The organism is Magnetococcales bacterium (assembly GCA_015231175.1).
Taxonomy (GTDB): domain Bacteria; phylum Pseudomonadota; class Magnetococcia; order Magnetococcales; family DC0425bin3; genus HA3dbin3.
Genome location: JADGBZ010000013.1, coordinates 1 through 57,671 on the forward strand (window position 1 = coordinate 1; position 57,671 = coordinate 57,671).

The following is a 57,671-nucleotide window of genomic DNA, read 5'->3' on the forward strand; positions in this document are numbered from 1 at the left end:
AGTTGTTGCCCAATTGGCGACGCAACGGGGCGATCTGGAAAAGGCGACCCTGTACTCTCAACCGGCACGGTCACTGCGCATGTAGCGTTCCCATTCGGCGGCGAAGGGGTGGGCGTTGCGCGTGGCGCCATGCACCACCCGCCAACCCGGAAATCGCTCCGCCAAACCCTGGGCGGCGATGGCAGCTTCCTGCAGGGATGCAAACACGCCAAAAACCGCCGTTCCACTGCCGGACATGCGCGCCGCCGAGGCCCCTGCTCCCCGCAAAGCAGAGAGCGCCTGACCCACCACAGGGGCCAAATCCACGGCCACGGACTCCAGATCGTTTTCCAAATCCCCAAAAACGTCCTCTCCTCGACATGCACTGGGGATGCTAATCGGGGATGCCCGGTTTGTCAATTGCCCGGCAAAGAGTCCGAACACCTTTTGCGTCGAAAGACCCACTCCCGGATGCACCACGACCAGATGCACCAAAGGAAGATTCGGCAAGGGGGTCAACAACTCCCCCACCCCTTCGGCCAGTGCCGCCTGCCCCCCCAGAAAAATGGGCACATCGGCACCCAAGGCCAAACCGATGGGCAGCAGGTCAGTCAAGGCAAGATCCAGATGCCACAGACGATTCAACGCCAACAGAGTGGTGGCCGCATCCGAGGAACCCCCTCCCAGGCCGGCGCCATCCGGAATCGTTTTTTCCAACGAAATATTGACACCCCGCCGAATGCCACAGGCACGACACAGGCTTGCAGCGGCACGATAAACCAGATTCTCCTCGGGACGCCGGGTGACCGGTGGGTGGCATGCGAGCTGGATGGTGTCGCCCCCAGGCAGGAAGGTCAAGCGATCCTGCCAGGGGAAAAAAGTCATCACCGTCTTCAACAGGTGATATCCATCCGGTCGCCGCCCCACCACGCGCAGCATCAGATTGACTTTGGCGGGAGCGGAAAAACAGGGAACCATGGGCATGTCCACCATCAATCCAGGGGTCGCCGTAGAGAAAACCCCGGCGGAATGGCGTCGCTCTCTGCCACCTGCTCCGCAGGGTCGCTGGCCTCCCATTGCCGCGCACGCACGACAAACAGGGCGTCGTCGCCGAGATGGATGGAAATCTTCTCGGGCAGCAACACCCCCTGCGTGACCGGGGCACCCCAAAGATACTGGACCATGAAAGCGGTCCCATCCGGGGCGAGGCCATGACGTTCAAGTATGCGTCCGCTGTCAGGCACCAACAGCAAACGTTCACCGGTGGGAGTATCGGCCCACACCCCGCCATCCTCTCCCGGGGGAAGAACCGTGGCCGCTTCGGCCCTTGCCTGCAACAACGCCAGCAACAGACCTGGCTCCAAAGAAAGGCCTGTCAAATACTGCATGCCCTCCGCCGAAGCGGGCACCTCCACCACATCACGTTTGCCCGGATCGGACAATCGGATCCACTCCCGGGTCAGGTGCAACTCGCCAGCCACGTCACGAAACGGGCCAAAAAGAACCAGACGCGCCCAAGTGACGCCACGCCCCCACAACTCCATGCGGTTGCGGCGTAGAATCTTGGGCGTGTCCATCTCCAGGGTACCCTCCACCCGCCACCCTTCCGTCAGGAAACCGGTGCGGCGCAAGGCCTGGTCACTTTGGTAGCGCACGGCCACATCCCCCGACGCCACCCCACCCGGGAGAGGAGAAGGCAACGAAGCGCACCCCCCTACCGCCAGAAGAAGAGCAAAAAAGGAAAGGAGGTAACTGCTCACCACCCGGCAACCGATCGGGATCCAGGGGACTGGCTCCCTGGCAGGTCCAGGACAGCGACCTGGTGAGGTTCGGGGCGAAGCCCTGACAAAGGCTTTCATATCCAGGCTTTTCTTGCGCATGCGGGAGAGCGCATGGACCACTCCCAGCCAGTCAAGGAGCCTTGTTGGCGTGCTTCTGGATTTTATCCCGCAGGAGCTGGTTGTCCGCATCCAACTCCAGGGCCTTCTGCCAGACCGCCATCGCCTCCTGCCCCTGGCCGATGGCCATCAGGACATCCCCGAGGTGCTCGTTGATGGTAGGATCCTTGGGTTCCAGACGGACCGCCTCGCGCATGGTGGCCAAGGCCTCCGACAGGCGGTTGAGGCGAAAAAGCACCCACCCCAGACTGTCCGTGATAAACCCGTCACCCGGGGCCAATTTGACCGCTTTTTGCAGATATGCGTAGGATTGATCCAGTTTTTCGTTGCGATCCGCCCAGGAGTATCCGAGATAGTTCAGGGCCTGGGGATCATCCGGGTTGGCAACCAGGTAATCCAGCAAATCTTTTTCGGCTTCATTCCAGCGTTTCAGCTTGTCATAAGCCATGGCGCGATTGAACACCAACCGGGATTGTTTCGGATCCAGAACCAACCCGCGATTGGCCATCTCCACCACGCCCACATAATCCTTTTCCTGCAACATCAGGACACTGGCAGCCAGGAACACCTCTCCCTTATCCCCAAACTCCTCCACCAACCGGCGCACTCTTTCCAAGGCGACCGGCCCCTTGCCGTGGGTGGATTCATGATAGGCCAGGCGAATCTGCGCCTCCATATGGAAGGGTTCGCCTTTGGGGATCTGGGCAAAGGTCTTGGCGGCCTCTTCCCGTTGTTGCATCGCCTCCAAAGCTTGTCCGAGATAAAACAGAATCCCGGTATTGTCCGGTTGGATGGCCTGCGCCATACGCAACTCCTTCAAGGCCTCCTGGAAGGAACCCTGACTGAGCAGAATCAGGGCGCTCGTCAACCGGGCCTGGATGCTCTCGGGGGCCAGACGGGTGACAGTCTGAAACTGCTCCAGGGCCTCCTGGCGCTTATCCTGGGTCAACATCAGTCGCCCCAGGCGCGTATGCACCACACGGCTGCCGGGATTCCCGTCCAAATAAGCCCGATACACCTTTTCGGCCTCGGCCTGTCTCTCCATCTTCTGGAGCTGCCCGCCCAGGGCCAGAACCGGCTCGATCTGGTCAGGATCCAAACGCCTGGCCTCCTGAAACGCAGAGAGGGCCTTTTGATCATCGTCTTGTTCGATATAGACGCGCCCCATCGCCAAATGTGCCCGCCACGCAAAACCGGGTTTTTTGAACAAAGGTTCGAGCACCCGATGCGCCCGTTGTGGATCTTTCATCAAGCCATGGAGAGGGGCCAACAGCAAACGGACATGATCCGCATTTTCCCCGTGCTGGATCAAATATTCGTAGTGCTCGGCAGCCTCCGGCAATTTTTGCATGGTGCGTAACAGAGATGCGAGCAGCAGGCGGGTTCCTTCCCGCTTGGGGTCCAGGACAACCACAGCCTTGGCGTACAGGGTCGCCTTTTCCAGATCGCCCCGTTGCGTCGCCAATTGGGCAACAACTTCGCGAACATCCACACTCTTGGGGTCCAGATCGGCCACCCGGGTAAAGGCATCCTCGGCTTCCTGGAAGCGATGCTCACGCAGGTGGACAAACCCCAGCAGGTATTGGAGCGTGATATCCTTGTCTGAAGAGGCATTTTCCAACTGGCCGACGACACGGTCCAGGTCACCGGCATCATCACCCCATGCAACCTTCGCGGGCAGCACCGGCTCCCCCCCAACTGCGGGAGGCACAGCACAACCGGAAACTGCCATCGTCAAGCCGGAAACGGCAAGCCAGCCAAGCACAGAAACAACCCGCCAACCATCCATGCGCAAGACCATTCTCCAAAACTTCCACGCCATCGTGCGACACCCCACCCTCAAGGCAACGAGGTAGCTGACCTACTGGCAGCAGCGGATCAAGTGCCTTCAGGAACTCCTCCTCCGCCCGTCATGGGCGTGATCACGCATTTTCAGCAAGAGTTGTTCCATGTCAAGTTTATACATCCTGGCCACATCCTCCAGGGTATCCACCTGGGAAGCCAGGCAGTTGCCGCAATCAATCCCCATCTCCGCCAAAACAGCGCCAACTTCCGGATGTTCCTGGATCAAGTCCGCCATTTTTTTTGTCGCATCGATCGCCATAATGCCGCAACTCCGCTCCCCAGGTTCCGACCCACCCGCCACCTCGGTCGACCATTTTCCACCTTCCCTTGTGGCCGGGTCAACCATTCGCTATATTCCTGGATTCAATAGACACCGGATCCAGGTTCCAACTTCTCCACACCGAAGAGAATTTCCGTGGCCAGAAAACTGACGATTGGCGACAAGCCGCCCCTTACCGGACACAAGGTATCCCATTCCAACCGCAAGACCAAACGGAAATGGATGTCCAACGTCCAAAAAAAATCAATGTTCAGCGTCGCATTGGGACGTTTCATCAACACCACCCTCTCCACCCGGGTCATTCGCACCATCGACCTGGCGGGCGGATTGGACAACTACCTGCTTGCCACAGACGCCGCAGCGCTTTCCGCACCCATGCGCCGCCTGCAGGAGGTCATTCGCACGCAAGTTGCCAGGAAGGCTGCCTAGCCACCTTGTGCCACCCTGGCCAAGTGCAGGTCACCTGCGCCTGGCCAGGGTGGGATTGCCTGCCTGGGATCCATCCCGAGCCCCTGACCCGAGCAGACCCTGACCTGGGCAGCGCAGCGCCCCTGTTACTCCCTGCCTGCGAGGGTGGCCCGGGTCCAGGGTCGGGCCGGGTTGATCACGAGGAGCTGCTCTCCCTGCCTGCGGGAGCGATCCAACCACCAGCCAGGGTTGCCCTTTGGCTGGTCTTGCATCGCAAACAGACTCACGACCCAACCCTGGCCTGTAGGCCGAAGGTGTTCCAATCCAACAGAGCCGGCATCAACCGGAAGCCGGGATCAAAGGCATGGCTGCCGGTTTGCAGCAATCTTTCGTCGTAGGCGGTGTTGTGATCAGGCGTGACATCGCTGCCGTACAAGGCAAAAGGAACCAGGTCGGAGTTGTGGGTTTTGGTAGCCACCGGTGTCGGATGGTCCGGGAGAGAGATGGCCCGGAACGGCTCGCCGCGTCGTTGCAGTCCGTCCAGGACAGCCCCAACCACCAGGGCATCAAAATCTTCGATAGCCTGAATCTTGTAATCCAGGCGGCCCGCATGACCGGCCTCGTCGATCCCCTCGACATGCACAAACATCAGGTCATGACGGGTCAGACCATCCAGGCAGGCCTGAGCCTTGCCATGATAATCGGTGTCGATCCACCCAGTCGCCCCGGGGACGTGGATCACCTCCATGCCAATATGTACGGCGATGCCGCGCATCAAATCCACGGCAGAGATCATGCCGCCGGTAATGCCACGGCGATCACGGAACAGATCCAGGGCAGGCTTGCGACCATGTCCCCACAACCAGATGCTGTTGGCCGGCTTGCGCCCCGCCGCCCGCCGCCGCTGGTTGACCGGGTGATCCGTCAATACGTTCCATGACTCCTGCATCAGGCGGGCAATTGGCTCCGCATCCGCGCCCGAGGGGAGATGTCCCGCAATGGGACGATCAGAGATGTCATGCGGCGGCGTACATTGCAATTGATCCCCCCCCCCGTGCCAAACCAGGAGATGCCGGTAACTCACACCGGGATAAAAGCGCAGCCGATCACTCCCCAGGTTATTCTGGAGATAGTGGATCAACTCCCTGGCCTCGTCGGTCGCGATGTGGTCGGCGGCAAAGTCCGCCATGATCTGGAAATCTTCGGACAGGGAGACCAGATTGCAGCGGAACGCGACATCTTCGGATTGCAACGTCACCCCCATGGCGGCAGCCTCCAGGGGGCTCCGTCCAGAATAGCTGCGGGTCACGTCATATCCCAACACCCCCAGATTGGCGATGTCACTGCCCGGATAATACCCATCCGGGGTATTCCGCGACCAACCTCCGACTCCCTCCCGCACCATGCGGTCCAAGTTGGGGGTTTTGGCCACCATCAGGGGTGTCCGACCATCCAGTTCCGGCATGGGCCGATCGCTCATGCCATCTCCCAGAAAGATGACAAACTTCATCCTTGTTTCCTTGCACCACCAGGGGAGCCACGGGGTTCGACAAGGCGGGAAGCGGACGCACCCCCGCCTTGTCGCTTCATCCAAACCTACATGTCAACCGAAGGGAAGAGGAAGGGATCCAAATCAATGACGCAACAGATCCTTCACCACCTCCCGCTCCTGGCGCAACTCGTTGAGGACGAGGTCAAATTTTGTTTTGCCCAGGGCGGACATCGGGAGTCCCTCCACCACCTTGACGGCACCATCTCCCTTGGCCTGAAGGGGGTAGCCAAAGATCAGCCCCTTGTCGACGCCGTATTCGCCTTTGGAACAGATGGCCGAAGTGAACCAGTCGCCCGCCGGAGTGGCCGCCATGGAACGCATGACCCCATCCAGTGCGGCGTTGGCAGCCGAGGCAGCGCTGGAAGCCCCACGCGCCTTGATGACCGCCGCCCCCCGGTTTTGCACATCCTTGGTGAATGTCTCCTTCAACCATTGGTCATCCGTAATCACCTCAGGAACCGGTTTTCCCTTGATGCGGGCGTTCTCATAGTCCGGATACTGATTGTTGGAGTGATTGCCCCAGATGGTGACATTGGTCACCTGAGTCAACGCCACGTTAGCTTTTTTGGCCAGCATGGTGCGGGCCCGATTCTGGTCGAGAGACATCATGGCCTGGAATCGCTCTGGAGCGACATCGCTGTTATTCATGGCGATGAGGCAGTTGGTGTTGCAGGGGTTGCCCACCGTCAGGATGCGCACATCGCTGGCGGCCTTGTTCAAAGCCTTGCCCTGCCCCACAAAGATGGGGCCGTTGACCTTGATCAGGTCGGCACGTTCCATACCGGGCCCCCGTGGGCGCGAGCCGATCATGAGAACCCAGTTTGCGCCGTCAAAAGCCACTTCCGGGTTGTCGGTCGCCACAATCCCCTTGAGAAGAGGGAACGCACAGTCGTCAAGCTCCATCACCACACCCGACAATGTGCCCATGGCGGCAGGAATTTCGAGTAGTCGCAACTCCACAGGCCGGTCTTTGCCGAAAATTTCCCCCGACGCCAAACGAAAAAGCGTGCTGTAAGCGATTTGCCCTGCTGCTCCCGTTACCGCAACACGGATTGGATCGGCCATGCGTCTCACTCCTCTGGATTGGAATTAACCTTTACGCCGACGGTCAACAGTTTCATCATCCACCCTCGGCGTTTCGTGACGCTCTCTCCACACCACCTGTGTCCCGCACCTGCATGCCCGGCCCAACTGCCCCGCATCTGCGTGCCCGGTCCAGCGCGGATGGAAGAGAGGAATCCTCTACCCAAACCTCCCTATGCTACTCAAAAAAATACTCTCCCTCAAGGAATCCTTCGAGACGGACGGGCGCCAGCCCCTGGGTATTCGCCTGACGCCGGCACAAGCCAAGGAGATCCGTTGGGAGTTGCATCAACTCTACGGTTTCGATCCCGGTCCCGGCCTGATGCCGCTTTACGGCATGGAGATCCTCGCTACGGATGCCGACTCCATGACCTTGGAGGAGTGATGGTCATGCCCTCCGCCGTCGGCCATGAGGCAAACATGGGGAACCAGATCGGCAACGGCATGGAAACTGTGAACGGCGCCACGTTGTGATCCGGGCAAGTTGACGATCAGGGTTTTGCCACGTATGGCCGCAACGCCCCGCGTCAGCACCGCAGAACGGACATGTTCGATGCCGGCCTGTCGTATCAACTCGGGCAGGCCGGGCATCTCCCGATCGCTGACATCCCGGGTGGCTTCCGGGGTAACATCCCGCGGTCCGGGGCCGGTGCCACCGGTGGTCAGGACCACATCGAGATGCTCGGCATCGGCCCACTGGCGCAGCAGTTGGCTGATCTGTGCGCGGTCGTCGGGCAGGATGGTGCGCAGCGCCATGACACCACCCGTGGCGCGGACCAGCTTTTCCAGGGCATCGCCACTCCCGTCACGGGTTGCATTCCGGCTGTCGGAAAGAGTCAGGATGCCCACCCGCAAACCGGCCCAGGAGGGGACGCCTCCCTGGGGATGACCTTGTTGGCCATGGGCATGGGCATGCGTACAGGCATGAGCATGGGCATGATCGTGGCCACGCTCATGGGCGTGGTCATGTCCATGTTTGCACTTCTCTCCCATCTGGACATCCGATCCATGGACCTCCGATGCCTGGAGATCCGGTGTCATGGCATCTTGCCAGGCTTGGGCAGCCGCCTCACAACCCGGGCAGGTATCCACCCAACGGACACCCTGGCTGGTGATCTCCTTTTTCCAGAATGTGGCGTGCCGCTTCAAGTGGTCGATCAAAAACCGGCAGGCATCGAAGGCTGCGGCCCGATGGGCGGCAGCGGCCACGACGAGGACAATATTTTCTCCCAGGTTCAGACGCCCCACCCGATGCACGATCGAGACCGCCTCGACCTGGAAACGGGTGCGGGCCATGGCAACGGTTTTTTCCAACTCCTTTTCGGTCATGCCCGGATAGTGTTCCAACTCCAAGGCAACCACCCGTGTATCCCCTTCGGTCAAATCCCGCACGGTGCCGGTCATGGTCACCACAGCGCCCACATGGGGATTGCCGGATGTCAGGGCGTGGATCTCCGCTGCAATGGAAAAATCCTCCTGCTGGATGCGAATCATGCAGTCGCTCCCCTTACCCGCCGCTGACTGGCGGAAAAATAGCCACTTCATCGCCATCATGGACCGGGTCATCGGGAAGGGCATAGACCTGATTGACAGCCACGCGCAGGTGCGCCCCTGCCAAGGCCGCCGCAAAGGGGGCACCCCGTTGGCGTAAAAAGACCAGCATGTCGGTAACGGTATGCACCGCTTCCGGCAGCGTGATCTCCATCTGTGCCTGGCCGATCGTTTCACGAACCCGGGCGAAAAACAAAAAATGCGCCATCGCATCAACTCCCGCCAAACCCCCGTTCCAGCCAGCGACGTGCGGTGACCAGATCCTCCGGGGTATTGATGTTGAAAAAGGGGTCCGGGGCCCCCTCCCGGCAGATAAATTCCACAACACGATGGGGGTGATCGGCCAGCCAGACGCCCAAAGCCAAACGGCCTGCATCCAAGGCCAAGCTGATTTCAGGAAGGAGCTGCCGGGGCCACAGGCAAACCGTCGGATGCAAACGCCCTGCCGAAACCACGGTGACCGGTTGCGCCGGATCATCGGCTGCCAGGCACAATCTTTGCGTCAGGTCTTGCGGCAGAAAGGGGAGATCCACAGGAACGACGCATACCCAGGGCGCAGCCATGCAGGTCAGGGCCGTCTCGATCCCGGCCAGCGGCCCCATGGAACCGGTCCGCAAATCGGGCATGACCCGCATGTTGCAGGCGGCGAAACGCCCCGCATCACCGTTGGCGTTGATCGCCAGGGCGGCCAACTGTCCACGCAGGAGTTCGATCATACGCGCCAGGAGCGTGGCGCCCCCCAGATCGAGAAAGGCCTTCTCCCGACCCGCCATGCGCCGCGACAGCCCCCCCGCCAGGATGACGCCGCTGAGACTCTCGGGAGACGGTACACAATCAGGGGTCATTCATCTCCCCGCAAAGGGTTGTCAAGCTTTGTCGTTACACAAGATCGATGGTCATGGGTTCCTCACCCTCACGGAACCAATCGTGGATCAGGATGTCTAAGAAATCAAGGCAGAACTGAATTTGGACCCGTTGCGATCACCTGTGCGTGCCGGTTCTGACCGCCATTTTTCCAGCACGCGCCAACTTGACGACAAGAGGCACAAACACTCACATCCAGCAAAAGGGGGCAGGGAACGCCAGAGAGAACGATTTTCGTCCCGGATGGGGGTGGGTTGTGTCAGGAGTGTTCAACATGTTGCAAAGTCAGAGCAAGTCAAAACCCCATTCCGCTCCTGCCAGGGCACCCCTGCCCACGAATGGGATACGGCCCACACCACATCCGCATGGCAACCCCGGGGTGCATCCCCCATCCATCCGTTCCAATCCCCCTGCGGACCGCGTCTCCCTTATCGAGGCAGATCACTCTCGCGGTCCGCACTCCCACGACCGGAATCATCCACATCCCCAGCCCGGCCCGACCGCTCCCCATCACAAGGCCCAGCAGGTCACGCCACATCAGATCACGCCACATGAAGAGAGAATCCTTCACGAGGAGTTGGAACTTCTGGCACAAAAACACGCCGAACGAAAAAAACGGCAGCGCTTTCTTCTTCTGCTCTACGCTGCCATCCTCGTGCCGCTCAGCTTCTATGTCTATGCCCATTTCAAACTTTCGGACGAACCGCCGGAGGTGGCTGATACACCCCCGAAGGAGATCGTCCTGGAAAAAGCACCGGGATCCGCCCGGACCGCGATTCGGGTTGCCGGCGGTTTACCCAACCAGCCAAACGCGAACGAGCCGCTCCCCATGCGCATCCTGGAGTCCAAAGCGCACCCGCAAGATGCCCCTGACCCTGCTGCGACGCAAATCCAGCGCGTGGAGAGCGGTCCCCTCCTGGTCACCAATATCCATGCAGGACGTGACTCGCAAGGCAAGATTCGCCTGCGTGGAGATCTGTTCAATCGTGGCCGCATCCCCATCAGTCAAGTCACGCTGCGCGCCCTGTTTCCAGACCAGGATGGTTCTCCCCTGGTGGTCCAGCAGGTCAACCCCCTGATGACGCAAAGTTGGGTTCTCGGCGAAGTCAGCGCCCCCCTGGAGGCCGGAACTTCCCGATCCTTCGAAGCAGATGTCCCGAACGTTCCATCTGGTTGGGCAGGTCAAGTCGTCCTGGACATCACCCATTTTGACCTTGCCGAAGGCACAGGATCGATCACAGAACCCTCCCATAGCGACCCATGAAACTGGTCTTGGCCTCCACATCCCCCTTTCGACGGCAGTTGCTGGAACGGTTGGGGATCCCTTTCAACATATGCGCTCCCGAGGTGGACGAATCCCCCATGCCGGGGGAGTCCCCTCGGGAACTGGTCCGGCGTCTGGCCGAGGCCAAGGCCAGGGCTGTTGGCCCTGCTCATCCCGAGAGTCTCATCATCGGCTCAGACCAGGTCGCCATCCTCGGGGAACAGATTCTCGGCAAACCGGGCGCCCATGCCCAGGCTGTGGCCCAGTTGAGCCTTGCATCCGGGAAACGCATCTCTTTCGCGACCGGCCTCTGCCTGTTCAACAGCGACTCGGGCCGGGTCCAGTGGGATGTCATCCCCTTCCACGTCCATTTTCGCCCGCTGGACAGAGAACGTATCGAAAACTACCTTCTTCGCGAACGCCCCTACAACTGTGCCGGAAGCTTCAAGGCAGAGGGGTTGGGAATCGCCCTGTTCGAGCGCATGGAGGGTGACGATCCCACCGCCCTGATTGGCCTGCCCCTGATTCGCCTGACAACCATGCTTGCGGAAGAAGGTGTGAATGTGGTCTGATATTGGCGTTTCGGGCCAGAAGGTTCTGCACAAAACTCTCTGGCATATCTGACGGCCTGTGCCGGCGTGTCGTTTCCGGTCCGTGCCGCGATTCGTGATCTATCGCACATGGTGACCTGGATGAGTTCTTCCACCGCAACCGCCCACGCCTCTGCCAACGGGTTTCCGGGCAGATTTGTCGACACGACCTGGCTGGCCGAACGCCTGCAAGAGCCGGACTTGCGGATCGTCCAGGTGGGAGGCGATAATTTCTACGCCAACCTTCATATCCCCGGGGCGGTGCTGGTGCGTTATCGGGAGATCATCACCCAGCGCGACGGCATCCCTGCCATGCGGGCGGATGCTGCCGATTTGGCGACCCTCTGCAACCGGCTGGGGGTGAATAAAACAACCCGGGTTCTGGCCTACGACGCCACGGGGGGGCTTGATGCGGCGCGCTTCATCTGGACCCTGGCCACCCTGGGACACGACCTGGGCGCCGTCCTGGATGGTGGCATGGGGGCCTGGTACCAGGAGAGCAAACCCGTGGCTCAAGCCGCTCCCGAAATCGCTCCCGCCGTATTTTCTCCATGTGATTCACCCCTGTGGAGTGCAACCCGGGATGATGTCCTGGAGATCTCCCAAGGCAAGGAAACGGCCACTCTCCTGGACACCCGCAGCGAGGGGGAGTATCTCGGACGCAACCTGACCGGTCCACGCGGACACATTCCCCGGGCACGGCATTTGGACTGGACCGAAACCCTGCGCAATCGGCAAATGCCGGTGTTGAAGGAGCGGGAACTTCTGCTGGAGTTGTTGGCCCTCCGGGGTTTGCGGGACTTTTCCCAACCGATCGTCGTCTACTGCCAAACTGCCCATCGGGCCTCGCAAACCTGGCTGCTGCTGCGTCATCTGGGCTTCACCTCGGTTCGGCTCTACGACGGTTCCATGGCCGAATGGGGTCTGCTCGGTCTGCCTTTGGTGACCGGACCTGATTCCCAGTGAGAGGATTCCTATCATGTTCGATGCCTTAAGCGACCGCCTGGATGCGGTTTTCAAAAAACTGCGTGGACGTGGCACCCTGACGGAAGCCAACATTGACGAGGCCATGCGGGATGTGCGTTTGGCTCTGCTGGAGGCAGATGTCCATCTCAAGGTGGTGCGGGAGTTCATTGCCCGGGTCAAGGAGAAGGCCATCGGCATGGAGGTTTTGGCCACTCTCTCCCCGGGGCAGCAGGTGATCAAGGTGGTGCATGACGAATTGATCCACCTGATGGGAGATGCCAACGCAATTCTCAACCTGGCCACCCAACCCCCTGCCGTGGTGATGATGGTTGGCCTGCAAGGATCGGGCAAGACCACCAGCACCGGTAAACTCGCCCGCTGGCTGGCGGAAAAACAGCGCAAACGCAGCCTGTTGGTCTCCCTCGACATCTATCGACCCGCCGCCATGGACCAGTTGGCCACGATCGGCCAGCAGGCCGGGATCACCGTCCTACCCGGGCGCCCCCAGGATAATCCACGCCAGATTGCCCAGGATGCCCTGCGGGAGGCCCGCAACGGCGGCTACGATATCCTCTTTCTCGACACCGCCGGTCGGCTGCATATCGACGAGGAGTTGATGACCGAACTGGCCGATGTCAAGGCCCTGGTCAACCCCATCGAAATATTGCTCGTGGCAGACGCCATGACCGGTCAGGATGCCATCACCGTCGCGGAACGTTTCCATGACCGTCTGGCCATCACGGGGGTGGTGTTGAGCAAGACCGATGGCGATGCCCGGGGGGGCGCTGCCCTCTCCATCCGCCATGTCACGGGCACCCCCATCAAGTTTTTGGGAACCAGTGAAAAACTGGAGGGTTTGGAGCCGTTTCACCCCGACCGTCTCGCCTCCCGTATCCTGGGCATGGGGGATGTGCTCACCCTGGTCGAAACCGCCATCGAAAAGATGGATATGGCCAAGGCCAGCCAGTTCCAGGAAAAGATGCTCACCACTCAGTTCACGCTGGAAGATTTTTTGGAACAGATCCAGCAGATGAAAAAGATGGGATCCATGGGGGATTTGATCGGCATGATTCCCGGAGTCAAGCAGATGCTCAAGGGCCATGATGTTTCCGGAGCGGATGGTCAACTCAAGCGCGTCGAAGCCATCATCCGTTCCATGACCCGGGAGGAGCGTCGCAAGCACCAGGTGATCAACGCCTCACGTCGCCGCCGCATCGCCAAAGGTTCAGGAACCTCCGTGCAAGAGGTCAACAAGGTTCTGAAACAATTTGTCGAGATGCAGAGCATGATGAAAAAACTGGGAAAATTGGGCAAGAAGGGGTTCATGCGCGGTGGTTTTCCCGGCATGCCCAAAATACCGGGGATGCCGTTTTGAGATCAGGCAGCCTCTAAACACCCCGAACGCCATGCCGATGCCAAGCCGACCGTCACCCCCTCAACGATTCAGGCCCAGGCCGTAACGCTGCAACAGTTCCAGGGTTTCGGTGTGGATTTTTTTGTTCGTTCCCGCCACCAGCCAACCCGTGTGCGTCAGGGGGGCAATGGGGTTGCCCCGCAGGTCCGAAACACGGCCCCCCGCCCTTTCCACCAACAAGATGCCGGCGGTCAAATCCCAGGGCATGATGGGCGCGTGGGTCGGCGCCAGAATGTAGGCCGCATAACTCCCCTGGGCCACACGGGCCAGGCTGTAGGTGGGCGATCCACCGGTACAGACCACTCTGCGCACCCGGCGATCCCCCCACAAATCCAGGATGGCGTCGATCTCCTCGCGCATGCAGCGGGGTATCTGGTAATTGATCACCCCGGTGGCAAGGCTCGCGGGCCGCACCAGGGGGAGCGGACGACCATTCGCCATTACTCCTTGTCGTGAGGCCTCGAACAGCTCTCCCGTGCAAGGATTGTGGGCCAATCCCAATACAGTACGCCCCTCTTCCAAAAGGGTCAGGACCGAACAAACGGTGGTCTCGCCGTTGCAATATGCCCAGGCCCCGCTGGTGGCAGCAAAGGCCCAGAGGCACGAAGTGGTGGATGCCGCAGGGGAGAAACCAGTCGCCTCTCCGTGAAACCGGTGTTCGGGAAAGGCAGTCAGAAGCAACTCCGCGACCCGTGCTTCGGCGGACCGGTTGCCTGCTGTTTTGGGAGTGCCATCAGGGTGGCACGCCATGCCGACATCCATCCCCTCCCGCACGGCGCGAATCATCTCACCTGCCTCCAGCACCGCTTGGCGACCCACAGCCAGATAGGCCTGCAAAACCCCGTTCATGATCGGCCTCACACCCTGTCACAATCCGGGAGCGCCCACCCTCCCCTTTATTTCCCGCGATTCTACAGGAGATCCCCCGGTCTAGCCATGCCATCCATGCAGGGTCCAGGGTACCGGAAGGATGATGCATGGCAGATTTTCAATAAAAGGAGTGCCGGGCGCCCTACCCCCAGGAGACGACGGACCACCCTTTTGACCGGGCAATCTTTTGCAACGTCCGCGTGGGGTCCACGGCAAACGGGCGCCCGGCTACCGACAGGATGCTCAGGTCTGCCTGATGGTCGGAGTAGACATGGGCCTGACAGGTGGCCAATTTTTTACCAAGATATTGCTCCAGGACAACAAGCTTCTCCGCGCCATAACAGTTGGGCGAGGTCAGCACTCCCCGAAACATGGCCGGGTTATCCGAATCGTCCCGGGCAGGCCAATCCGTGCGGGTACACACCACTTCATCGATTCCCAACCGGTGCGCCAGGGGCACGACATACAGATCCAGGCTGGCTGTGGCAAGAATCACGCGGCAGCCGGCGTGGCGGTGCCGGGCCAACTCCTGAACGGCGCCCGGCTTGAGCCAGTCGCGGACCAACTCCTCGACAGTGGCCTCGATCCAATGTTGCATGGCGGAACGTGGCACACCCCCCGCCACATGCCGGAGAAACTGCCCCTTCAACCAGCCATTGTCCCGATGTCCGCTTTTGAAAAGAAGCACAGCCCCGAGCAACCATGGCAACCGTCCCCAACGGGCCGGACGCCGCCACAGAACATGGCGCAAAAAAATGCGGTAGGTGTCACACGCCGTGATGGTCTTGTCCAGATCGAACACGGCCATCGGCGGCTGCGGATCGTGCGGCATGCCCGGTTTTTGTCCAATCGGCTCCATATCAGGCAATCAAACACCAACTTTGGGTTCAATCGCCTCGGCAGACCCGGAATGTGCCGGTGCAACCGACCAAAGACGGGTACTCCCCCAAAAATACCCAAAAAAAACCATCAGAATGCCGGCAAACATGACATATTCCGGAATATTCAACCGCTCTCCCAAAATGCCCACCACACCGCAGAGCAGGGAAAGCCCTGTCAGAAAGAGCATGGTGCGGTTGACCGACCACCCCAGATGCAAAAGGAGGTGATGAAAGTGTTTGCGATCCGGAGCAAAAGGGGGGCGTTTTTGCAGAATCCGCCGCAACAAGACGCTGAACATATCGATGAGTGGCACTGCGATCAGCCATATGGCCGTGACTGGCCGCAAAACGTGGTGGTCTCCCTGGGTCAGATAGACCATAAACCAGGCCAGGGAGAAACCGAGAAACGTGCTCCCGGCATTGCCCATAAACAGGGAGGCAGGACGGCCAAACCAACGCACGTTGAAACCCAAAAAAGGCAGAAGCACCACGATGAAGGCAGCGGCCAGCACCGCCACATTCCAGAGACCCGCTTCCAGCGAGAGCAGGACGATCAGGGTGAAGGTGACCAACCCAAGTCCCCCTCCCAGGCCATCCAAACCATCGGCCATATTCACGGCATTGATCACCCCAACGACGCAAATCACTGTAAAGATGACCATCCAGTTACCCAGATAGATCGGGCCCAGGGCAAAAAGGTCGCCCAGGTAGTAGATCCCCACGCCACCCCACCAGGCCATGATGACAGCCACCGTGATGTGAACAACGAACCGCAGGGCCACACTCAGATTCAGATAATCGTCCAGAACCCCCACGAGCACCAGAATGGCAATCGCCAGACGCAGGTGGTGCAGCTCCGGAATGTCCAGATCAAGAAGAAAAAAAGCGACCAGAAGTCCAAGGAACATCCCAGCCCCCCCGATCAGGGGCTTGTCGCCGATGTGTACCTTGCGCGTATCCGGATGGTCGACGAGACCGATACGATGAGCCAAAGAGCGGCCCATCCATAGCACCACGCAGGTCACTGCCCCACCCGACAACAGGCCGACCAAAGAACTCCACGCCATCATCCGCACCAGACCTGCCTCCCCTGGCATGATTTCCTGCTACTTCCCAACATACCCCCCTCTGATTCCAAAACGACCACACCCTCACCGCTCGGAAAGCAAAAACCATCCAGAAAACCGCCCAGCGGGGCACATAGACCACTGCCCGATGGAAAGATCGGGCAACACGAACAACCCGCATGGCAAGTTCCCAGTTAACCAGATGATGCACGCATAGGACAAGGCATGACGCAAAAGTCACCTCTTCGCTTGCGAAGCGTCAATCGACCGCCATCCCCAGAGCCACGGATCTTAACTGTCTCACCAAGTCAACGCAAATCGGGTGCAAGAAATCATCCATTTTCCTTGTCACAGGTTTATGTTGGTATACACTGGCCCGGTTGGGGGACTCGAATATCCCCATCCATTATTTTTCGGTAACAGCATTTTATTGAGATTGATCTCTTGCCATGGCCAATCAGCACCCAAGAAAGCCGGCTTTCGGGAATTCTGCGGCGGCAACCCCCGTGGGGGGCAAAAGCGGGGTGGAGATTGCCGACCCGACCCGTGACGCTGCGGACAAATCCCGCCGGCAGTGGGAGCGATCAACCTTTTCAATCCGGGCAACCTTGACCCTGGATTTGCGGGAATTTCTTCCACTCACCGGGGTTACCGAAGATGTCAGCCTTGGTGGCGCCAAGTTTCGTCCCTCTCGGACCATTCCCCCCATTCCCATCGGAATCGAGGGGTCGTTTGTCATTGCCCTGGGTGACGGCCCCATGACCTTCCGCTGTCGTACTGTTCGGATCACCCCCACCCATATTTTCCTCAACCTGCTCGGTAAAGAGGCCCTTTTTGGTCAGGCCATCGCCGTCGAGGCCCTGCGCAGCATCAAAAAGTCCAATCCAACCCACTGATGCTCCCCATTTAATTTTCCGAGGTGCCATGGAGCAGGTACATTTGTTTCTCATGTACGCCGTGTTGGGTGCCGTCTCGGGTGTTTTGGCCGGCCTGCTGGGTGTGGGTGGGGGCATCGTTCTGGTGCCTGTTTTGCTCTTCTCCCTGGAAACACAGGGGGTTGCAGCGACGGTTTCCATGCACATGGCCTTGGGAACCTCCCTGGCCATCATCGTGATCACGGCGCTGGCATCGGTGCGCGCCCATCACCGTCGGGGAGCGGTGGAGTGGCCCATTGTTTGGCGCATCACCCCAAGCATTTTGTTTGGCACGCTGCTCGGGTCGGGTTTGGCGGACCACCTGTCCGGTACCGTTCTGAAAAAAATTTTTGGCCTTTTCGCCTTGAGCCTGGCCTTTTATCTGGCCTTTGGCCGCCCCCCTGCGGCCAATCGGACCCTGCCGCGCACCGCAGGCATGGCCATGGTCGGCAGCGGTGTCGGCTTCGTATCCGCTTTGATGGGAATCGGTGGAGGAAGTCTTTCGGTGCCCTTCATGGTCTGGTGCAATGTGACCATGCGGCAAGCCGTGGCCACCTCGGCGGCCATTGGCATGCCCATCGCGATCGCTGGCGCCACAGGCTATGTCATCACGGGGTGGGGAAACCCCCTTCTACCTTCCATGAGCCTGGGTTACGTTCACCTCTCCGCGCTCCTGGCCGTGGCCCTCTCCAGTGTCTTTTCCGCTCCCCTGGGCGCACGCTGGGCGCATAGCATCCCCCCCCTGCTGTTGCGACGCCTTTTCGCCACCCTGCTCCTGATGCTGGGTGGGCGCATGCTTCTGGTATAGAACGTCCCCCAAAAGGTGCTGATAACCATGCAGCATCCCTCCAAGAAAAGCTCAGCGCAACCATTCACCATCCTTTACCGTTCTTCGACGGACCGCCTGATCAAGGGCACGAGCATGGGCACCCGCTTGCGGTAAAGCCCATAGGGTTCTCCCAGAGTGGTCAACATGTCGCGCTCTTCCAGGAAAATGCCGATGAAGATATAGGCGCTCATGAAAGCCGCCCATAAAAAATGGCCCCATGTCATGACAGGAACCGCCCAAAACGCCACCATGGTGCCAACCATGATCGGGTGGCGGACGACCTTGTACATCCCCCTTTCATCAAACCGGGGTGGGGCATAAGGAAGACCCCGCATATGACAATACACCTGCCGCATGCCGAACAGATCGTAGTGATCGATCTGAAACGACGCCGCCAAGGGAGACAAAAGGGCCACGATGAACACCATCTGGATCATCCAGACACCGGCCACATTCTCCACGCGCCACAACTCCCCCAGAATAGGCTGCCACAATCCCATGATCAACGCCAGCAACAACGATGCGACCAGGACATAGACGCTGCGTTCCAGGTGGGCGGGAACATGCCTGGTGAGCCATGCCTTGAAAAAGGGTCGGGAAGCCACGCTGTGATGAACGGCGAAAAGGAGCATCAGGAGGGTATCGATCCCCAAAGATTGGAACAGCGGAACCCCTACCTGGGGAAAATCAATCGACTTGGGTACATACACATTGGCCAGGAAACCGGCAAGATAGACAAAGACCGCATTGAAGGCGGCATAGGCCATCAAACCAAAAATAAAATGAAGCAGGCGCATGTTCTATGATACCCCAACTTTGGAAGGCTGCCGGAAATGAAGCAAACGCATGTCTTATGATACCCCAACTTTGGAAGGCTGCCGGGAATGTCGGATGGTTGCGCGATGTCTCGCCGCTGCCTCGACGATCTGACCAAAGGCTATGCCGCCATCATTACCGGGAAATTGGGTGTGCAACAAGGTGGAGAAACGATTTTCCGCCAAGAGGGCGATGGCGGATTCGGTCAACAGGCGATTCTGGAACACCCCACCTGTCAGTCCAACCCGACTGACACCCGTTTGCTCCCGCACCGTGCAGGCCGTGTGCAGGATGGCAAAGGCCAATGAGGCATGAAACCGGGCCGCCTGAACGTCGGGAGACTCCCGGGATCGATAAAGGGAGTGCAGCAAGGGCTCCCAGTCCAGTTCCAGGAGCCGTTGCGGCAAAAAACGGTAGGGAAGCGCCATGGCCTCGGTTCGGGTATGACCTGCCACGGCTTCCAACTCCATGGCTGCCTGCCCCTCGTAGGTAGCCACCATCCGTCCGAGGATCAACGCCGCCGCTGCATCGAACAACCTGCCCACTGCATGGGTGGGCAAGGTGTTGATTCTCCTTTCCCAGGCTTGTCTGACCAGACCCCATTCAGGCTGGGGAGGACGCCACGACAAACCGCACTCCCAGCACAATCCGGCTGCTGACCGCCAAATCTCGCGTGTCACCCGATCTCCGCCAGGCAGGGAGAATGTGCGCATGGTCGCCACGCGCTGCCAGTTGCCGGGCGTTCCCAACAAGGCCTCCCCCCCCCAAAAGGAGCCGTCGAAGCCCAAACCCAGGCCATCCCAGGTAAAAACCAGGGTCGGCTCGGTTTGATTCTCCACCTCCCCCAGCAGGGAGGATGCGTGCGCCACATGGTGCTGGACCTGGTATACAGGCAATCGTTGCCGCTCCGCCCATTGGACCGCCTGATATTCAGGGTGCAGATCCACCACCAAACCCCGGGGCGTCACCCCGTAAAGGGTTTGCAGATCCCCGATCACCTGTTGAAACATGTCCAGCGCACGCGGTGATTGTAAATCTCCGATATGTGGCGACATGACCACCCGCTTCTCCCAGGCCAGGGCAATCGTGTTTTTCATCTGGCTGCCGGTCGCCAGAATGGGCTCTTCCAGAGCAAACGGAAGCGAATACTCCTGGGGCGCCAGGCCTCTCCCTCCCCTGATCAATCGGGCCTGCCCGGCGATCACCCGAAACACCGAGTCATCTGCCGGACGGCGAATGGGACGATCATGGTGCAAAAAGCCGTCGGCGACCTGGGCCAGGCGCTCCTCCACCTCCTCTGCCCGGGTCAGTACAGGGTCGCCACGCAAATTGGCCGAGGTCGCCAATAGCGGCCTGCCAAATTTTTGCGTCAAGAGGTGGTGCAATGGACTGTAGGGGAGCATGACGCCCACCTCGTTCAGGCCCGGGGCAACCTCCAGCGGGAGCAGGGAATCCGCGCAACGGGGGAGAAGAACGATGGGACGAGCCGGATCGGTCAACATCGCCGCATGGGCCAGCTCCAGCGTGACGACGCTGCGCACAAGATCCAGACCATCGCAGCCCGCTTCAGGAACCATCACTGCCAGGGGTTTGTCAGGTCGGGGCTTTTTTTCCCGAAGGCGCGCTATCGTTTCCCGTCGGCCCGCATCCCCCATCAAGTGGTACCCGCCGACCCCCTTGACCGCCACGATCTCCCCCCGCGCAAAGGCTGCGAGGCAAGCATCCAGCGCTGGGTCCGAACCTTGAACGATGCAACCGGTTGCGTGATAGGTCAAGCGGGGGCCACAATCCGGACAAGCCAGGGGCTGGGCATGAAAACGCCGGTCCAGGGGATTGTCAAACTCGGCGCGACAGGGTTCACACAATGGAAAACCGGCCATGGCGGTGTTGTTCCGATCATAAGGCAACCGGTCCATGATGGTATAGCGCGGGCCACATTGGGTGCAGTTGGTGAAGGGGTAATGGTAACGGCGTGCCTGGGGATCCGCCATCTCCTCGCGGCAAGCGGAACAGAGGGATTGATCGGGAGGGATGCATGGCCAGGTATCTCCCTTCTCCTGGCTGGGGAGGATGACAAATCCAGGTGCATCCTGGGGCAACGCCTCGGCAACCTTCTCCAAACCGGGACGGGCCAGAGGGGGATGGCGTGTCAAAAGATCCCGGATAAAACCTTCCAGAGCCTCAGGCCGACCTTGCACCCTGATCTCCACCCGGGAACCCGTGTTGCGAACCCAGCCCGACAGCGCCCACTCCCTGGCCAGGCGAAAGACGAACGGACGAAACCCGACGCCCTGTACCTGACCGGTCAAGGTCAGGTGCCGAGCCAACAGGAGGGGCTTTTCATCAGGCATAATCGATGAGCCAAACCTCAGCAATGTCTCCCATATTCATCTCCAGGGGGGATGGCGGCAATACGATGAAGGCATTGGCCCGGCTCATGCTGGTCAGCATGCCAGACCCCTGGGCCCCCGTGCTCTCCACCCAGGCGCCGTCGGCAGCAAAGTGGACCACACCCCGTTGAAAGTCCATGCGGGTGTGTTTTTTGACCAAGCGTCCCCGCAAAGGCAGTTGCAGACAACGATCAGGCTCCGGTGCAGCCCCCATCATGCGCAGCAAAGCAGGCCGCACCAAGAGCAGAAAAACCGCCAGGCAGGAGACCGGATTGCCCGGCAGGCCGAAAAAAGCCGCCTTGCCCAGGCGGCCATAGGCCTGAGGTTTGCCTGGTTTCATGCCCACCTTCCAAAAATCGATGACCCCCTCCTTGGCAAGAATTTCCTTGACCAAATCATAGTCACCAACGGAAACCCCACCCGTGGTGATGACCGCATCGGCAGAGGTGGAACCTTTCCGCAGCGCGGCCCGGATCTGTTCACGGTCATCCCGGACCAGACCCAGATCGATCACCGTGATACCCATGGCCTCCAGGGAGGCCCTCAAAGTGGTTCGATTGCTGTCGTAGACGTGGCCCGGCGCCAATGGGGCGCCAACCGCCTGGATCTCGTTGCCGGTGGAGAGCAAAGCCACCCGCAGGCGTGACATGACCATGATATGGGCAAAGCCCAGGGAGGTCAGCAGTCCCAGATCAGCCGGGGTGAGCCTGCGTCCCTGGGGGAAAACCTGCGTGCCGGCACGAATATCCTCTCCAGCCCGGCGCAGGTTTTGGCCGGCACGTTGGCCAGCGGGTATCGTGACCCGGTCGGCCTCCCGGCGCGTCTCTTCCTGCATGACGACACAGTCACAACCGCCCGGTATGGGTGCGCCTGTCATGATACGCACCGCCTCCCCGGATGCCAGGGGGCGATTGAGGCGGTTTCCGGCAGGCAGGTCGGCGACAACTGTCAGGGTCGTTTCATCGGTTGGCGACAAATCCGCCAGGCGCACGCCATAGCCATCCATGGCGCTGTTGTCATGATTGGGAACATCGAGGGTGGCCAGAATCGACGTGGCCAGAACCCGCCCCAAACCAGCCCACACATCAATCCGTTCTGTCCGGGTGATCGGGGCCACACCTGCCATGACCCGTTCCCGGGCCTCTGCAAACGAGATCATGTTTTATCCTTCCCCGGTATCCGTGACCTCCTGGTACGCATAAGCGTTGAAGGCCAGCAGCGGTAAAATCGTTGAGATGCGAACACGACTGTCAAACATTTTTGGCAATAGTCTGAGAATGAATCGACTGCGCGGGAGATTGGTGGAAAACAGGAACGTCAGCAACCGCAAGGCAAAAAGCAGGCGATACTTCAGCTTGACCGGGTCGTGCCGGTTGGAGTGCGCCCAAAAATCCCGCTCCCAGTAGTGATTGAGACGTTTCCAGATGGCAGGGAAAGAGTAAACTTTGCGAATCAAACGGCGATGGCCGGTCAGCAGGGCCTCCGGCGTCATGGGAGATGGCTTGAAAACAACGTGGTTGGAGTCATATCGATTCCAATCCTCGTGCAGAATCCGGCCCTCTTTTTTCATGCGTTCGAAAAGTGGAGTACCCGGGAAAGGAGTGAGGATGTTGATGACCGGACCCAACAGGTTGGTCTCCGCGATAAAATCAGCCAGGTGGTCAAAACTGGCCTGGGTATCCCCGTCATAACCGACGATGAACGAGGCATGCACCAGAATGCCTGTCGCCTGGATCCTGGCGATGGCGGTTGCATAGTCATACTTGAGATTCACATCCTTGTTCATCTGTGCCAGATTATGCGCGTCGATGGACTCCAGACCAATCAGGACGGCGCCACAACCACTCTCCCGCATGGCCTGCAACAGAACGTCGTCCTTGGCCAGATTGACAGAGGCCTGACAAGACCAACTGAGATTGAGCGGCTTGATGGCCTGAAACAACTCCAGGGCAAATTTTTTGTTCGCGATGATGTTGTCATCGGCGAAAAAGATGGACTTCTTTTTATCGAAGCCATGTTCAGTCCGACCCACAGCGTGAATTTCATCCAGGACCTGTTCCACGGATTTGTGTCGTACCCGGTTGCCATCGTAGGCATATACGGAACAGAACTCACAACGGAATGGGCACCCCTTGGTGGTTTGAATGACATCCAGCAGATAGTTGCAATGGCTGAGTCCCTGACGATCAGGCAGGGGATATCGCTTCAGATCGACAAGGGTATCGGCCTGATAACTCCGTTGCAAGACCCCCTTCTCGGCATCCTGGAGAACGACCGGCCAAATTTGTTCCGCCTCGCCGGAAACCACCGTATCGCAGTGGGCCAGGGACTCTTCCATGCACATGGAAGGGTGTATCCCACCCAGGACCGTCTTGACCCCCCGTTGCCGATACATGGCGGATATCTCATACGCCCGTTTGGCAAACATGGTCCGGGCGCTGATCCCAACCAAATCCGGAACCCAGGAAAAATCGATATCTTCCAAATGCTCATCGAAGATGCGCACGGTGTGGTTTTTGGGCGTCAAGGCAGCCAGGGTGGGTATGGCCAGCAGGTAGGAGAAATGTTTCCGGGTGAACAAAAACTCCGTGTAGAACCGATAGTCATAGAAACTTCTCTCGGGGCCGGCATAACTCCTGGGGATGATCAGAGCTATCTTCACGGGTCGGAACGGCTACATCGATCCGGTCAATCTGAATTGAACGCGCCGATTGTCCGCGCCGGTTGGATCATCGGGATTCAGAAGCTCCCTGGGGCCTTTGCCCACCACGGACATGCGCTGCGCGGGCACATTTTCGGCCAGAAAATCCCGCACGGCCTTGGCGCGGGCTGCCGAGAGCCGCAAATTGTACTCCTGGCTGCCGGACGCATCCGTGTGACCTTCGATGGCAAAGCGGCAATGAGCCAATTGGTCGCTGTTCATGGCCTCGGCGACATTTTTCAGGGTCTTGGAGGCATCTGCGCTCAACTGGTAGGAGTTGAACTCAAAAGGAACGGACAATGCCACCGCATTCCCCTTGGGGCATTCGCCACCTGTAGCGGAGTGTGTCGAAGCACGATCTTCCTGATCCGCCGCCTTGGCTGCGGCCTTGCCGGCAGATTCGGAAACCGCCTTGTGCTCAGCCTTCGGAGGGGAGGCGCCAGCGCCGTCAAAAACGATGCCCCGGGTCTTGACCTTGGGACGACTCCCGACCTTACCCTCTCCCGCCCCATTTTCCCGGCTACCGGCCCCCAACAGACCCTCGACAATATCCGTTGCACTGGGTTCCTTGCCTTGCAAGGAAACGACATCGCCGGCCAGAGCCCGATTGCCACATATGCAGACCGAAGCCGCCGCGACAATCAACGCCCCACCCCATACCACGGCACGCACCTTCGGTAGGCAAACTGCTTTGAACATGTCACAACCCCCCTGACTCAACATCCCTTCACGAACACACCTCCCAAACCGGGGAGGAAGATATCAGACTCACCAAAAAAACCATGGAAACGTTTTTTCAACGACCGACGGAGACATCCCCAACGCCGTCGATTTGAATATCCGGTTCAGTGAGGGATTTGGCAACGGTCACTCTGCCGACACCCTGCATCGATACACGCACCTTGCGGGCGACGCCACCGAAGGAGACATTGCCGCTCCCGGTCAGATCGATCTGCAACTGGTCGACCTCCCCCCCCTTGACCTGGATATCCGACGCACCCGCCGCAACGATGGTCAACTGGCCGGCAACAGAGGTAATCTCGACACTGCTGGCCCCATCGGCACGCAACCTGGCCGCACCCACATCACCAGCTTTCAAGGTGCAGGCTCCGCCCACATCGACATCCAGGAAACCTGCCATGCCATCAATGTCAACCTGCTGGCAACTTCCGGTGACAGCGAGAGCAACCTTTTTGGATAGAAGAAGATCCAATCGCACGGGTTCGCGACCACTTGAGGCGCCATCTGTCACACGAACCCCGTCCACACGCACACTGCCTATTTCGATAGACCCGGACGACTGGGTGATCGAACCAACCGTCGCCGATGTGGAAATACGATTGCCGAATGATGATGTGGAAACATGACTGCCGAATGATGCGGTCCCCGTGGACTTTTCATGAACACTCAGCACTTTTCCTTGTTGCTGAAAACCGAGTGCATCCTTACCCAACGGACCCGAAGCGCCAAGCACCGTCTGTGGCTGGTCATGGGTATGGATCCGAATCGGGTGCAAGATGCCATCCAAACGAACCTTTTCCACTTGTCCACGCCAGAGGGGCTCCAGACTCTCGGCACACACCCCGCCGCTCCACAAGATGGCCGGCACGACAAAAAAAACCGACCCCAGACCAATGCGCGTTCTGCTCATGAACCACCCGAACCTCAACCTCCGGGACAGCAGCGAAAACCACCCAAACCGCTGAACCGGGAAACGTAACCACTCACCACCCTTGCAAGAAAAGTCTGGACATGAAAGCCTTTGTCAGGGCTTCGCCCCGAACCCCACCAGGAATCTCTCCTGGACCTGCCAGGGAGCCCCACCCCCCCTTCAAGGCTCACCTTGCACCATGCACAGGGCATCACCCAGGACAAACAACTCGACCGGCAGGGCGTTCTTGCTGCGCGTCGTGAAGGAGATCGGCCTTTGACCAGCGACAATATACTCCTTGGGATCAGCAAGGTTTTTGCGTTCCAAAATCTTGGCTCCATGTTGCCAGCAGGTCAGCGTGAAACCCCCGGCAAAGGGCTTGGCATCCGCCTTGCCCACGCCCAACCCCATATCCCCACTGATCCCGGCCAGCGCACACGGCGGCGAAGAGGCCAAACCGAGCAACAGAACCAAAGCTGGGAGAACCCTTACAGCAGTCAGATGCAACACAGCCGCGCCCATGACTTGACTCCGCTTCGATCAGGATGCCAAACCGACCCTACCGCAAATCGACACCACCACTCTGCACGCCGGCCCCCTCCTCCACCTTCATGGAACCGATTCGGCTGCCAGTCGTCACCCGGGAATCCCGGCTGACATGGGCCCCACCGATCTGCACTGGGGCATCTCCCTTGATCTGGTACTTGTCCATGGCCTCTTTGCGAAGTTCACCACCCAACTGGGATGTCAGCGCAGAGAGCGTTTCATCCAACTCGTGAAGAACGCGGCCATCACCGAGCTTTTGTTTGGTCTTCTGGATGACGCTCTGTGCTTCTTCATAGTTTTTGACAGCTTCCCGCTTGTTCCCCTCGCGCATGGCGATGTTGGCCAGACCGGCGTAGGCATCCACCTGGTAGCGGACATTGCCACTCTCCCGGGAGAGGCGGGTCAAAACCTCCTTCGCTTTGTCGTAATCCCCGTCTTTGATCAGCATATCGGCAGAACGGAGCAGCGCCCCCTCGTTACTGGGGCACCCGTCCATAACCTGCCTGAGCATTTGCCGGCTTTGGACCGCCGACAACGAACGAGGGGACTGAACCCCGTCCTGGCAAGGATCAAGAGCCAAAGCTGTCTGGCAAAAGCCCCCCACCAAAAACACCACGGCACCCGACACGCTCCGCACAACATTCGCCACAGCCTACCCTCCCGGTCAGGGCCATATCTGCAAACCACCGCAGGTCAACGCACGCGCCTTGGCTACTTGACTTGGATTTTGACCTGTCCTTCAGCCACCCCTGCGTCCGTAGCGGCAAAGAGGGAACGGATCTTATCCAGGGTATAGCCCTCGATCGCCTCCAGATCGACAGACTTGACCGCACTGGGCAACCGGTCTGCCAGATCCTCCTGGGAGGCAAAACAGGCCACAGTGTCCGCAGAGCCGGGGTGCTCGACCTGGATTCTGAAACGCATATCCCCACTGGGTATGGCAAAGCGCCTCGATTTGACCAGAGATTCGGTGCGAAAACGATTGGGCAGGATTCTGGAAACCGTTTTCCCTCCCTGATCCCAGAAGCAGTAGACATGCGCACCGTTGGAAAGATCCAGGGTGACCACCATGCTTTCGCCGGCTTTATACTGACCCTGACTCGTAGACACATTCAGACGCAATGGGGCCTGAACCGCGGCAGCTTTGCTGGCTACGGGCTCTTTGGGCGCGGGGGCGCTCGCCACCCTCTTGGCAATCTCGTAGTGCCGGGCCATGTTGTCGGTGATGGGCATCTGGATCCAGGCATCCAACAGGGCCTGAGTCGGGATCGTCGCCAGGGAAGTTGCGTTATAATCGATCTTGGCAGAAGCAAAGACCTTGTTGATCGCCCCTACCGCCTTGGCCGAGTCGCGCGGGTAGGTATCCTGGAAGTAGCCGTTGGCTCCGAGGATCATATCGGCAATCACCTCGGAACCCGCCGCATCAATATCCTCCTTGATCGTGCGAATCAGCAACCGGTCCGGTTCAGCGCCCTTCAGCATGCGCCAATACGGCACACGGAACTCACGCCCCAACAACTGCACGACGCTCACCTCCACGAGGGAGCGAATGGCTGCATGCACACCCTGTGAGCGGCTGGCATTGCCCGTCATGCCAAAACCGGTACCGAAGATGGAGAAAGCCCAACCCGAGGTCTTGTTCTCTTTCCTGACCGACACGGTATTGGATGTGTGCGCACCCGTGGAGGTCTGCGTGACGTAACTCAGCACACCAAAGTCGATGGTCATGCGCGACTCTTGGGCATCGCTGCGCTTTTCGGCTGACGCATCGGCAGAGGATTGCCCCAGGGGAACGGAGAGATCCAACTGCTGGGATGTCCCCTTGGTGGCCAGATCCTTGTCAAATTCCGTGATCGCGCCGGCAATGACGATATCGGGCATCTTGTTGCCGAGCCGTATGCCTCCGCGCAAACCAATCTCATTGCTCAAGTATTGCGGATCGTAAGGGACATTGACCATCGGCGCACCAATCTTGTCAATGGTGGTCGAGACCATGCGGGTAATATCGCTGGGGAGCCCGGCGCCACCACCCGTATCGTTGGTGATCGGCTTGATCTGCAAATAGTAGGGGTGGGTAGCGGACTTGCCGGTATAGGCCCGAATCAATTTGCCAAAATCGTAAAGCACCTCATCCTGATCCGTCTGCCGCGACACGACCGCCTCGGTTTCCTTCATGTCGATGGCCGGCGGATCCGACGAGACACAGCCATAAAGACCAGCCCCACCCAGCGCCACAAGAGCCGAAAGCAACTTCAGGGAGTTTCTCATTTGACCTCGATATCCTTTGCGCGCACAACACTCTTGAGTTCCTTGTTCCGCATGACACCCCCGCCCTGGTACTCCACGGTTCCCAGGTTGACCTTCGTCGGCTCCGACACTTTGCCCGGCATACTGTTGATCTTGATATCCTTCCGGGTATCAACAACGGTCACCACCTTTTTGACATCGGAGTTCTTGTCAACCCTTTCACTGCATAAATCGAATTGATTGGAGCCTTTTTGCCGGGTTTTTTGAATCTCCCCCTGAATCTCCTTGTCATCGCAATAACGATACGTCTTATCCTTATAAACATCTGAATTTTTTTGAAATCTCTCGCGGTTCTTGGTGACCACCGCGTCAACCAGATCGCCAGCCTGGGAGGCCGGACACATTACGAGGAGGGTGACAGCAACGACACCCGAGGTCAAAGCAAATATTCTCTGCATCACCACACCTCCCCGTCTCTCCCGAAAAACCGGGGCCGCGCCGCGCAGCAGCGCGGCCCCCACTGGCAAACGGTCCGTCTCGCGAACTTGTCCCGCTACTTACTTAATGTTCACGCCGCCGGCATTGACCTCGGCCTGGCCGGAGGTCTTGATGGTCCCGGTGTCGGCGGAGGTGCTGATCTTGCTGTTCTGAATGGTGTTGCCACGACCCACTTCCACGGTAGCCGCCTTGACCACGGACTTATCCTTGGCTTCGATGGTCCCGGTCTTGCCGTGGGTCTTGATGTCCGTGTTCTGGATCACGGTCTCTTTGCCACCACCACCACCCTCACGCTGGGCATTCAGGCTCTCGGCCATGACGGTGCCACTGACAAGAAGGGACGCAGCCAAAACAACAGCGGGAAACATTTTCATGGAAAACTCCTCTTTCAATGACGAATAGTAACAAACAGTATCGAATAACCCCCACCCGACACACGGGCAGCGACCGGCCACCCTCGATCAGGCGGAGGGGATTCAAGCATATTCTCATCTCACCTGTCAACAAGATTGTTATTCATAAAGCCTTCATAAAAATCGCAACTTGGTCCATTAAACAAAATTTGGCTTGTCGGGTTGCATCCTTCTCGATTCAATCAAGGTTCAGTGGTTCACTATTCGGAAAATCATTGGCCAATTTTTGTCCGCCCTTGATCACAAAACCCCTTTATATTATGAGGTATCAATTGCATAAAAGATCTTGGGCAATCTGAAATTTCCGGGCATATCCGATATGCCGCCAAACTCCCTGCGCTTCATCTTACCCACACCCCAACGCCACCGGATATTTTCGGATCATCTGGGTCCGAAGCGCGCCGGACCTCTCAAGGAACGCAACCATGCAAATCTGGCAACATGTGCTCACGACGGAAACTTCCCCTCACATCAATCCGGAAGATCCCCGGGAAAAAGACGCCAACCTGGTGCTCGTGTTCGGTTCGATCGAATATTTTTCGGCGCCACACCTCTTGCGGACAATCCAGGAAACCTTCCCCCAGGCCGTTGTGGCGGGTTGTTCGACCGCCGGAGAGATTGCTCAACGTGGCCTGTTGGAAAACACAGCCCTGATCACCGCCATACGCTTTGACCACACCACCGTTCGCGTCGTGGATGCAGAGATCACCCGGATGGAGGATTCATTGGCAACAGGAACAATTTTGGGCGATGCCCTGGTTGGACCGGGTCTTGCCGGCGTCCTGATGTTCGGCGTCGGTCTGCAAATCAACGGCAGCGATTTGCTCGAAGGGTTGACGGCTCGCATCGGAACACAGATACCCGTTTCCGGAGGATTGGCTGGCGACGGTGGAGCATTCAAGCAGACCTGGGTTGCATCAGGATCAACCACTTCCAACCAGAAGGTGGTGGCCATCGGACTGTACGGCAAGCGGGTTCGTCTGGGCCATGGCTCTTTTGGCGGCTGGGAACCGTTCGGTCCTTCCCGCAAGATCACCCATGCCCAGGGCAATATCCTTTACAAACTGGACGGTGAGTCGGCGCTCGCCATCTACAAGCGCTACCTGGGTGACCACGCCAAGGATCTACCCGGATCCGGGTTACTCTTCCCCCTGGAGGTTCTGGATGAACACCATGCATCCGTGGGGTTGATCCGCACCATTCTCGGTATCGACGAAACCTCGGGGAGTCTTACTCTGGCCGGGGCCGTCGAAGAAAATGGCCATGTGCGCCTGATGCACGCCAGCACGGACGCGCTGATCCTTGGAGCGCGACAGGCGGCTGAGAAAAGCGTGGGGCAACTGGATCTGAACAACCATCTGGGCCAGGGTCTGGCGATCCTGGTCAGTTGTGTTGGCCGCAAACTGGTCATGGGCGATCAGGTCGATGACGAGATCGCCGAGGTGGTTGGCCAGGTCGGTTCGGAGTTCGTTTTCACAGGCTTCTACTCCTACGGCGAAATGTGCCCCCTGGAAAACGCCAAGGCCTGCAAATTACACAACCAAACCATGACCGTCACCCTGATTGCCGAGATCTGAGCACCATGCATTCCATTTTGCAGAACCAGTTGAAACGCATTTTTGGCATAGGTTCTCCAGATGAACTGCACAACGTCCTGGCAGCTTTGCCCGAATTGGCAACCGGCGCAAACGTCACACCACAAGTGGGCCACTTTCTCTCCCGGATCGGCCTGTTCCTGGAGCGCGTCGACGGAAGTTACCAACAGTTTGGACGTGACCTCGATCTGCGGGCCCGCAGCCTGCAAATCAGCTCTCAGGAGCTGGCCGAGACCAATGAACGTTTGCGTCAGGAATCCGCGGTGCAGCGATCCGCCATCCAATCACTGCGTGAAACGGCCAACCAACTCCTGAGAGGTGATGGCAAACCGGAACTGGGGAGTGATGCCAACAGCCTGCAAAAACTCTCCGCCCTGGTCGCCACCATCGTCGAAGAGCGCGCCATCGCCCAACGCGACCTGGAACGCCAGAAGTTTGCGCTGGATCAACACGCCATCGTCAGCATCACCGACACCTCAGCCACCATCCTCTACGCGAACGACAAATTTTGCGAAATCTCCGGGTACTCCCGGGAGGAGTTGATCGGCAAAAACCATCGCATCGTCAAATCCAGGATTCACCCGCCCTCTGTCTACCAGGAGATGTGGAACACCATCTCCCAGGGAAATGTCTGGCACGGAGAGATTTGCAATGAGGCCAAAAACGGGACGCTTTACTGGGTCTCGGCAACGATCGTACCCTTGCTCGACTCAACCGGAAAACCTGAACAGTACATTGCCATCCGGACCGACATCACCCTGCAAAAGAGCATGGAATCCGCCCTGATCGAGCAGCGCCGTTTTCTGCAAAGCATCACCGATGCCATGGGTGAAGGGGTCTATTATCTCGACGCCAAGGGTCACTGCACCTTCTTGAACCCCGAGGCGCAACGCCTTCTGGGCTATTCGGAAAAGGATGTCCAGGGAAAACCCTTCCACGACATCACCCATTTCAAGGACGGAAATGGCCAACCGCTGGCATTGGAAGATTGCCCGATCCTGCAAACCATCTCCCGGGGCGAGACCTATAAATCCGAAAACGACTATTTTGTGCGCCGTGACGGCACGCAGTTCCCCATATCCATCGTTTCGGTCCCCCTGTTCACGGAAGAGCAGTTGACCGGCTCGGTATCGGTTTTTCAGGACATCACCGAGCGGCGGCAGATTTTCCAGGTACTGAAGAAGGCCAAGGAGGATGCGGAAAACGCCAACCAGCTCAAAAGCAACTTCCTGGCCAACATGAGCCATGAAATTCGCACCCCGATGAATGGCATCATCGGCTTGAGCCACCTGCTGACGCAGACCGACCTCTCTCCCCAACAACGCGATTATCTGCTCAAGATCGATTACTCCGCACGCAATCTCCTGGGCATCATCAACGATATTCTCGACTTCTCCAAGGTTGAGGCCGGCAAGCTGACCATCGAGCGCATTCCCTTCAACCTGACGGAGCTCCTTCAGGAAATAACACCCGTCATTCAAGCCAGAATTCGGGAGAAAGGACTGGAACTGGTTTTCGACCTGAGTTCCCACCTCCCTCCTTTACTGCTCGGTGATCCTCTGCGCCTGCGCCAAATCCTCCTCAACCTGGTCTCCAATGCGGTCAAGTTTACGGAGACGGGAACGGTCGTGATCACCGTCCGCAGCGAGATTCTGGAGGGTGACCTGGTCCGCATCGACTTCAAAGTTCAGGACACCGGCATCGGCATGACACCGGCACAAGCAGCCACACTTTTTCAACCATTTGTTCAGGCTGATAATTCATCCAGCCGCCGCTATGGCGGCACAGGACTGGGACTGGCCATCAGCCGTCAGTTGGTCGAACTGATGGGAGGGGGCATATCCGTTACCAGCACCCCGGATGTGGGTAGCACGTTCCATTTCCATGTGCCGTTCCGCCTCGTCAGTCAAAATCCGGATATCTATTGTTTTCCAGAAGAGATGAGAAATCTGCACATCCTGGTCGTGGATGACAGTGCAGCTGTCCGTACCATTCTGGCCGATACCCTGGAACATTTCGGTCTTTGCGTCGATCTCGCCGAGAGTGGTGCAACGGCCTTGCAGGCACTGCAACAGACCGCCGAGGGGACAAGAGCCCCTTACCGAATTCTTCTGCTCGACTGGCGCATGCCAGACATGGATGGGGTTGAGACGCTCCGGCGCATCATGTCGTTGACCATTCCCCAACCCCATACGATCATGATGACGGCCTATGGCATGGAGTCGGTGCAATCCGCCCTCGGGGAGATTCGCGTTGCGGGCATTTTGGAAAAACCGATCACACCCTCCACCCTGTTCGACTCTCTCGTTCACGTCCTGGATCTGCCGGATCAAGCCCCAAACACAAACGCCTCGCCACGACCCATGCACGGAAAAGCTCCCGGATACGCACCGACATTGCGAGGCCGGCAGGTGTTGTTGGTGGAGGACAACCCCATCAACCAGCAGGTCGCCAGTGGTCTGCTGGATCTGATGGGCATCGAGGTCACCCTGGCTTCCGGTGGCGAGATGGCGATCACCGCCCTGCGCCAGCATCGCTTCGATGTCGTCCTGATGGATATCCAGATGCCGGGCATGGATGGATACCAAACCACAGAGGTGATCCGCCAAAATCTCGGCCTGGAGCAGCTTCCCATCATCGCCATGACGGCCCACGCCATGGCCGGAGACCGCGAACGGTGCCTCGCTGCGGGCATGAACGACCATGTGGCCAAGCCCATCGATCCGACAACCCTGCATGACGTTCTCACGCGCTGGCTGACTGAATACCCGCCTTTTTCGGAAAACCCTTTTTCACCCACCGACACTCCGGCCCTCCAACAGGAAACCCACACCATTGCCGCACTTCCGGAAAACATGCCCGGCATCCATTTGGACGCAGCCTGCCGCAACGTCAACGGCAACATTCCTCTTCTGCGCAAGATATGGTTCGATTTTGCCAACCAATACCAGGATGGCGTGGCGGCGTTTCGATCCGCATGGGGGTCCGGCCAATGGCACGAAATCAACAGAATGACCCATACCCTGAAAGGAACGGCTGCCACCATTGGCGCCCTTGAATTGGCTCAGGTTGCGGGAAACCTGGAGACGATGACGCTCAACTCCAAGGAGTCGGACCCGATCGATTCACATGCCCTGGCATCCCTTCTGGAGATTTTCTCCGAACACCTCGGAGCGGTCATCACGGGTATCCGGACTCTGCAACGAGACACCCTTCCGGTTGTACCCACCTCCGAACCGGTGACCAGCGGATCCGTCAGCCAGGATCTGGTGACAAAAGCCCTCGAATGGACGGAGGAGTTGGCCTCACTCCTGGCCGCAGACGACCCCGACGCCGAAACGCTGGCGGAACGGTTGGCCGGGATGCTGGCACAAACACCTTTTGCGGAAACTTCCAACACGCTTTTCCACCACGCCGGTTCCTACGACTTTACCGATGCCTTATCGGTACTGTCCTCATTGCGCCAGCAACTCCTCGCGCATCGAAACAGTTCCAGTCCGACACGACAAGAAGCTCTTCCGCCTTTTTGAAATTGCGGAGGCCCGTGCCACATTGGCCTCCTTGACCCGACCATTGAACACCTTCCTGGAGCCATCCCATGAGCTGTCACGAGGAACCTGAAACTGGCCGGCAAACCTCATCAACTTTATCCCGGTTTCTGATTCTCATCACCCTGTTGTGCCTTTCCCCCTTCTGCCGTTCCGAGGCCCGCGCCGAGACCATCAAGCTGCGGGCTGACCTCTGGTGCCCTTACAACTGTGACCCGGATTCGGACAAACCCGGGTTGATCGTCGAGATTGCCCGGGCCATTTTCATACCGGCAGGCCATACGGTCGACTACCAGGTCATGCCATGGAGCCGAACACTCAACGAGGTCCGCAAGGGCCACATCTCGGGCGCCATCGGTGCCCTGCCCTCCGAAGCGCCTGATTTGATTTATGGCGCCAACCCGGTGGCCCAGGACGAGTCCGGTTTTGCGTTCAAGAGAGACATGGCATTCACCTATCACGGCACGGACTCCCTGGCCCCATACCGGATTGCCACCATTCAGGATTACAACTATGACGATGGTGAAATCGACGCCTACTTGAGGAAGCATGCCCAGAATACCACCCACATCCAGGTCAATACCGGTGGCCAGGCAGGAGTTGCCAACCTGAGGAAACTGCTGGCCGGGCGGGTTGATCTGGCTTTGGACAGTCGCGCCGTCCTTGCCTATCTCATCCATCAGGAACATCTCGACCAGGAGATCGGGACCGTTGGCCTGGGCCGTCTGGTTGGGGTTCACATCGGATTTTCACCCGCACTTGCAGACTCCAAAAACCTGGCGGACCTGCTCTCCTCCGGTGTGGATCGCCTACGGCAACAGGGTGAGCTGGCGGCCATCCTGGCCCGTTATGGTGTGAAGGAATAGAGAAAACCCTGATCACACGCGCAGCCATTCTGGACGGGTGCATCCGTGCCCGCTCTCATTCTGGACCCCTTGAGGCGCGATCCCAGCCGATGAACGATCTCTCTTTTTCAACATTGCGTCGCTCTCTCATCGTCAGGTTCACCCTCTGGATGATTGCGGGGTCGCTGCTGCTCATTCCATTGCTGGCCGGCTTTCAGGTGTGGCAAACCCATCTCCGCGAAACGGCTGACCAGAAGCAAACGCTCACCGCCCTGGCCGACGCCTTCAAACAGCCCCTGGAGGTGGCTGTATGGAATGAGGATACGGTCAGCATTGGTACGCAACTGGGCAGCATTGTGATGTTTCCGGGCGTTGCCTCTGCCAAGCTGATCACGGACATCGGCCATGGTAAAGAGGGAAAAATTTTCAGTGCGGGATCCTCATCACCAGGTGGTGAAGTTCTGACCATCATTTTGGCCGCGCCTGGCGCCCATGGCGCCCGTCCCATGTTGGGCCGGTTGGAGCTGGGGGCAGACCAGGCGACTTTGCACGACGCTGTGTTGCGGCAGGCCATGGAGATCGTTTCGACAGCGACGCTCCAGGTTCTTTGTCTGAGCCTGCTTTTGACCATGGCCGTGCGCCATCTGGTCTCGAATCGCATCGTCACCTTTGCCCGGCATGTGCATCAACTGGGGCATAATCTTGATTTCACACCCCTCTCGGAGGCCAAAAATCCCGATGAGCTGGGCCTTCTCGCGCACGGTATCAACCAGATGCAAACCCGGTTGCGGCATCACTTCATGGAAATCAAGCAATTGAAGGATCAGCTTGTTTTACACCGTGATCAGCTTGAGGTCGTCGTGCAGGAACGCACCCATGAATTGACCGTTGCCAACCAGAATCTGCGTGCCGCCAAGTTGAGCGCCGACCTGGCCAACCAGATCAAGAGTCATTTTCTCGCCAACATGAGCCATGAAATCCGTACCCCCATGAATGCCGTGATGGGCTTCAGCTACATGCTGATAAAAACCGAACTGACCCCGCAACAACATGAATACGTAGACAAAATCGAAGAAGCCACCCGCGACCTGCTCAAAATTGTCAATGACCTCCTGGATTTTTCCAAGATCGAATCGGGCGAACTGGTACTCCGGCAGGTTCGGTTCGATATGATCGAAACAATGGACGATCTTCACAAGATCGCCCAAACGAAGGCCCATAAAAAGGGACTCCGTGCCACCCTGAACATGGACCCACATCTGCCCCGCATGGTCGAGGGAGATCCACTGCGTTTGCATCAACTACTGCTTAACCTGATCGACAATGCGGTTAAATTCACCCGACAAGGCGGCATCACGATGGAGACCAGGGGAAAGGTGGCGCAGGGCAATCTCCTTTTGCTGGATGTCTCGATCCACGACACAGGCATCGGCATCGACCCCGATGAAACATCTCGATTGTTTCAACCGTTTATCCAGGCAGACAGTTCCAAAACCCGTCATTTTGGCGGGACCGGCCTGGGTCTGGCCATTTGCCGGCATGTGCTGGAACTGATGGGGGGCAACATCCACGTCGAGAGTACACCAGGCGTGGGAAGCACTTTTCATGTGCATATTCCCCTCCAGATATGCCATCCTGATCTTGCGCTCAACGTCCCACCCAAACCTCATGTCGCCGCCTGTGTTGCCGCAACCCATCCGTCCCAAGCGCCGGAAATCGGCGTCACGCCTGACGCACACACCCTGCGGCAAGCTTGCCAAATGCTTGAACGCCTGGATCACAGGATTGCCGCAGCCGACCCCGAGGCGGGAGATCTGGCCAGTGAATTGGCGGGTTTATTGGCCCATACGCCCGCAGCCATCCCGGCGCAGAAACTCTCACGACTCACCAACATCTTCGATTTTGAAGAGGCTGCCCCCGAACTGGCATCTTTGCGGCGCACCTTGAACACACTCATGGAGAAAGTTTGATGAGCACCACAAAAAATCACATTCTGGTCGTCGATGACGAACCCATCAATTTGAAGGTGCTCTCCAACATCCTGCGCGACCTTTATTCCATCAGCGTGGCCAAGGATGGACCCCATGCCCTGGCAAGAGTCGCTGCCGGTCCCAAGCCGGATCTTATCCTGCTTGACGTGATGATGCCCGACATGGATGGCCTTGAAGTGTGTCAACGTCTGAAACAGGAAGAGAGCACGGCACACATCCCCGTCATATTTGTGACCGCCCTGGGCCAACCGCACAACGAAACCCAGGGATTCGAGGCCGGGGCCGTCGATTACATCACCAAACCCATCTCTCCCTCGGTGGTCCTTGCCCGGATACGCACCCATATCGCCCTGGTGCAGACCCAACGTGCGTTACGTGACCACAATCTCGAACTTGAGCGCCTGGTCGCCCAGCGCACCCAGGAGGTCGTCAGCACCCAGGATGTGACCATTCGCGCCATGGCCTCCCTCGCCGAAACCCGTGACAACGAAACCGGCAATCATGTCAAACGTACCCAACATTATGTACGTGTACTGGCTGAACGTCTGCGCAATCATCCCAGCCATGCTTCCGTTCTTGACGATCGTACTATCGGCCTGCTTTTCAAATCTGCCCCGCTGCATGACATTGGCAAAGTCGGCATTCCCGATGCCATCCTGTTGAAGCCCGGCAAGTTGACCGATGCAGAGTTCGACATCATGAAAAAACATCCCGACCTGGGTCGGAATGCCATTCTGGCTGCCGAAGAGAGCCCGGATGATCACAATATCTCCTTCTTGCGCCTGGCCCGGGAAATAGCCCACAGCCATCACGAAAAATGGGACGGCTCTGGTTATCCTCTGGGTCTGTCCGGCACGGAGATCCCCCTGGCGGCCCGCCTCATGGCCCTGGCCGATGTCTACGATGCCCTGATCAGCCGGCGCGTCTATAAACCACCCTTCCCGCACGAGAAAGCTGTCGAGATCATCATGGAAGGAAGAGGCAGACATTTCGATCCGGATATTCTCGATGCTTTTGCCCTGGAAAAGGATGCCTTCAAAACGATAGCCGACTCCTTCAGCGATGCACAGGCGCCAGAAACAGATGCCAGCAGTGACGCTTATGAAAAATTTTCGTAGCTATTCACCACCCTTGCAAGAAAAGCATGGATATGAAAGCCTTTGTCAGGGCTTCGCCCCGAACCCCACCAGGACTCTGTCCTGGACCTGCCAGGGAGCCAGCCCCCTGGACCCCGATTCGTGGCATGGTGGGGAATGGTTTCAAATTTTCGTAACCATGCGCTGACCCGGCACCCCCTGGCGGCCTGACAGTCATCTAGCACCAACCAACTGAAAATGCTGCATTTCCGTCACACACCGACAGTGATCTGTCAACCCAGCCGTCACGGCGGGCGTTCGGCGACCATGGCGCCGATTCCCGGGGGAGAACCGCAGGACGCCTTTATTGAAGGCGACGACGCGCAATCGAGGCAGGTTGGTGGAGCGACGTTTCGCCCCTATTCCGGATCAGGGTGGTTGGACTGAGGCGATTTTCTCAACGGGCCGTTAAACCGTAACAATTTCATGAAAAATCACGAACCGAAACAAGTCAAAAAATCCAGCATAAGAAAAAGAATATCCACAGGCAGCGCTGTCGGTTTTCTTTTTCTCGTCACTTACGCCGCATTTATCTTTACAAACCTTCTTTTAATAGAAAACCAAATAGAATTGTATTCAAAAATTTCCAGGTTTCTGGATGTCATCCTTGAGGCCAGACGCTTTGAAAAGAATTATTTTCTCTATCATGACATGAATGACATCAGTCGATCCCTATCGTTTGTGAGCATGGCCAAGAGAATGGTGGAGGACGATATTGAATCTCACAAACGGGGTTGGCTCGTCATGGCCAGTGAACTGTGGCTGCATCCCTTCGAGGATTCTCCGACCCCAAGCGACCAGAAACCCACCAATCCCGGGGAAATTCTTCGCTTGTTGAATGACTATGCCAATCTGTTGACCAAAACCCAATCCGGATCTGAATCAACGCCAATTTCCCAGTCGGCCATCCGTGACAAGGGACAAATTTTATCGGAGATCGCTGAAAGGCTAAATAAACTGGAATTCCAACATATTCAAGCGCTATTCAAGGCCATCAAATGGATTCTGTTTTTTCTGATCCTGACATTTATTATTTTCACACTCGTCGTTGCCAGATTCATGGTCCGATCAGTGACCAACTCTTTGCGAGCCCTTGAAGAAAGCATGAAACGCATCTCATCTGGCAACCTCACCCCTTTGCCTCTGGCCATCGCGGATGATGAAATTCGTTCCACGCACGAGGCCTTCAACCGGATGATTCGTGAACTGTTCGAGCATCGCCGCGAAATCGTCCGCTCCGAAAAGCTGGCCTCCCTGGGAACCATGTTGGCCGGCATCGCCCATGAAATCAACAATCCCCTCTCCAACATCTCCACATCCGCCGAAATTCTCCACGCGGAAATGGAAGAACCGGATATGGCCTACAAAAAAATGTTGGCAGAACAAATTGTCTCCGAGACTGACAGGGCAAGGGACATCATCAAAACGGTTCTGGAATTTTCCCGGGATCGGAGCTCTGACAAGAGCCGAACCAACCTTCTCTCCACCGTTCAAGGAGCACTGTTGCTGATGGGCAGGAAAATGGATGGCAACCTCATTGTCAACATTAAAGTTGTCAACTGTCATTATGTTCTGGCCAACAAACAACAGATGCAACAAGTTTTCATCAATCTGCTCAAGAATTCTGCCGAGGCCATGGAATCCACTTCCGGGAAAAAGCAAATCGTCATCTCCTCCCGGAACATGCATGACGGTTTTTTGGAAATCACCTTCACCGACAGCGGACCCGGCCTGCCTGCGGAATATCTTCACCAAATCTTCGACCCGTTCTTTACGACAAAGGAACCCGGCAAAGGGACGGGACTGGGTCTCTTTGTCACGCATCGGATTATCGAAGAACACGGCGGGTTCATTCACGCAGAAAGTGAGCCGGAGCAAGGCGCAACCTTCAGGATAAAAATACCAGGCGGAGAAGAGAACCATGGATGATCCCCCACACATTCTCATCGTGGATGATGAACTCATCACCCTGCGCAACCTGGAACATTTTTTGGCCAAGGAGGGCTACGGCGTGCAAACCGCCAACAGTGGGCGTGAGGCCATCACCCTTCTGGAAACAATCGCCTTTGACGTGGTCCTGACCGACCTGCGCATGGAAAAAGTCGATGGCATGCGCGTACTTCAGTATTGCCGGGAAAAACAGCCCGAAGCCGAGGTCATCCTGCTCACCGGGTTCGCCACAATCGACACGGCTGTCAAAGCCATGAAACTTGGAGCTTTTCACTATATAACAAAACCATTCAAACTCGGTGATGTGCGCAGAGCGGTCCAGGAAGCGATCGCCAAGGCATACCCCCGAAGAGTCACCAGAGCCTTGCGCGAAAAGCTGGACCACCTGCCACGCCTGGGGAAAATCATCACCCAGGACGCCACCATGCGGCAATTATTGGCAAAGGCCCGGGATGCGGCCCAGACCGATTGCACCATTCTGATCGCCGGTGAATCGGGAACCGGCAAAGAGCTGGTCGCCCAGTACATTCATCAATGCTGCAATCACGCCGAAGCTCCCTTTGTCGCCGTGAATTGTGGCGCCTTTACAGAAGAACTCCTTGCCAACGAACTGTTCGGCCATGAAAAGGGGGCCTTCACTGGCGCCCATGGCGCCAAAGTGGGACTCCTCGAAGCAGCGACCCATGGCACCCTCTTTCTGGATGAAGTGACCGAAATGAGCCTCGCGATGCAGGTTAAATTTTTACGGGTCATTCAAGAACGAGAATTCTACCCCATAGGAAGCCCTGTACCCAGAAAGATAAACACACGTTTCATCGCCGCATCCAACCGAAACATTCAACGCATGGTCGACAACAATGAATTTCGCCGTGATCTTTTTTACCGTCTGAACGTGGTATTGATCAAGCTTCCCCGCCTGTGTGAAAGAAAAAGCGACATCGGTCCTTTGACCATCCATTTTTTGACAAAACATGCCGCCAGCAAAAACAAACCGCAGATCCGTCACATATCTGGTGATGTCATGGATGTTCTGAAAACTTATCCTTTCCCTGGCAATATTCGCGAGTTGGAAAACATTATCGAGCAGGGTGTCGTTTTGGCCAAAGGAACCACCCTTGAGATGTCGCACCTGCCCGAGGATATGCAGCAAACCAATTGGGCCACCATCGACCAGACTGGCGCTGCGATCCCCTCCCTCGAAGAGCATGAGATAGGCTACATCCGCTGGGTTCTCGGAAAGACAAACGGCAACAAAACCCGAGCCGCAGCCCTGCTGGGAATCGACCGCGCATCCCTGTGGCGCAAATTGAAACGTCATGGCGTTCAATAAAATGAAACGTTGCATGGCGCAACCGTGTATTTTGAACACATCAAGATATTGTATTAAAATATTTTTTCTATTTTTCACCCTTGATTTTCAACGCGGCGATCCCTCATGCGCGTTGCGTAACGCAACGGTCCTGCCGTCATCGTTCAGGCCCCCCCCTGACCGTAACCGTTCAGCACCCCTTCCAGAACGGCCCGGATATGAAAACCTTTGTCGGGGCTTCGCCGAACCCCACCAGGGCACTGCCCTGGACAAAGCCAGGGAGCCATCCCCCTGAATCCCGATGCATTCCCGGGTTCTGAATGCTTACGTCCTGCCCGCAAAATTGATCCCACGCATCCCTTGATCGAGTCGATCCAAGGATGTCGGAGGTGGATGAAGGGGTGGTTCAACCTGCACCCCAGGCATGGATCCGGGCGCAGCGCCCCCTGGTATAACCGGGCCGAACAGTCGCATGGGTACCGTACACCGCTGCAATAGGCAACGTATTTTGTATCCCGGGGGTTTGAATTTAATATTTTACATTCTATATCAATAATTTATAAAACGGCACACCTGTTGCTGAGCGGGAGCGGTGCAGCAGAATGTCATAGCCTCTCAAATTGGATACTGGAACACTCATGGGCAAGAAGAGGTCTTTGGAAAACATCATAAACATACTGTCGATCATGGGTCAGGGACTCTCCAGTCAACATCTCAGCGAGTCGGCTTTCACACAAGTCCTGAAAGAGGATCCTGTCACGCAGGATGCCCGGGAAAAAACGGACCTGTCCTCTCCACCTGATGCCACCATCCGGAACCGGCCTCTCTTGAAAGGAAAAAAAATATTGGTTGTTGGAAATGAGGTCAACCAGCAACTCAAAAGCGTCTCATTCATCCTGACCGATCCCGATCATAATGAAGACGAGAATATGATTCATGCCTCCGTGCCGGTTTTTTGTGTGAGAACCGCCAAGCTCTAGTGGCTCAACCGACATGATTTGAAGTGTTCACTTTTCGTGACTATTCCGCACTCTTTCAAGAAAAGCTTGGAAATGAAAGCCTTTGTCAGGGCTTAGCCCCGAACCCCACCAGGGTGCTGCCCTGGACTAAGCCAGGGAGCCAGCCCCCTGGACCCCGATTCATGGCTTGCCTGCACATCAAATCAACACGGTTGAGCCACTGGATGCGGCACGCATGGCGCTGAAACCTGGCCAGGCAATGATCGAAACCGTTCAGAGGCCCGCGACCCGCAACCATCCTGAAACCCTTCCAGAACAGCTTGGATATGAAAGATTTTATCGGGGATTCGCGCCGCACCCAAGCATGGCGCTGCCCTGGACCCGCCTGGGGACCATCCCCCTGGACCCCGATGCGTTGCCGGGTTCCGAAGGGTTACCGATGGTCTGGTTTTTACTTGCAAGACTTCCATACCGCTTTATGAAGGCACTGACATGACGAACAACCGCCCCGCGGAACTCTCTCCGCGCATCATCAGATTACTCCCCTTCATGGCCTGGTGGCACCTCGTCACCCCGGCAACCTTGCGCTCTGATTTCATCGCTGGTCTCACCGGAGCGGTGGTCGTTCTTCCCCAGGGGGTGGCTTTTGCCGTCATTGCCGGCATGCCCCCCGTTTATGGCCTGTATGCCGGCATGGTGCCTGCCATCGTGGCCGCCATGTTTGGCTCTTCGTGGCATCTGGTTTCCGGGCCAACCACCGCCGCTTCCATCGTGCTTTTTTCCACGCTCAGTGTCCATGCCGAGCCTGGCAGCACCCAATATGTGCAATTGGCGTTGACCATGGCCTTTCTCGTCGGGACAGTTCAATTGGGACTCGGGCTGGCACGCCTGGGGATCCTGGTCAACTATATCTCTCATTCCGTCGTCGTGGGCTTTACTTCCGGGGCCGCCCTGCTGATCGCATCCAACCAGCTTAAATATTTTTTTGGCATTCAAGTGCCCAAGGGTAGTGATTTCACTCACACAATGATCAGTTTTTCCCATCAACTGACCACGATAAACCCTTATGTTTTGTTTGTCAGCGGCACAACGCTGATGACCGGAGTTGCCATTCGGCGATTTTTCCCCCGCTTCCCTTATATGATCGCCGCCCTGCTGGCTGGAAGTATTCTGGCCTATGCTTTAAATCACTTCGTCCGGGGAGCAACGGGCATCACCACCATGGACGCCATTCCAGCTTCATTGCCCCCCCTTTCCACCCCCGATTTTACCCTCTCCACATTGCAAACGCTCGCTCCCGGGGTGGTTGCCATTACCATCCTTGCCCTGACCGAAGCCATATCCATCGCCCGCGCCCTCGCCGTTCGCAGTGGACAAAATCTTAATGGAAATCAGGAATTTATCTCCCAAGGGCTTTCCAACATGGTGGGTGGTTTCTTCTCCTCCTACGTGGCAACCGGCTCTTTCAACCGCAGCGGACTCAACTATAACTCTGGCGCCAAGACACCTCTTGCCGCCGCATTTTCAGGCTTCCTGCTGATTGGACTGGTCATGCTGGTTGCCCCATTGTCCGCCTACCTTCCCCATGCTGCCATGGCCGGAGTTCTCTTTCTGGTTGCCTGGGGATTGATTGACTATCACCATATCGACCAGATTGTGCGCACCAGCAAGGCAGAGACAACCATCCTGATCTCAACCTTTCTGGCAACCCTCCTGCTCAATCTGGAGCTGGCCATCCTGCTCGGGGTCATGCTTTCACTGGGAGTCTATTTAAACCGCACATCCAATCCCAATATTCTCGAACGAATTCCCGATTTCAATCATCCAACACGCAAGTTTGTCACTCGGGGAATCAACTCACACGGGTGTCCGCAAATCAAATTGATTCGCATAGACGGTTCCCTCTTTTACGCAGCCACACAACACGTCTACAATCATCTGTCCGCTGCCACCCCGGAAGACTGTAAAAGTCACGTGATCATCATTGCCACCGGGATCAATTTCATTGACATTTCCGGCGCGGATCTCTTGACCAGAGAGGCTGAAAAACGCCAAAGCTGTGGATCGGGACTCTATTTTATTCGTCTTAAAAAATCGCCGCGATCTTTTCTCAAAAAAGGTGGGTATCTGGCCAAGATTGGAGAAGAAAATCTGTTCAATTCCAAGTCCGAGGCCATCCACACGGTCATCGCCAGGATTGACAGAAACGTTTGTGCAAAGTGTCCTCTGGACGTTTTTCTTGAATGTCCTCAACAAAAAAAGGCGGACCCTTCCCCCCCTCTCAGCGACGGGTCGATTGGCTCTTCACCATCCCCTCTACAACAAACTTGAGGGTAACTATTCACCACCCTTTCATGGAAAGCCTGGACATGAAAGCCTTTGTCAGGGCCTCGCCCCGAACCCCACCAGGACTCTGCTCTGGACTAAGCCAGGGAGCCAGCTCCCTGGACCCCGATTCGTGGCCGGGCGATGAATGGTTACCATGGTTGCAAACTTTCGTAACCATCGCTGGCCCGGCGCCCCTTAACGGTCGACCTGGGGAGCCTCGACTTGGTGAATACCATAGATCGTGGCCACCCGCCCCGAAGCGCTCATCTCTGCCAAGGTGGCGTTGAGTGCGGGAAACAGTCCAGCCTGGGGTGACTTTTTGGACATGCCATAGAAGTTGCCTATTTTCTGGTGGTAAACGTACTCGGCAAAGGCATGATCCTTGAAACCCAGACCAGCCAACACCCCTTCCATGGCTTGACGATCCAGCAGTGCAACCGTCTCAAAACGACCACCCATGAACATCCGTGCCAGGCTGTGGTCATCCGACGATGTCTCCTTGTGGATGGTCGCATCACCGTCGAAAGGGTCGAAATAGGCGGTTTTCAGCTTGACACCCACCACCATTTTGCGCAGATCCTCATAGGTGCGGATGCTTCCCTCCTGCCCTTTGCGGACCAAAAAATGGATATCTTTTTTCTGGTATCCGATAGGACCGAGAAATTGCGTGAAAGACTCGCGCTCGGGGGTGTGAACGACCCGGGGAACGATATCCACCTGTCCGGTCTCCAAACCATGCAGACTTTGCGGGAAAGGGACGACGCGCCACTGCACCTTGTATCCGTGCCGGGCGGCGGCCTCCTCCAGAATGTCTTTGAGGGGACCGGAAATCTGTTCACCCTCACCCACCACCATCTCTGGTGAGCGAGGGCGAAAATCGGCATGCAAAATTTTTTCTTCGGCAAAGGCTTGTCCAGCCAACCCTGCCACAAGAAGCAACATCGAAAACACCCGCACAACATTCATTGTCCTTTTTCCTCCAGAAATGCGCAATCAAAGCAGGGGTGTCGCTATGTCCTCTCGCGGCTTGGCAACCAGATTTCTTCCATTGCCCCCCATCGACCCACAAGCCTATCATCTCAGCGCAGCAAGGAATCACCTCCTGCCGGATGGCCTGGGCGGGAAACAGCAAGCTGCGCTGTCCAATGTCTCCGGACGGCACCCCGTAATGATATTCCATCTGTCACGACAGAGGCAAGATATTGTCCACAACGCTCTTCCAAATCAATAGTCTGAGCGGAAAACTGCTGCGGATCCACCTCTCCTTGACGACAGCGGCGGTCCTTGTGCTGTTATTGGTTCTGGAGTTGGATTTTTATCACGATGAGCGTGCGCGACTGGTCGAGAGTCTGGTCAGGCTGGTAACCGTTCAGGAGTCCGCCATCGAGTCGGCAGTGTGGGAGTTTGATCTGCAACATGTGCGGAATCTCCTGACGGAACAGAGTCGCCTGCCATTTTTTCAATCGGCGGAAGTGCGTGGCAAGGATAACGAAATTCTGGCCGCTGTCGGTGATACCCGGCAACCACCCCGTTCGGTCGATTTTCGACTGGAACGTCCGTTACATCGTCATAAACCCGGTTCCGACTCCACGGTCATCGGCCATTGGGTGGTCACGGTCCACGATGACGGTATCCGCAAAGCCATGGTTCAGCATTTCAAGGTCAATGGGGCCATTCTCCTGACTTTGCTGGCAGCCTTGGGTGCAGGAACGATCTTTGGGGTTCGCGCCTTGATTGGTCGCCCATTGGCGGAGTTCCGCAACGCCATCCAACGCCCACTGGATGCGCAAATCCAATCGCCGTTGCAGTGGGATCGAAGCGACGAACTCGGCAAGGTGCTGCTCGCCTACAACGCCATGCTGGATGCGCGCCATCATGCTGAAATGGCCATGCTCCAAAGGGAAAAGGAGCTGCGCAAGGCTGTCCAAAGCGCCAACGAATCCAGCGCCGAGTCGGAGCGATTCAATCGTCTGGCCAGGGGTCGCGAGCTGCGCATGCTGGAATTGAAGAACGAGATCAACGCACTCTCCCGTGAATTGGGTCGCGTGGCCCCCTTCAAGGTCGTGGAACGCGACGACGGGGAAAACGATGGACACGCCGGAATGGATACGCTCACGGCCAACCAGGAGGCGGATGATCAAAATCTTTCCCTGGAAGCCATTCTGGGGCAGGCTGACATTCAACCTCTTTTCGAGGAGTTTTGTTCTGCCGTCGGTGTAGCGGCAGCCATCACCGATCTGGATGGCAAGATTCTGATCGCGTCCAACTGGCAACGAGTCTGCACCGATTTTCATCGTGTCAACCCTGCAACCTGTGCCCACTGCCTCGAAAGTGACACGGTTCTGTCACATCATTTGCAGGCCGGGGAAGAGTACGCCATCTATCGCTGCAAGAATGGCCTGACCGATGCGGCATCTCCCATCGTGGTCAATGGCCAACATCTGGCCAATATTTTGATCGGCCAATTTCATCTGACACCGCCGGACAAGGCGTTTTTCCAAACCCAGGCGCAGGATGTGGGCTTTGACGAGGAGAGCTACCTGGCAGCCATTGCCGAAGCTCCCGTCATGCATGAAGGGAATCTTCCTTCCATTCTGGGCTTCATGTGCCACTTTGCCCGGCTGATTGCCACCATCTCCATCGAGCGTCTGGAGTCCAGGCGTTCGGAATCCGCCCTGCTGCAAGGACGGTTGGCGGCGATGAATTTGGCTGAAGATGCCGAAAAGGCGCGTGCGGAACTGACCGAGTATCAGAAAGGTTTGGAATCTCTGGTGGAAAAACGCGCTGCCGAACTGCGTGAGGCCGAGGAGCGCAGCCGATTGATCCTTGACAGCGTTGGCGAAGGGATCTTCGGAACCGATGCCCAGGGCAAGGTGCATTTTATCAACCCTGCCGCCCTGAAAATGCTGGGGCGCAACGCCGACGAGGTGATCGGCCATACCCTGCACCCCCTGGCCCACCACTCCCTCCCGGACGGCGCCCCCTATCCTGCGGAGAAGTGCCCCATGTGGCGCGCCCATGCCCACGGCGTGAGCGCCCATGTGGACGACGAATATTTTTGGGACAAGGATGGCAAAGGTTTTCCAGTCGAATATTCGGCCAAACCGATTGAAGCCAACGGGGCGGTGGTCGGGGCGGTGGTCACGTTTCGGGATATCACCATGCGTCGGGAGGCCGAAGCGCTGGTTCAGGAAAAAATGGCGGAGCTGGAAAAGTTCACCCGAGTGGCAGTGGGGCGTGAACTGCGCATGATCGCCCTCAAGGAGGAGGTCAATCAACTCAGCGCCGAACTTGGCCGCGAACGGCCCTACAAGATCGTCGAGTAGCGGGCCATGGACCAGAAAAACACCGCCCCACCCTCTGCCTTGGCCAACCTGGTTGTGCGTTTTGGCCTGCGAGGACGCATACTGCTTTTTTTCCTGGTGGTGTTTCTGGGAGCAGGGTTTATCGCCTCGCTGGCCATGCGTCACCTGATGGTCCGAGAGGCGCACGTTCTGGGCAACGTCCTTGCCCAACGCCATGTGCTTTGGCACAGGGAAAAAATCATGGGCGCGGTACAACGTGAAGTAGCCATTGCCCGACAAATGGCCGGCTCCCTTACCCTGCAACATTGGGCGCGCCACGAAGACGACCCGGAAGCGATCGCAGCAGCACAAGCCGAGTTGTCTCTCTTCCGCGAAAATTTCAGAGCCCACAGTTTTTTTCTTGGGTTGGCATCCTCCCGCCATTTCTACTTTTCCGACAACAAGACTGAAAAAGTGACGCTGAAGGTGGTCAACACCCTGGATCCGGAGGCGAAAGACGATATCTGGTACTTTGCCAGCATGCAATCCGCAGCGCCATTCAACCTGAACGTAGACCACAACGACAAACTTGATGTGACCAATTTGTGGATCAACTACACCATGCAGGCAGGATCGGAGCGGCTGGGAGTGGTGGGGACCGGTGTGCCCCTCACCGACTTCGTCCAGTTGTTCACCCAGGCCGAGACCAGCGGTGTCGTCGGCATGCTGGTTGATGAAAAGGGCGCCATCCAGGCCCACAAAAACACCCTCCTGATTGACCGCAACGCCTTTGCCGACGCCAACGGAAGCGAAGTCCGAGGTGTTTTCAGCCTGCTTGCATCCAAAGCGGAACGTGACGCCCTGAAAGAAACCATGACCCAACTTCAGCAGGACAAGTTGGGGGCCAAAGTGATCACCCTGACGCTGGATGACCGGGAGCAACTGGTTGCCATCGCCTGGCTTGAGCCGCTGCGCTGGTACTCCATCGCCTTTCTGGATCCGACGAGCGTCATTCCGGCCCAGGATGCAAAGCTGTTCTGGCTGGCCCTCGTGATATCGTTTGTGGTCGCTGCGGGGATGCTTATCCTGGGTCAAAACCACATGATCATCCGTCCATTGCTCCGCCTTACCGAGGGCGCCAAGGCCATGGCCTGTGGTCTGTATGATACCCGCGTGGAAGTGACCAGTCATGATGAACTGGGAGTCTTGACCCAAGCCTTCAACAACATGTCCTCGGTCATCGCCAACTCCACCCGCACCCTGCTCAAAGAAGTGGATGAAAATTCGGAAGAATTGACACGAAAGGAGGTGCAACTACGCACCTTGGTGGACAGCATCCAGAGTTCCATCTTCATGAAAGATCTTCAGGGACGCTATACGCTGGTCAATGCCTGCCACTCCAGGATGCATGGCCTTTCCAGTGAGGAGATTCTCGGCAAAACCGACTTTGACCTCGTACCCCCCGAAGATGCGGAGCATGACACTGCCAAGGATCGCGAGGTTTTTGCCAAGGCAAAGGCCCTCACCTTCGAGGATCAGCACCTGTCGCACCGGGATGGCTTGCTGCGCACCTATCTCACCACCAAGGCGCCATTGATCAATGCTGAAGGACAAATCTACGGCCTCTGTGGCATTGCCACCGACATCACCGACCAGAAGGTCAACGAAAACAGCCTCAGAACCCATATGGAAGAGCTGAATAATACGCGCAAGTCCAGCCTGAACATGTTGTTGGATCTCGAAGAGGAAAGAAAGATTGCCGAGGATCTGCGAGAAAAGGCGGAAACGGCCACCAAAGCCAAGTCCGACTTTCTGGCCAACATGAGCCACGAAATCCGCACACCCATGAATGCCATCATCGGCATGTCCTTCCTGGCATTGAAAACCGACCTGACCCCCAAACAGCGGGACTACATCCACAAGGCGCACAACGCCGCGACCTCCCTGCTGGGTATCATCAATGACATTCTCGATTTTTCCAAGATTGAAGCCGGCAAACTCTCCATGGAGCTGGTGCCATTCCAATTGGACGACGTATTGACTGGCGTCAGCACCGTGCTCTCTCCCAAGGTGAACGAAAAGGGGTTGGAGCTGCTGTTCGACATAGCCCCGGACGTACCGACAACCCTGGAGGGCGATCCTCTGCGTTTGAACCAGATCATCGTCAATCTGGGTGGCAACGCGGTCAAGTTTACGGAACGGGGCTCCGTCACCCTGCGAGTACGGCTACTGGAACACCAGGGGGAAAAGGTCAAGCTGCAATTTTCCGTACACGATTCCGGAATCGGCATGACGCAAGAACAAATCGGGCGGCTGTTTCAGGCCTTTACCCAGGCAGACTCCACCACCACACGCAAATATGGCGGCACCGGCTTGGGCTTGACCATCTCCCGGCGGCTGGTGGACATGATGGGGGGAACCATCTGGGTGGAGAGCACTCCCGATGTGGGCTCCACCTTCCATTTTACGGCCTGGATGGGACGTGGTGCAGAAACTGCGTTGTTGCGAACACTGCCTGAAGCGTTGGCCGACCTTCGTGTATTGGTGGTGGATGACAACCCGGCAGCCGTGGAGATCATGTCCGAAATGATGAAAACTTTGCGTGTGCGCGTCGATACGGCAACCAGTGGTGAACAGGCGCTCGAACGGGCGGTGGAAGCCCACTCAGCCAAAGATCCCTATGGCCTGATGGTCATCGATTGGCGCATGCCAGGTTGGGATGGCCTGGAAACAACCAAACGCATGATGCAACAACTGCAAGACACCATGCCCCGTGTGGTCATGGCGACTGCCTTCGACAAGGATGGTTGCCAAACCGAAGCCAAACAGGTCGGCATCGATGCCTTGTTGACCAAGCCGGTCAATGCATCGACACTGTTCGACACGATGGCCAACATGTTCGGCCATGCACCCGGTGTTGGTGGTCACGAGAAGATCTCCGCCCAGGTCGATCTGCACGGTCTGCGTGCGTTGCTGGCCGAGGATAATGAGATCAACCAGCAGATCGCCATAGAACTTATGGAGTCGGTCGGAGCCCAGGTGACAGTAGCCAACAATGGCCAGGAGGCATTGGACATTTTGGAGCGTGCGGGGGCATCGGCTTTCCATGTGGTGTTGATGGATCTTCAGATGCCGGTCATGGATGGCTATGAGGCCACCCGCAGGCTGCGCGGGGATGAACGTTACGCCGGTCTGCCGATCCTGGCCATGACCGCCCACGCCTTGGCTGAAGAGCGCGAACATTGCATCGACCTGGGGATGCAGGATCACATCACCAAGCCCATTGACCCGACTGCATTCTATGCCATTTTGTCCCACTACCGACCCGCGCCGACACAAACCACATCCGCACCTGCACCCTGCGTCACGCATACGCCAGAGTCAACGATCTCCATTCCGAATATTATTGGCCTGGATACGAAGTCAGGATTGGCGCGCACTGCGGGCAATGTTGCGCTTTACCGCAAGCTGCTCGGCAATTTTGCGCTGAAACAGCTGGACGCCGCTGCAAAAATTCGCGCCATGCTGGCCCAGAGTCATCGGCATGAAGCCGAACGGGAGGCACACACGGTCAAAGGCGTGGCTGGAAATATCGGCGCCGAAGGTGCGCAACTGGCCGCTGCGCAACTTGAAGCGGCCCTGCGTGGTGATCTTGATGGGGTGGAGTTGTCCCACCTGATCACGCAGCTCGAAGAGGCGTTGGTCGCGATTTGCCAACGGATCGACGACGCCCTGGGTCCAACCACCCCGGTGACGCAGCCGACATACACCCCCACCCCCATGGTGCGCCAGGATCTGGAAGAGCTTTTGCGCCTGCTGGAAGATGACGACGCCCAGGCCACCACGTTGTTTGACAGCCACGCCAGAGAGTGGGAAACCCTGCCAGACAGTGGCCCGCTCCTGATGCGTATGCAGCAGGCCATCAGCAATTACGATTTTGAAACAGCAGCCGGCATTTGCCGCGAACTGTTGCACGATGTACCCCCTGCACCTTGACCGAGGATCGCCATGGCCTCTTCCTCTGTATGGGCACATGCACATCCCCATCCCACACTAAACTGATCATGCATGGGATCGGCGTCTCGCTCACATTGGCACAGAGGGGGACAGGAAGGGAATATGGATATAGAACTTATTGAAATTATCGATTTTATCAGCAAACACCCCCCCTTTTCCCTGCTGCCGGCTGCCACGCGGGAATCACTTCCCGCCCACATGGAGATCAGTTATGCCCGGCGTGGTCAGGTGATTTTGCACGTTGGCCATGAGAACCAGACTTTGTACATCATCCGCAGTGGGGCTGTGGAGGTACACTCCCCTGATGACGAACTGCTCCAACGTCTGGGAGAAGGGGATCTCTTTGGGGCCCAGGCGATATTGCAAGGTGGACGGGTACACAACCATGTGACCGCCATCGAGGATTCACTTCTCTACCGTCTGTCCAAGGAGGCGTTCGACCGATTGTGTCGGGAAGAGAAGCTCTTTGCTGATTATTTCGTTCCACAAGGGGCGGATCGCTTGCGCATGGGGTTGCGCAACAAACAGCCGCTATCCAGCCGGATCAACCTTGCGACCGCCCGCATCGGTGACATCCCCCTGCAAAAACCCGTCACCGCCCGACCATCGACTTCCATCCGCCAAGCGGCGGAAATGATGACTGCCAGTTGCGCATCGGCCTTGCTCCTGACTGGGGAAGAGAGCTTGCAGGGCATTGTGACTGACCGCGATTTGACCACGCGGGTCGTCGCTGCCGGTCTCTCTCCCGATCTGCCCATAGCCGCCGTCATGACCCCCCGCCCGATTACCGCCGACAAGAACGATTACGTCTTTGATGTCATGCTGAAAATGGTGTCCCACACCGTCAACCACATGCCTGTGATGGACGGATCCCGGCTTATTGGCTTGATGACAAGCCAGGATCTCCTCTCCCGCCAACAGGGCAGCTCGCCGGTGCGTCTGGCGAGACAGATCAGCCGTATGGAGAAGATTGAAGATTTGCACGCCGCCGTCCGGGAAGCGCAACTCCTCCTTGTCAGCATGGTTTCGGCCCACGCCACGGCGCACAGCATGGAACGTTTTTTGACCCATCTGACCGATGCCATAACCGTGCGCCTTTTGGAAATGGCAGAGGAAAAGCTCGGCCTCCCACCCATACCCTATGCCTGGATGGCCGCCGGTTCGCAAGGTCGCCAGGAACAGGCCATTCAGGGGGACCAGGACAATTTTCTCATTATTGATGATCGATACGATGCCGCGCAACATGGAACCTATTTCAGGGCCTTGAGCCGATTTGTCTGCGATGGCCTGAACGAGTGTGGATACCTTTATTGTCCTGGCGACATGATGGCGGCAAATCCCGCTTGGCACCTGCCCTTGCGGCAGTGGCAGCAACGCTACGGGGCCTGGATCGATGAACCATCCCCCAAAGCCTTGATGCTGACCTGTATCTTTTTTGATTTGCGCCTTGTGTACGGTCAGCGTTTTTTGAGCGACGCGCTGCATGCGTTTATTCAGGAGAAGGTCAAGGGAAACAACTTTTTTTTGGCCCATATGACCGTCAATGCCCTGAGCCGCCAGCCTCCTTTGGGGTTTTTTCGCCATTTTGTTCTGCAACACGGTGGCGACCACGCTGAAACCCTGGATTTAAAGATTCACGGCGTCATTCCCATTGTCGATCTTGCCCGTATTTATGCCCTGGAGGCTGGTTTGCCACAGGTCAACACCCACGAACGTTTGCACGCCGCAAGCCTGGCGGGAAGCGTCAGCCAAGGCAGTGCCCGGGATCTTGATGACGCCCGCGAATTCATTGCTTTTACCCGACTGCGCCATCAGGCGCAAAGGCTCCACGAGGGCAAACCCGTCGACAATTTTCTTCCCCCCGGAGATTTGTCGGAGTTGGAACGCAACCACCTGAAGGATGCCTTCAAAGTGGTCAAAACCCTGCAACACGCCTTGGCTTTGCGCCACCAGGTGTCGAGAATTTCTTGAGGTCGGGTCCATGATATCCTGGGTATCATTTTTGGATATACACCGGCGCTACTGGCTCAGGCGCGTACCGCCCGGGGCCCTGCGCGACTATCTGGCCTGCCCTTTCCCTGCCGCAAAAACCCCCTGCGCATCGATCCCCTTTCTTGCCCTTGACCTGGAAACCACAGGTCTGGATGCCCAAAATCACGAGATACTCACTTTCGGCTTTGTCCCCCTGCTGGAGGGCAGGATTGCGCTCCGCGAGGCAAGACATTTATTGGTGAGACCCCACCAGGCCATTCCGCCAGAGACGGTGGTTCTGCATGGTCTGACGGATGACCGTTCCGCCACCGGCGACTCCCTGGAGAGCACCCTCCCCGTCCTGTTGCATGCCATGGCCGGACGGGTGCTCCTGGTCCACTACGCACCCCTGGAACGGGCATTTTTACGTCAGGCATGTCAGCGGCTCTACGGCGTGGTCCCCCCCATGTTGTTCGTCGATGTCATGGCTCTGGAGATCCGTCGCATGCAGCGGCAGAACCACCATCCACTGCCTGGAGAGTTGCGTCTTGCCCGATTACGCAAACACCACGGTCTTCCCCGCTACCGCGCCCACAACGCCCTCTCGGACGCCGTGGCGACAGCGGAACTGTTTCTGGCCCAGATGGCCCGCCAATCGAAACCGGAACACGCCCCCCCTCTGCATCGTCTGCTGACCTGGTGAGGAGGCATGCAACAGCCTTGTATCGAACGGGGCAGGTTCCCTGCCCGGCTCAATACTGATGTTTCCAATTGATCCCGACCTCCTGGGATTTTTCCTCATGCATCTCTGTTTTCAGAGAGAGGTTGTGGGTCATGTCCATCTCCACCGAAACCCCGCCTGTTCCGGAGGCAAGTCCGCGTTCCACCTGTAAAAATATTTTGTCATTGATGTATTTTCCGACCTTGACCACGCCGGTCTCCGGACGGTCGCCCGGGGCAAAGTCGAGTTTGCTGATACCGATGGCCTTTTGAAACCGATCCAAAAAACTTTGGCCATCACCGTCGTTCAGGGTACGCAGCGCCAGGGCCAACGTGGCAGCCTGGGTTGGGTTGATCTCGGCTGTTGTCCGTCCGAACAGAATGTTGGCAATGATATCATCCTGCGCCAATGGCGGATCGCTGACAAAGGAGAGGGTCGGCGAACGGATGGGGCCCTGGAGACGCAAAGTGACCTGAAGATTCTTACGTTGCAGCGTGGCATCAAGGTCGGTCAGGGGATTGGGTGGCACAGAACCGGTAAAATGGATGGTACCACGTGCGGCCTGAAATCTTTGTCCCAGTAAATCAATCTGGCCACGCTGCATATGCATCACGCCACGCAACTCGGGGCTGTCATAGGAACCAGTCACCTTGACTTCGCCTGACCACTCCACGTCGATCCCCCGGCCTCGCGTCACCAAACGACCCGGCGAACGGATCTCCAGGTCAAGCGTTGGGCGGTTCTCGCGCACCGGTGTCCCGATCTTGACCCGCTCCAGGGGAACGCCGTTCATTTCTTCCTCGACGGCCATGCTGTCCATCTCTTCCGCTTCCGGATCCGTGAGAAAAATCTGGCTCTCCCCCAGAGTGATGGAACCAGCGATCCGAGGCGCAAGCAGCGGACCTGCAACCCGGATACGTCCATCGGCCAAGACAATCGCGGTCTGATTGTGCAAAGGTTTGACCTGGTCCAAATCCAGATCGATCTGCAACGGAAACCCTGACTCGGGAAGCAAGGAAAACGTGCCCGTGCCAAGCACATGCCCCTCGGCGCCGCTGTCGGCGGAGAGACGGGTCAGGGTCAGGGTCCGACCCATGGCCCGAGCCTCAAGGCTTATATTTTTAAATTCGGCGCCGGTTTCCAGATGGAGATAACGTCCCTCCGTCACATGGATCGACCCGGTCAATCCGAGCTGCTCCAGGGCTCCGTCGAGACGCAAATCACTCTGTAGACGGCCTGTCAGCTCTTGTTGGGGCAGGTCCAAAAATGCGGCAAGCTGCTCCATGCGCAAATCGGCACGCAAGCTGGCGACCAGTTTTGTCTGTGGAGGCAACTCCCCATGCAGAGGAAACCCCCGCCATTTGACAGGGATGGAACCGTCCAGGTGCAAGACACCGGGGTTCAGATTGGTCAAATCGGCATTGAGTTTCAGGGTTTGCTCTGCGAAAGCCAGCATCACCTTGGCATTGAGGGGAGGCACCCGGGTCCAGGCCGGTCGTTTGGCATGCAACTGCAACAAGTTGATCGCACCCACCAGGTTCGGCTGATCGGCTGTACCCGACAGGTCCAAATAGCCTTCGGCGTCCCCCGCCCAGGGGGTTTCCAAATGTACCGTCGCCAGAGAGAGCGGCACATGAAACACCATCCGACCGGATATATCCTGGCTGGCAAGGTGAAGGTGGGCGACAAGCCGGGCACGTCCCAGGGAGAGGTCGAACGGGGAGAGATCCCAATACGTTTTGTGCTGGACGATCTGAAACGGGGTCGTCAGGCGAAGCGAATCCTTGCCATATTTTCCCGACAATTGGTCAACGGCCAGCTCCATGCTTGCGGGGTGCGCCCCTGCGGCGTGCGCCAGGCGCAAGGTGCCAGCACCATCCAGGGTAAAGGGCCGCCAGAACTCTCCCCGCGCTGCCAGGTTGACGGCAAGGTTGCGCAACTCTCCGGAGGTTTCCATGCGGAAATGTTCCAGACGGTGTGGACCATGGCGGCCCTGTGTCGCCGTCACGTTACCCTGGAGCCAAGCCTTTTTCCAAAGATCTTTTCCTTGCAGGTACCCATGCACACGTTGCACGGATCCCCAGGATCCCGCCCAATCCTCTCCCTCCAGGATCGCCGTGAACTCCTGCTGGCCATGCCGGGCTTGCAGGTCAACCTGCACCTTGCCCTGACCCGTCATCGCCACGCCCAGGAGGGGGCCGAGAGAGGAGAGGCGGGGCAGGCCAACCCGCAGGGCGCCTTCCGTCAACCCACTCGTCATCTCCGTGTGGAGTTGTCCCGTCAGGTTGCCTGCCGGGGCCTCTACCCGGAGGCGTGAGAGATCCAACTGCTTTCCCTGAAGACGAAAATGCGCCTCGGTGCGCGTGGTTCCACCAGGAAATTCAGCCGTCAACCGCACCTCGCCATCCGGCTTTGCAGGGAACCCCTGCACCTGAAGCTGTGCCTGAAGGTGATCCACAGGTTGGCGATTCCACACTATTTTTTCCCCCCGGATCACCAC

At 57.6% G+C, this 57,671-nt stretch carries 46 protein-coding genes (1 of these 46 running past the window's edge); 21 read left to right on the top strand and 25 right to left on the bottom strand.

The annotated features are described in order from the left end of the window. Positions 1-57: 57 nt before the first annotated feature. The 4 genes from ispE to HQL63_04885 form a co-directional block, all read right to left on the bottom strand. Positions 58-957, bottom strand: a complete 900-nt coding sequence (ispE, locus tag HQL63_04870; protein ID MBF0176165.1) for a 4-(cytidine 5'-diphospho)-2-C-methyl-D-erythritol kinase — start codon at positions 955-957, stop codon at positions 58-60. Between the two features lie 14 nt (positions 958-971). After that, on the bottom strand, positions 972-1,739 hold the full coding sequence (locus HQL63_04875; GenBank protein MBF0176166.1) for a hypothetical protein: 768 nt from the start codon (positions 1,737-1,739) through the stop codon (positions 972-974). Between the two features lie 151 nt (positions 1,740-1,890). Continuing rightward, positions 1,891-3,699, bottom strand: a complete 1,809-nt coding sequence (locus HQL63_04880) for a tetratricopeptide repeat protein (GenBank protein ID MBF0176167.1) — start codon at positions 3,697-3,699, stop codon at positions 1,891-1,893. A 66-nt stretch (positions 3,700-3,765) separates the two neighbouring features. Continuing rightward, the gene (locus tag HQL63_04885; protein MBF0176168.1) at positions 3,766-3,981 is read right to left on the bottom strand and encodes a DUF1858 domain-containing protein; all 216 of its coding nucleotides are present in this window, start codon (positions 3,979-3,981) and stop codon (positions 3,766-3,768) included. Positions 3,982-4,137: 156 nt separating this feature from the next. Here HQL63_04885 and rpmB point away from each other — a divergent pair, with 156 nt between their 5' ends. After that, positions 4,138-4,431 carry a 50S ribosomal protein L28 gene (gene rpmB, locus HQL63_04890; GenBank protein ID MBF0176169.1) on the top strand — a complete coding sequence of 98 codons (294 nt, stop codon included), beginning with the start codon at positions 4,138-4,140 and terminating at the stop codon, positions 4,429-4,431. A 262-nt stretch (positions 4,432-4,693) separates the two neighbouring features. Here the strand turns inward: rpmB and HQL63_04895 are convergent, their stop codons facing one another. Both HQL63_04895 and HQL63_04900 read right to left on the bottom strand, forming a co-directional pair. Next, positions 4,694-5,920 (bottom strand): cofactor-independent phosphoglycerate mutase, encoded by a 1,227-nt coding sequence (locus tag HQL63_04895; protein ID MBF0176170.1) that lies wholly within the window; start codon positions 5,918-5,920, stop codon positions 4,694-4,696. Between the two features lie 123 nt (positions 5,921-6,043). Beyond that, complete coding sequence (locus HQL63_04900; GenBank protein ID MBF0176171.1) at positions 6,044-7,027, bottom strand: malate dehydrogenase; 984 nt, start codon at positions 7,025-7,027, stop codon at positions 6,044-6,046. A gap of 193 nt (positions 7,028-7,220) precedes the next feature. On the opposite strand from HQL63_04900, the gene HQL63_04905 reads away from it, so the two are divergent. After that, positions 7,221-7,430, top strand: a complete 210-nt coding sequence (locus HQL63_04905; protein MBF0176172.1) for a hypothetical protein — start codon at positions 7,221-7,223, stop codon at positions 7,428-7,430. Here the strand turns inward: HQL63_04905 and HQL63_04910 are convergent. Genes HQL63_04910 through mobA form a run of 3 tightly spaced genes read right to left on the bottom strand, consistent with a single transcriptional unit; the run spans position 7,376 to position 9,441 of the window. Beyond that, entirely contained in the window at positions 7,376-8,539 is a 1,164-nt protein-coding gene (locus tag HQL63_04910; GenBank protein ID MBF0176173.1) for a molybdenum cofactor biosynthesis protein MoaE, read from the bottom strand. The genes HQL63_04905 and HQL63_04910 overlap by 55 nt on opposite strands. A gap of 13 nt (positions 8,540-8,552) precedes the next feature. Continuing rightward, positions 8,553-8,804, bottom strand: a complete 252-nt coding sequence (gene moaD, locus HQL63_04915; protein ID MBF0176174.1) for a molybdopterin converting factor subunit 1 — start codon at positions 8,802-8,804, stop codon at positions 8,553-8,555. A 4-nt stretch (positions 8,805-8,808) separates the two neighbouring features. Then, positions 8,809-9,441: a molybdenum cofactor guanylyltransferase gene (gene mobA, locus HQL63_04920; GenBank protein ID MBF0176175.1), complete on the bottom strand. Its 633-nt coding sequence runs from the start codon at positions 9,439-9,441 to the stop codon at positions 8,809-8,811. Between the two features lie 293 nt (positions 9,442-9,734). Between mobA and HQL63_04925 the strand changes: the two genes are divergently transcribed. The 4 genes from HQL63_04925 (at position 9,735) to ffh (ending at position 13,655) form a co-directional block, all read left to right on the top strand. Next, positions 9,735-10,724 carry a hypothetical protein gene (locus HQL63_04925; GenBank protein ID MBF0176176.1) on the top strand — a complete coding sequence of 330 codons (990 nt, stop codon included), beginning with the start codon at positions 9,735-9,737 and terminating at the stop codon, positions 10,722-10,724. Continuing rightward, entirely contained in the window at positions 10,721-11,296 is a 576-nt protein-coding gene (maf, locus tag HQL63_04930; GenBank protein MBF0176177.1) for a septum formation inhibitor Maf, read from the top strand. Before HQL63_04925 ends, maf begins: the two co-directional genes overlap by 4 nt. 120 nt (positions 11,297-11,416) lie before the next feature. Further along, positions 11,417-12,280, top strand: coding sequence for a sulfurtransferase (locus tag HQL63_04935; GenBank protein MBF0176178.1), 864 nt, complete (start codon positions 11,417-11,419; stop codon positions 12,278-12,280). 13 nt (positions 12,281-12,293) lie between these two features. Next, positions 12,294-13,655, top strand: coding sequence for a signal recognition particle protein (ffh, locus tag HQL63_04940; protein MBF0176179.1), 1,362 nt, complete (start codon positions 12,294-12,296; stop codon positions 13,653-13,655). Between the two features lie 60 nt (positions 13,656-13,715). Here the strand turns inward: ffh and HQL63_04945 are convergent, their stop codons facing one another. From HQL63_04945 to HQL63_04955, 3 genes are all read right to left on the bottom strand, one after another. Further along, positions 13,716-14,543: an inositol monophosphatase gene (locus tag HQL63_04945; GenBank protein ID MBF0176180.1), complete on the bottom strand. Its 828-nt coding sequence runs from the start codon at positions 14,541-14,543 to the stop codon at positions 13,716-13,718. Positions 14,544-14,706: 163 nt separating this feature from the next. Beyond that, complete coding sequence (locus HQL63_04950) at positions 14,707-15,396, bottom strand: HAD-IB family hydrolase (GenBank protein MBF0176181.1); 690 nt, start codon at positions 15,394-15,396, stop codon at positions 14,707-14,709. A 36-nt stretch (positions 15,397-15,432) separates the two neighbouring features. Then, complete coding sequence (locus HQL63_04955) at positions 15,433-16,542, bottom strand: undecaprenyl-phosphate alpha-N-acetylglucosaminyl 1-phosphate transferase (GenBank protein ID MBF0176182.1); 1,110 nt, start codon at positions 16,540-16,542, stop codon at positions 15,433-15,435. A 419-nt stretch (positions 16,543-16,961) separates the two neighbouring features. Here HQL63_04955 and HQL63_04960 point away from each other — a divergent pair, with 419 nt between their 5' ends. Continuing rightward, positions 16,962-17,408: a PilZ domain-containing protein gene (locus HQL63_04960; protein MBF0176183.1), complete on the top strand. Its 447-nt coding sequence runs from the start codon at positions 16,962-16,964 to the stop codon at positions 17,406-17,408. A gap of 28 nt (positions 17,409-17,436) precedes the next feature. Next, on the top strand, positions 17,437-18,234 hold the full coding sequence (locus tag HQL63_04965) for a sulfite exporter TauE/SafE family protein (protein ID MBF0176184.1): 798 nt from the start codon (positions 17,437-17,439) through the stop codon (positions 18,232-18,234). Positions 18,235-18,308: 74 nt separating this feature from the next. Here the strand turns inward: HQL63_04965 and HQL63_04970 are convergent, their stop codons facing one another. The 11 genes from HQL63_04970 to HQL63_05020 all read right to left on the bottom strand — a co-directional run bounded on the left by HQL63_04970 (position 18,309) and on the right by HQL63_05020 (position 29,478). Then, positions 18,309-19,052, bottom strand: coding sequence for an isoprenylcysteine carboxylmethyltransferase family protein (locus HQL63_04970; GenBank protein ID MBF0176185.1), 744 nt, complete (start codon positions 19,050-19,052; stop codon positions 18,309-18,311). Positions 19,053-19,106: 54 nt separating this feature from the next. Next, positions 19,107-21,422: a carbamoyltransferase HypF gene (hypF, locus tag HQL63_04975; GenBank protein ID MBF0176186.1), complete on the bottom strand. Its 2,316-nt coding sequence runs from the start codon at positions 21,420-21,422 to the stop codon at positions 19,107-19,109. Then, positions 21,415-22,620, bottom strand: a complete 1,206-nt coding sequence (locus HQL63_04980) for a molybdopterin molybdotransferase MoeA (protein ID MBF0176187.1) — start codon at positions 22,618-22,620, stop codon at positions 21,415-21,417. Before HQL63_04980 ends, hypF begins: the two co-directional genes overlap by 8 nt. Positions 22,621-22,623: 3 nt before the next feature. Beyond that, entirely contained in the window at positions 22,624-24,123 is a 1,500-nt protein-coding gene (locus HQL63_04985) for a B12-binding domain-containing radical SAM protein (protein MBF0176188.1), read from the bottom strand. Positions 24,124-24,135: 12 nt separating this feature from the next. Further along, entirely contained in the window at positions 24,136-24,861 is a 726-nt protein-coding gene (locus HQL63_04990) for an OmpA family protein (GenBank protein MBF0176189.1), read from the bottom strand. A gap of 97 nt (positions 24,862-24,958) precedes the next feature. Next, a complete protein-coding gene (locus tag HQL63_04995) occupies positions 24,959-25,813 on the bottom strand; it encodes a DUF2807 domain-containing protein (protein MBF0176190.1) in 855 nt (284 codons plus the stop codon). 180 nt (positions 25,814-25,993) lie between these two features. Then, positions 25,994-26,335, bottom strand: coding sequence for a hypothetical protein (locus HQL63_05000; GenBank protein MBF0176191.1), 342 nt, complete (start codon positions 26,333-26,335; stop codon positions 25,994-25,996). Between the two features lie 37 nt (positions 26,336-26,372). Continuing rightward, positions 26,373-27,008 (bottom strand): tetratricopeptide repeat protein, encoded by a 636-nt coding sequence (locus HQL63_05005; protein MBF0176192.1) that lies wholly within the window; start codon positions 27,006-27,008, stop codon positions 26,373-26,375. Positions 27,009-27,070: 62 nt separating this feature from the next. After that, entirely contained in the window at positions 27,071-28,627 is a 1,557-nt protein-coding gene (locus HQL63_05010; GenBank protein MBF0176193.1) for a DUF4384 domain-containing protein, read from the bottom strand. Next, complete coding sequence (locus HQL63_05015; protein ID MBF0176194.1) at positions 28,624-29,064, bottom strand: hypothetical protein; 441 nt, start codon at positions 29,062-29,064, stop codon at positions 28,624-28,626. The genes HQL63_05010 and HQL63_05015 overlap by 4 nt, the downstream gene beginning before the upstream one ends. 99 nt (positions 29,065-29,163) lie before the next feature. After that, entirely contained in the window at positions 29,164-29,478 is a 315-nt protein-coding gene (locus HQL63_05020; protein ID MBF0176195.1) for a hypothetical protein, read from the bottom strand. A gap of 464 nt (positions 29,479-29,942) precedes the next feature. Between HQL63_05020 and HQL63_05025 the strand changes: the two genes are divergently transcribed. The 9 genes from HQL63_05025 (at position 29,943) to HQL63_05065 (ending at position 45,181) form a co-directional block, all read left to right on the top strand. Then, positions 29,943-31,094, top strand: a complete 1,152-nt coding sequence (locus HQL63_05025; protein MBF0176196.1) for an FIST C-terminal domain-containing protein — start codon at positions 29,943-29,945, stop codon at positions 31,092-31,094. A gap of 5 nt (positions 31,095-31,099) precedes the next feature. After that, positions 31,100-34,642: a response regulator gene (locus HQL63_05030; GenBank protein ID MBF0176197.1), complete on the top strand. Its 3,543-nt coding sequence runs from the start codon at positions 31,100-31,102 to the stop codon at positions 34,640-34,642. A gap of 68 nt (positions 34,643-34,710) precedes the next feature. After that, the gene (locus HQL63_05035) at positions 34,711-35,526 is read left to right on the top strand and encodes a transporter substrate-binding domain-containing protein (GenBank protein ID MBF0176198.1); all 816 of its coding nucleotides are present in this window, start codon (positions 34,711-34,713) and stop codon (positions 35,524-35,526) included. An 89-nt stretch (positions 35,527-35,615) separates the two neighbouring features. Further along, on the top strand, positions 35,616-37,475 hold the full coding sequence (locus tag HQL63_05040) for a HAMP domain-containing protein (GenBank protein MBF0176199.1): 1,860 nt from the start codon (positions 35,616-35,618) through the stop codon (positions 37,473-37,475). Beyond that, positions 37,475-38,614, top strand: coding sequence for a two-component system response regulator (locus tag HQL63_05045; protein MBF0176200.1), 1,140 nt, complete (start codon positions 37,475-37,477; stop codon positions 38,612-38,614). The genes HQL63_05040 and HQL63_05045 overlap by 1 nt, the downstream gene beginning before the upstream one ends. A gap of 588 nt (positions 38,615-39,202) precedes the next feature. After that, positions 39,203-40,561 (top strand): HAMP domain-containing protein, encoded by a 1,359-nt coding sequence (locus HQL63_05050; GenBank protein ID MBF0176201.1) that lies wholly within the window; start codon positions 39,203-39,205, stop codon positions 40,559-40,561. Beyond that, positions 40,554-41,912, top strand: a complete 1,359-nt coding sequence (locus HQL63_05055; protein MBF0176202.1) for a sigma-54-dependent Fis family transcriptional regulator — start codon at positions 40,554-40,556, stop codon at positions 41,910-41,912. Before HQL63_05050 ends, HQL63_05055 begins: the two co-directional genes overlap by 8 nt. Positions 41,913-42,547: 635 nt before the next feature. Continuing rightward, positions 42,548-42,871 carry a hypothetical protein gene (locus HQL63_05060; GenBank protein MBF0176203.1) on the top strand — a complete coding sequence of 108 codons (324 nt, stop codon included), beginning with the start codon at positions 42,548-42,550 and terminating at the stop codon, positions 42,869-42,871. 471 nt (positions 42,872-43,342) lie between these two features. Further along, positions 43,343-45,181 carry a SulP family inorganic anion transporter gene (locus tag HQL63_05065; protein MBF0176204.1) on the top strand — a complete coding sequence of 613 codons (1,839 nt, stop codon included), beginning with the start codon at positions 43,343-43,345 and terminating at the stop codon, positions 45,179-45,181. Between the two features lie 192 nt (positions 45,182-45,373). On the opposite strand, the gene HQL63_05070 is transcribed toward HQL63_05065, so the two are convergent. Continuing rightward, on the bottom strand, positions 45,374-46,144 hold the full coding sequence (locus HQL63_05070) for an ABC transporter substrate-binding protein (protein MBF0176205.1): 771 nt from the start codon (positions 46,142-46,144) through the stop codon (positions 45,374-45,376). A 236-nt stretch (positions 46,145-46,380) separates the two neighbouring features. Between HQL63_05070 and HQL63_05075 the strand changes: the two genes are divergently transcribed. The 4 genes from HQL63_05075 (at position 46,381) to HQL63_05090 (ending at position 55,153) form a co-directional block, all read left to right on the top strand. Next, the gene (locus HQL63_05075; protein MBF0176206.1) at positions 46,381-48,504 is read left to right on the top strand and encodes a PocR ligand-binding domain-containing protein; all 2,124 of its coding nucleotides are present in this window, start codon (positions 46,381-46,383) and stop codon (positions 48,502-48,504) included. A gap of 6 nt (positions 48,505-48,510) precedes the next feature. Further along, positions 48,511-52,458, top strand: coding sequence for a response regulator (locus HQL63_05080; protein ID MBF0176207.1), 3,948 nt, complete (start codon positions 48,511-48,513; stop codon positions 52,456-52,458). 123 nt (positions 52,459-52,581) lie between these two features. After that, on the top strand, positions 52,582-54,450 hold the full coding sequence (locus HQL63_05085) for a cyclic nucleotide-binding/CBS domain-containing protein (protein ID MBF0176208.1): 1,869 nt from the start codon (positions 52,582-52,584) through the stop codon (positions 54,448-54,450). Between the two features lie 31 nt (positions 54,451-54,481). Beyond that, the gene (locus tag HQL63_05090; GenBank protein MBF0176209.1) at positions 54,482-55,153 is read left to right on the top strand and encodes a hypothetical protein; all 672 of its coding nucleotides are present in this window, start codon (positions 54,482-54,484) and stop codon (positions 55,151-55,153) included. Positions 55,154-55,202: 49 nt separating this feature from the next. On the opposite strand, the gene HQL63_05095 is transcribed toward HQL63_05090, so the two are convergent. Continuing rightward, positions 55,203-57,671, bottom strand: the 3' portion of a protein-coding gene (locus HQL63_05095; protein ID MBF0176210.1) for a translocation/assembly module TamB domain-containing protein. 1,527 nt of this gene lie beyond the right edge of the window; only the last 2,469 of its 3,996 coding nucleotides appear in the window; the start codon falls outside the window, past its right edge; it ends in the stop codon at positions 55,203-55,205.

Excerpts from the sequence above, each read along its gene's own strand:
- HQL63_04925 (MBF0176176.1), top strand. The coding sequence starts at position 9,735 with ATGTTGCAAAGTCAGAGCAAGTCAAAACCCCATTCCGCTCCTGCCAGG.
- HQL63_05030 (MBF0176197.1), top strand. The coding sequence starts at position 31,100 with ATGCATTCCATTTTGCAGAACCAGTTGAAACGCATTTTTGGCATAGGT.
- moaD (MBF0176174.1), bottom strand. The coding sequence starts at position 8,804 with ATGGCGCATTTTTTGTTTTTCGCCCGGGTTCGTGAAACGATCGGCCAG.
- HQL63_04945 (MBF0176180.1), bottom strand. The coding sequence starts at position 14,543 with ATGAACGGGGTTTTGCAGGCCTATCTGGCTGTGGGTCGCCAAGCGGTG.
- HQL63_04880 (MBF0176167.1), bottom strand. The coding sequence starts at position 3,699 with ATGGCGTGGAAGTTTTGGAGAATGGTCTTGCGCATGGATGGTTGGCGG.
- HQL63_05040 (MBF0176199.1), top strand. The coding sequence starts at position 35,616 with ATGAACGATCTCTCTTTTTCAACATTGCGTCGCTCTCTCATCGTCAGG.
- HQL63_04955 (MBF0176182.1), bottom strand. The coding sequence starts at position 16,542 with ATGCCAGGGGAGGCAGGTCTGGTGCGGATGATGGCGTGGAGTTCTTTG.
- mobA (MBF0176175.1), bottom strand. The coding sequence starts at position 9,441 with ATGACCCCTGATTGTGTACCGTCTCCCGAGAGTCTCAGCGGCGTCATC.
- HQL63_04935 (MBF0176178.1), top strand. The coding sequence starts at position 11,417 with ATGAGTTCTTCCACCGCAACCGCCCACGCCTCTGCCAACGGGTTTCCG.
- HQL63_04970 (MBF0176185.1), bottom strand. The coding sequence starts at position 19,052 with ATGCGCCTGCTTCATTTTATTTTTGGTTTGATGGCCTATGCCGCCTTC.
- HQL63_04905 (MBF0176172.1), top strand. The coding sequence starts at position 7,221 with ATGCTACTCAAAAAAATACTCTCCCTCAAGGAATCCTTCGAGACGGAC.
- HQL63_05070 (MBF0176205.1), bottom strand. The coding sequence starts at position 46,144 with ATGAATGTTGTGCGGGTGTTTTCGATGTTGCTTCTTGTGGCAGGGTTG.
- HQL63_04980 (MBF0176187.1), bottom strand. The coding sequence starts at position 22,620 with ATGATCTCGTTTGCAGAGGCCCGGGAACGGGTCATGGCAGGTGTGGCC.
- HQL63_05080 (MBF0176207.1), top strand. The coding sequence starts at position 48,511 with ATGGACCAGAAAAACACCGCCCCACCCTCTGCCTTGGCCAACCTGGTT.
- HQL63_05000 (MBF0176191.1), bottom strand. The coding sequence starts at position 26,335 with ATGGGCGCGGCTGTGTTGCATCTGACTGCTGTAAGGGTTCTCCCAGCT.
- ffh (MBF0176179.1), top strand. The coding sequence starts at position 12,294 with ATGTTCGATGCCTTAAGCGACCGCCTGGATGCGGTTTTCAAAAAACTG.
- HQL63_04990 (MBF0176189.1), bottom strand. The coding sequence starts at position 24,861 with ATGTTCAAAGCAGTTTGCCTACCGAAGGTGCGTGCCGTGGTATGGGGT.
- HQL63_05020 (MBF0176195.1), bottom strand. The coding sequence starts at position 29,478 with ATGAAAATGTTTCCCGCTGTTGTTTTGGCTGCGTCCCTTCTTGTCAGT.
- HQL63_04895 (MBF0176170.1), bottom strand. The coding sequence starts at position 5,920 with ATGAAGTTTGTCATCTTTCTGGGAGATGGCATGAGCGATCGGCCCATG.
- HQL63_05045 (MBF0176200.1), top strand. The coding sequence starts at position 37,475 with ATGAGCACCACAAAAAATCACATTCTGGTCGTCGATGACGAACCCATC.
- HQL63_04910 (MBF0176173.1), bottom strand. The coding sequence starts at position 8,539 with ATGATTCGCATCCAGCAGGAGGATTTTTCCATTGCAGCGGAGATCCAC.
- HQL63_05015 (MBF0176194.1), bottom strand. The coding sequence starts at position 29,064 with ATGCAGAGAATATTTGCTTTGACCTCGGGTGTCGTTGCTGTCACCCTC.
- HQL63_05055 (MBF0176202.1), top strand. The coding sequence starts at position 40,554 with ATGGATGATCCCCCACACATTCTCATCGTGGATGATGAACTCATCACC.
- HQL63_04965 (MBF0176184.1), top strand. The coding sequence starts at position 17,437 with ATGGAGCAGGTACATTTGTTTCTCATGTACGCCGTGTTGGGTGCCGTC.
- HQL63_05010 (MBF0176193.1), bottom strand. The coding sequence starts at position 28,627 with ATGAGAAACTCCCTGAAGTTGCTTTCGGCTCTTGTGGCGCTGGGTGGG.
- HQL63_04900 (MBF0176171.1), bottom strand. The coding sequence starts at position 7,027 with ATGGCCGATCCAATCCGTGTTGCGGTAACGGGAGCAGCAGGGCAAATC.
- HQL63_04995 (MBF0176190.1), bottom strand. The coding sequence starts at position 25,813 with ATGAGCAGAACGCGCATTGGTCTGGGGTCGGTTTTTTTTGTCGTGCCG.
- HQL63_04960 (MBF0176183.1), top strand. The coding sequence starts at position 16,962 with ATGGCCAATCAGCACCCAAGAAAGCCGGCTTTCGGGAATTCTGCGGCG.
- HQL63_04950 (MBF0176181.1), bottom strand. The coding sequence starts at position 15,396 with ATGCCGCACGATCCGCAGCCGCCGATGGCCGTGTTCGATCTGGACAAG.
- HQL63_04885 (MBF0176168.1), bottom strand. The coding sequence starts at position 3,981 with ATGGCGATCGATGCGACAAAAAAAATGGCGGACTTGATCCAGGAACAT.
- ispE (MBF0176165.1), bottom strand. The coding sequence starts at position 957 with ATGGTTCCCTGTTTTTCCGCTCCCGCCAAAGTCAATCTGATGCTGCGC.
- HQL63_05035 (MBF0176198.1), top strand. The coding sequence starts at position 34,711 with ATGAGCTGTCACGAGGAACCTGAAACTGGCCGGCAAACCTCATCAACT.
- HQL63_05025 (MBF0176196.1), top strand. The coding sequence starts at position 29,943 with ATGCAAATCTGGCAACATGTGCTCACGACGGAAACTTCCCCTCACATC.
- maf (MBF0176177.1), top strand. The coding sequence starts at position 10,721 with ATGAAACTGGTCTTGGCCTCCACATCCCCCTTTCGACGGCAGTTGCTG.
- HQL63_05085 (MBF0176208.1), top strand. The coding sequence starts at position 52,582 with ATGGATATAGAACTTATTGAAATTATCGATTTTATCAGCAAACACCCC.
- HQL63_05065 (MBF0176204.1), top strand. The coding sequence starts at position 43,343 with ATGACGAACAACCGCCCCGCGGAACTCTCTCCGCGCATCATCAGATTA.
- hypF (MBF0176186.1), bottom strand. The coding sequence starts at position 21,422 with ATGCCTGATGAAAAGCCCCTCCTGTTGGCTCGGCACCTGACCTTGACC.